Genomic DNA, 56,316 nt, shown 5'->3' on the forward strand with positions numbered 1-56,316 from the left:
TGGCGAATCAGGCCAAGGCGGTGGGTGCTGAGCAGGCCAAGGCCGCGCAGGACCGGGCGAACGAGGCCCTCGCCGCGGCGAAGTTGGCCGAGGAGGCGGCGGCGCGGGCAGCGGGTGAGGTGAAACCGGCGTTCGACGCGGCGGCTGCGGCGGCCAGGTCGTCGGCGGCGGCGGCGAAGTCGGCGGCGGAGGCGCAGCAGGCCGCGGCCGAGGCCGCTTCGGACGGTGCCGCCGCCCGTGCGGCAGCCGCGCGGGCGAACCAGGCTGATGCGCAGGCCCACGACGACGCGGTCAAGGCCCGTCGGGCAGCGAACCAGGCCAACAGCGACGCCGCCATCGCCGGCCGCGCCGCGTCGGCGGCCGAAGGCGAAGCCGCCGCCGCGCGGGGTGCGGCCAGCCGGGCGGAGTCCGACGCGGCTGCCGCGCGGGGTGCGGCGGATCGGGCGGAAGCCGATGCCACCGCGGCGAACGCGGCGGCCGAGAGCGCGCAGCGGCACGCCGACAACGCCGCCACCGCCGCCAAGAACGCCATGAACGCCGCCATCGAAGCAGGCAAAGCCGCCGACCGCGCCGAAGAAGCCCAACGCCAACGCGAAGCAGAAAAACGCAAGCAGGACGCTGAGGCCGCCGGTGCTGATGAGCAGCAGATTTCCGTGGACGACGAAGACGTGCTGTTCATGGAGGGTGGCCCCGACGCGGTAAAGCAGTACGAGGATGCCCTGAATCAGGCGAAGCACGGCATCATCGACTACATCCTCGAAAACGGCGGGCAGGTGCTGCTGGACGCCATCGGCGTGACCGACGCGAAGAAGTGCTTCGGCGAGGGTGATGTCGCGGCTTGCCTGTGGACGGTGATCAACGTCGGCTCGCTGCTTGTACTCGTCGCGAAGCTGCCGGCAGTCGGTTCGGCGATCGCGAAGATCGCCAGCGGGCTGACGAAGTTTCTCGAAGGCTCGAAGGCTGGGCGCAAGATCCTTGAGCTGGCGAAGAAGACCATCGGGGACGCCAAGCGCGTCTGCGTTCCGAAGAACAGCTTCACGCCGGACACCCCGGTCCTGATGGCCGACGGGTCACATCGGCGGATCGACCAGGTCGTGGTCGGTGAGGAGGTGACCGCGACCGATCCGGTATCTGGCCTGACTGGTCCGCGGCGGGTCAGCGCGATCATCGTGGGGGAAGGAGAGAAGCACCTGGTCAAGGTCGGCGTCGGAGTGGACGGTACTCACACCGGCACAGTTGACGCGACCGACCATCACCCGTTCTGGGTGGATGGCGAAGGACGTTGGGTGGACGCCAAGGACCTGAAACCGGGTTCGCGGCTGCGCGCCGCCGACGGCGGCGAACTTCCCGTCACCTCGGTCGGTTTCCGCACCGAGGTGCGGAAGGTCTACAACCTGACTGTCGAAGGCATTCACACCTACTACGTGGATGCCCACGGCGCGGATGTTCTGGTCCACAACTCCGATGCCTGCGAGGTCGGAGAAGAGCCGAAACCGAAGCCGAGCAAGGAAGTCCCGGTAAGCACGGCGAGCTGGGAAAACGCCAGGAACAAGGCGCTCGAACTGATGGGTGACATCGACCCGGCCACCCGCGTGCCCTATGTCGGCCGAATGGAGAAGGCTACCTCGACCTACGGCAAGGTGTGTGGATTCGAAACCAGGGTCAACGGGGAACTCAAGCGGTTCCGTCTCGACTGGGACCCGGTTAAGGGGCCGCATATCAATGTGACAGTCGGTAAGGGTGGAACGGGGAAGAAGTGGGCGATCGCATGGCCGGGAACCCAGGCGGAGTTCGAGGCGATTTTGCGGGGTAACATCTGATCATGAATGATTTCTACGGCACTCATCCCGCCGCGTTGCAGGACCTGCTCGACGAAATTGGCCCTGTGGAGAGCGCTTTGGTGCATCAGCTCTCCCGCGAGGAGGACGACGCGCTGGCGGCGGTGAGCAGGCGACGGTTTCCCGTTGATCGTGCGACTACCGGGGCGGTCGACTGGTCGGGTGCCGTGGTGCTGGAACAGTCTCTTGAGGAGGACTACGAGGATGCGGCGCGAGTGTTGGGTGAGGTCGTGCTCCGGCACTCGCCCGCAGCCTCCGAAGTAGTCGTGTTCTGGGGAAATCTGGTTATCCCGACGGTTCGGCTGCCCGCCCGGCTTGCCGCGGCGAACGCAGGTGAGCTGATCGATACCGGTGACGACGTATGGATTTACCTGCCGGACGGGAATGTTCTTGTCGAATATTGGCACTCGGGCCGGATCACCGCTGGCATTATCCCGACGAGCGTAGAAATGAATAAGGAGTAGCAAGGAATGCCAAGAACGAGCCCGGCGCAGGGGGTGTTGTCGCGTGCGGTGATCGCGGCGACCGGAGTCGCGTTGCTGGCGGGGCTGGCGGGTGTTCCGGCGCAGGCCGTGCCTACGAACGCGAAGCCGACCGCGGCTGAGGCGGCAGCGGTGCCGGAGGCGACGTTGGAGGACAAGGTCCGCGCTGCGGCGGTGTTGGGGATCGTGGCCGGTGATGATTTGCTGGTGCTCAGCGATCGTAACTTCGTGATCGCGTTGTGGCGTAAGGCGACGGGTTCGGAGGTGCGGGCTTCGGCGGAGCTGGCTTTCTCCGGTAGCGACCTGGAGTGCAGTCAGTGGATCAAGACGGGGATCCATGAGGCGAAGAAGCGGGATGACGTCAAGGAGGTTCGGGACACGGAGATCGCGCGTCAGGCGCGTGAGTTGAAGCGGCACGCGGCGGCGACGATCGGGATCGTCGTGGACCCGGAGTTGTTGATTCAGTCCTATAAGGACTTCGTGTATGCGTTGTGGCAGCGCGCGACCGGCCCGAAGGTGAAGGCCGCCGCGTTGGCGGCGTTCGGTGCGGACGAGGCGGCGCGGAAGGAGTTTCTGCTCAACGGGATCGTCACCGCGCACGCGCGGGACCAGCAGGACAAGATCGATCAGGACAAGGAGCACACCGAGGCGGAGAAGGCCCGCCTCGCCGCGCGCGACGCCAAGGCCCGCGCGGCCGCCGTGCTGGGGATCGTGGCCACGGAGAATCTGCTGATCCTGTCGGATGACAATTTCGTCCGGGAGATCTGGAATCGTGCGGCCCCGGGGACCGAGGTCGCGAGTGCGGCCGAGCGGGCGTTGCGCAGTTCGAACGCGTCGGACTGGAAGGTGTTCATCGACAGCGGTATCTACGACGCGAACCGTCGTGACGTCGCGATCGCGTTGCAGAAGAAGGCCGAGGCCGATCGCCGGCGCCTGGAAGAATTGAAGGTCCGGGCGGAGAACAGCAAGGTCCACCCGAGCCTGGTCGCGGGGGCGACGAAGGCTTTGGCCGGGAGCGTCGACGACATCGACCGCTTCCTCCGCGTCGGCCAGTACGAGGACGGCGTCCTTCGCCAGTCGATCTCGGCGGAGTCACCCGGTGTGCGGGGTACCTACGTTCGTGGCGAGCAGGGTGAGCAGGCGAAGATCGCCTTCGGCAGCGAAGTGCCGCCGTCGGCTCCGGTGGCGGACGCGACATGGAAGGTCGTGCCCGGTCTCGCCGACCTCGACTGCCATTCCTTCGAATCGGTCACCAAGCCAGGCACCTACCTGCGTCAGCTGGACTTCAAGGTGCTCATCGTGCCCAGCGACGGCAGTGACCGTTTCCGCGCGGACGCCACCTGGTGCACCCGCCCCGGCCTCGACCCCTATGGTGTGTCGCTGGAGTCCAAGGGGGCGCCCGGCCGGTTCCTGCGGCACTACGGTGGGCTGGTCTACGCGGCCGACGGCAGCGGCGCGCACCCGTTCGATTCGCCGAACCTGTACGGGCCCGACACGTTCTGGCGAATTTACGGGGAGAACCCGACCACGACGGCGATCGAACGCCGCTGGCTCAACGACGACTACATCCGTGGCCGTGTCGGGGACGCCGTCGCCGAGGAGAAGGTCGTCGGCGACATCCGCTACCGGGACTACAAGAACGGCAGGCTGACCTGGACCAAGGAGGCCGGTGCCAAGGCGGTCGAGGGCGACATCTTCGTCAAGTACCGGGACGCCGGCGTCCTGTCGAGCCCGATCTACGGCGCGGCGGTCACCGACGAGACGGGGACGCCGGACGGTCGCGGCCGCTACAACCACTTCCAGGGTGGTGGCTCGATCTACTGGACGTCCGCGACCGGCGCGCACCTGATCTACGGCGCGATCAAGGACCGCTGGCGCGCGCTCGACTGGGAGCGGTCCTATCTCGGTTATCCGACCACCGACCTCTTCCCGATCGCGGGCGGCACGTGCTCGAACTTCGAGCACGGATCGATCGCCTGGAACTCCGGGACCGGGGTGATCACCGAGTCCCGCGCGGCCTGCCCGCCGCGCGAAGGGTAGCGAACCGAACGTCCGGGTGCCCGTCTCCGTCGTGAGCCGGGCCCACTCGGCAGCCACAAACAGGAACCGAGGAACAGAGGGGTTATGAAGAAAAGACCTGGGGTGTTGTCGCGCGCGGTGATCGCGGCGACCGGAGTCACGTTGCTGGTGGGGCTGGCCGGTGTTCCGGCGCAGGCCGCGCCGGAGAACACCAAGACCGCGGCCGCCGAGGCCGCGGCGGTGCCGGAGGCGACGCTGGAGGACAAGGTCCGGGCCGCCGCGGTGCTGGGGATCGTGGCCGGCGACGATCTTTTGGTGCTGAACGACCGCAACTTCGTCATCGCGTTGTGGCGTAAGGCGACGGGTTCGGAGGTGCGGGCTTCGGCGGAGCTGGCGTTCTCGGGCTCCGACGCGGAGTGCACCCAGTGGATCAAGACCGGGATCCACGAGGCGAAGAAGCGCGACGACGTGAACGAGATCCGGGACGCGGAGCTCGCGAAGCAGGCGCGCGAGCTGAAGCAGCGCGCGGCCGCGGTGATCGGGATCTCGGCGGGGGACGACCTGCTGATCCTGTCCTACAAGGACTTCGTGTACGCGTTGTGGGAGCGGGCGACCGGGCCGAAGGTCAAGGCCGCCGCGCTGGCCGCGTTCGGCAAGGACGAGGCGGCGCAGAAGGAGTTCCTGCGCAACGGGATCCTCGTCGCGCGCGAGCAGGACGAGAAGGACAAGGCCGAGCAGGACCACGAGCACACCGAGGCGGAGAAGGCGCGGCTCGCGGCGCGGGAGGCCAAATCCCGTGCGGCGTCCGTGCTGGGGATCGTCGCGACGGAGAACCTGCTGATCCTTCCGGACGACAACTTCGTCCGCGAGATCTGGAACCGGGCGAAGCCGGGTACCGAGGTGGCCGCGGCCGCGGAGCGGGCGTTGCGCAGCCCGAACCCGGCCGACTGGAAGGCGTTCATCGACACCGGTATCTACGATGCCAGCAAGCGGGACAACGCGATCGAGTTGCAGAAGAAGGCCGCGGCCGACCGTAAACGCCTGGAAGAGCTGAAGGTCCGCGCGGAGAACAGCAAGGTCCACCCGACGCTCGTCGCCGCGGCGACCCGGATGCTGGCCTCGGGCACCGTCGACGAGATCGACCACTTCCTGCGTATCGGCCAGACCGAGGACGCCGTGCTCCGGCAGTCGCTCCAGGCGGACACGCTGGGCTCGCGCGGGTCCTACATCCGCGGCCAGCAGGGCAGCCAGGCGATCATCGCCTTCGGCAACGCCGCGCCGGTGCCGGGCGAAGGCGCCGACGCCACCTGGAAGGTCGTGCCCGGGCTCGCCGACATCGACTGCCACTCCTTCGAGTCGGTCACCAAGCCGGGCACCTACCTGCGTCAGCTCGACTACAAGGTGCTCATCGCGCCGAGCGACGGCACGCCCCGCTTCTACAACGACGCGACTTGGTGCTCGAAGCCCGGTCTGGAGCCCAACGGCGTGTCGCTGGAGTCCAAGAGCGCGCCCGGTCGCTTCCTGCGGCACTACGGTGGCCTGCTCTACGCCGCCGACCGCAGCGGCGCGCACCCGTACGACGCGGCCCACCTGTTCGAGATCGACTCGTTCTGGCGGGTCCACGGGGAGAACCCGACCACCTCGGCCATCGCGCGCCGCTGGCTCAACGACGACTACATCCGTGGCCGTGTCGGTGACGCCGTCGCCGAGGAGAAGGCCGATGGCGACGTCCGCTACCGGGACTACAAGAACGGCAGGCTGACCTGGACCAAGGAGATCGGCGTCAAGGAGATCGAGGGCGCCATCTTCGCCAGGTACCAGGAGCAGAACCTGCTGAAGAACGACAACTACGGGCCCCCGGTGACCGACGAGACCGGTACGCCGGACGGCCGTGGCCGCTACAACCACTTCAAGGGTGGCGGCTCGATCTACTGGACGTCCGCGACCGACGCGCACCTGGTCTACGGCGCGATCAAGGACCGCTGGCGCACGCTCGACTGGGAGCGTTCGTACCTCGGCTACCCGACGTCCGACGAGTTCGCGGTGCCGGAAGGCCGCCGCAACTGCTTCGAGCACGGCAGCATCACCTTCAACGCCACCACGTTGGCGGTGACCGACGTGCGCGGAGCGTGCACGCCGCCGGCGAAGTGACCGGCTGAGTAATCCGTGAAGGCCCTCTTCGCAGCGCTGAGCGCTGTGAAGGGGGCCTTCACGGCGTCGCCGTCGTGAGCAGGGCGGCGGCCACGGCGACTTCGACGCAGCCGCCGAGGACGTCGCCGGTGATCCCGCCGAGGCGCCGGATGCACTGGGCCAGCAGGAGCGCGGCGACGACGTAGCCGAGGGCGACGGCGAGCGGGCCGCGCCACCACGGCAGGCCAGGCGCCGTCGCGGCGAGACCCGCCGCGAGGACGAACACCAGCACCGCCGCGACCACCGGGACGGACCCGGCGACGGTCGCGCCCAGCCCCTCCGGCCGCGCGGAGGGGACGCCCTTGGCGCAGCACAGCGAGAGCACACATCGTCCACAGAGGACAGCCAGGACCACTGCCGGGACACCGTGTCCGTGCGTGATCGCGCCGCTCAGCGCACCGGCCTGGACGAGCAGGACGAGCACCAGCGTCGCCACGCCGGTCGGGCCGGAGTCGCCGCGGCGCATGACGTCGAGCGCCTTCTCCCGGTCGTAGGAGGCGCCGAGCCCGTCGGCGGTGTCGGCGAGCCCGTCGAGGTGGAGCCCGCGGGTGCCCAGCGCGACCGCGCCCAACGCCAGCGCCGCGACGGCGAAGGCGGGCAGGCCCAGCGCGTCACCCGCGGCGACGATCAGCCCCGCGGCCAGCGCCGGTGGTACCGCCGCGACCGGCGCGAGCACCATCGCGCCCCCGGCCACCCGGCGGTCGATCACCCTCGGCGGCGGGACCGGCACGGTGGTCAGCGTCCCGACCGCCAGCCGCGCCGCGTCACCCCACCGGCTCACCTCCCGCTCCGAAGACGGTCCGTGAATGCCACATTGAGGGACTCAGAGTCCCTCAATGTGGCATTCACGGACCGTCGTGAGCGAGTCACGTGAGGTCCGCGAGCAGGCCCATGTCGGCGAGGATCGCCCGCGCGGCCCGCAGCGTCGGGACGGCCTGCACCGCCCCGCTGCCCTCGCCGAGCCGCAGCCCGAGGTCGAGGATCGGCTCCAGGCCCAGCGCCTTCAGCGCGAACGCCTGCGACGGCTCGGTCGAACGGTGCCCGGCCAGCCACCACCGCTCCGCCCCCGGCGCGATGTCCCGCGCGACCAGCGCCGCGGCGCCGGAGAACACGCCGTCCAGCAGCACCGGCACCGCCCGCGCCGCCGCCTGCACGAGGAACCCCGCCGTCGCCGCCGCGCAGGCGCTGCCCAGCGCGGTCAGCCGCTCGAAGGGGTCTTCGACCCGCCCCGCCGCGCGCGCGAGCGCCGCCGACACGGCCTCGACCTTCCGCGCGAGCCCGGCGGAGTCCACTCCGGTCCCGGCGCCGACGACCTCGGCGGCGGGCAGGCCGAGCGACGCGGCCACGAGCGCCGCGCACACCGCCGTGTTCCCGATCCCCATGTCGCCGGGGATCAGCAGATCGGCCCCGGTCGAGATCTCCTCGTCCGCGAGCGAAAGCCCGGCCTCGAACGCGCGCAGCGCTTCGCCGGGCAGCAGCGCGTCCTCGACGTCGATCGACCCCGAACCACGCCGGATCTTGTGCGCCAGCACGGAAGCCGGTACGTCGGAAACATCCCAGTCGACCGCGATGTCCGCTACCCGCACCCGCGCCCCGACCTGCTCGGCGAGCACGTTCACCCCGCTGTGCCCGGCCAGGAACACCCGCACCATCGCACCGGTGACCTCGCGCGGGTACGCGGAAAGCGCGGACACGCCGTGGTCACCGGCGAACACCACGACCCGGACGTCGGTGAGCGGGCGCGGCGGCACGCAGCCGTGCGCGGCGCTCAGCCACGCCGCGAGTTCCTCCAGCCGTCCCAGCGAGCCGACCGGTTTGACCAGCCCGTCGAGCCGTTCCCGCGCGGCGGCGTGGGCGGCGGCGTCCGGGACGGGGATGGTGAAACGCATGGCGGAACTCCCTACGGCAGGTCGAGCACGCGGCCGGCGAGGACGACCAGCACCCGGTCGGACTCGGCGGACACCCGGTTGTTGAGCGCGCCCAGCACATCACGGAACAGGCGTCCGGACACCGTCGCGGGCACCACACCGCTGCCGACCTCGTTGCTGACCGCGACCACCGGCACCCGCGCCTGTGCCCACGCCGCCAGGAAGTCTTCCAGTCTTTCGTCCAGCCGCAACTCCCAGCCGGGCCGCTGCGTCCACGCGCCGACCTCGTCGAGCACCCGGCTGAGCCAGGTGCCGAGGCAGTCGATGAGCACCGGGCCGGTCGCGCTCCGCAGCACGCCGGGCAGGTCGGTCGTTTCGACGGTCTTCCAGTGCGACGGCCTTCTCGCCTTGTGCGCGGCCACACGCGCGGCCCACTCGGGGTCCTCCGCGCTCGGCGGCAGGCCGGGCGCGACGTAGACGAGGGCCGGGTGGTGCGCGACGAGCCGTTCGGCGTGCCGTGACTTCCCCGAGCGCACCCCGCCGAGGACCAGCACCTTGCCGTCGTCACGTCCGTACCGGCGAAGTGCCCGCGCAAGGGTCTCCAGGTACCCCGCGAGCCGGTGCGTCAGCTTGGTCATACTCCGCATTGTCGTGCACACGCTACCGTTCGCCACGTGCCACTCCGACAAGCAGCCACGACGGCCGGGTTGATCACCGGATTCGCCGCCGACGCGCTACTGGGCGACCCCCGGCGGGGGCACCCGGTCGCCCTGTTCGGGACGGCCGCGGCGGCGCTGGAACGACGGCTATGGGCCGACTCGAAACCACGAGGCGCCGGGTACGCCGCGCTCTGCGTCGGCGCCGCGACGGGGCTCGGCGTCGCCGCTCAGGCCGCGACACGGCGACGTCCCTTCGCGCGCTTCGCGCTGACCGCGGCCGCGACCTGGATCGTCCTCGGTGGACGCGGCCTCGCGGCCGAGGGCACCGAGATGGCCAGGCTGCTCGAAAGCGGCGACGTCCCGGGCGCGCGGAAAAGGCTTTCCCACCTCTGCGCGCGCGACGCCACCGGGCTGGACTCCGCCGAGCTCGCCCGCGCCGCGACCGAGTCGATCGCCGAGAACACCTCCGACGCCGTGGTCGCGCCGCTGTTCTGGGGCGCGGTCGGCGGGATTCCCGGCCTGCTCGGGTACCGCGCGCTCAACACGCTCGACGCGATGGTCGGCTACCGCTCGCCGCGGTACGCGCGGTTCGGCTGGGCGTCGGCCCGCGCCGACGACGTCGCGAACCTCGTGCCCTCGCGGATCGGCGCGGTGCTGACGACGGTGTCGGCTCCGCTGGTCGGCGGGCGGGTCCGCCGGGCGTGGCGGGTCTGGCGGCGCTACGGCGCGCTCCATCCCAGCCCCAACGCCGGGCAGGTCGAGGCCGCGTTCGCCGGGGCGCTGGACGTCCGGCTCGGCGGGACCAACAGCTACGGCGGCCGGGCCGAGCGCCGTGGCACCCTCGGCGAGGGACGCGCGCCGGAGACCGCCGACCTGCGCCGGGCCGTCCGGCTGTCCACAGTGGTCGGTGTGGCGGCGGCCGCCGCCGTGGCGGTGACGAGGTGAGCGGGCTGCTGGTCGCCGGGACCACATCGGACGCGGGGAAGAGCCTGGTCACCGCCGGGATCTGCCGCTGGCTGGCGCGTCGGGGGATCCGGGTCGCGCCGTTCAAGGCGCAGAACATGTCCAACAACTCGATGGTCTGCGCGGACGGCGCCGAGATCGGCCGCGCGCAGTGGCTCCAGGCCCGCGCGGCGCGTGCCGAGCCCGAGGCCGCGATGAACCCGGTGCTGCTCAAGCCGGGCAGCGACCGGCGCAGTCACGTCGTCGCGCTGGGCAAGCCGTTCGGGACGCTCGAAGCGGGGGAGTACGCCACCGGGCGCGCCGGGCTCGCGTCGATCGCGTTCGACGCCTACGCCGAGCTGAGCGGCCGCTTCGACGTCGTGGTCTGCGAGGGCGCGGGCAGCCCGGCCGAGATCAACCTCCGCGCCGGGGACTACGTCAACCTGGGGCTGGCGCGGCGGTTCTCCCTGCCGGTGCTGGTGGTCGGCGACATCGACCGGGGCGGGGTGCTCGCCGCGATGTTCGGCACGCTCGCGCTGCTCTCGGCCGAGGACCAGGCGCTGGTCGCGGGCTGGGTGGTCAACAAGTTCCGCGGCGACGTCGGTCTGCTCCGGCCCGGTCTGGCCAGCCTGGAGCGGGTCACCGGGCGGCCGGTGCTGGGCGTGCTGCCGTGGCTCGACCGGGTGTGGATCGACTCCGAGGACGCGCTCGCGGTGGCGGGCTGGCGCCGCGAGCAGACGGGCGGCGGCCTGACCGTCGCGGTGGTGCGCTTCCCGCGTGCCTCCAACGCCACCGACGTCGACGCGCTGGCCGCCGAACCCGGCGTCACCGTGACGCTGACCGCCGACCCCGACGTCGTCGCGGCCGCGGACCTGGTGGTGCTGCCGGGGTCACGGGCCACAGTGGACGATCTGCGCTGGCTGCGCTCGCGCGGCCTCGACGCGGCGGTGACCGCGCGGGCCGCCGCCGGACGCCCGGTGCTCGGCGTCTGCGGCGGCTACCAGATGCTCGCCGAGTCCATTGTGGACGACGTGGAATCCGGTGCGGGCGAGGTGGACGGCCTCGGACTGCTGCCGACGCGGGTGGCCTTCGCCGCGGAGAAGGTGCTCGGGCGGCCACACGGTTCCTGGCGGGGCCACCAGGTGTCGGCGTACGAGATCCACCACGGCAGCGCCACGGCCGTCGCGCCCGCGGAGTCCTTTTTGGATGGTCACCGTGCCGGTGCGGTGTGGGGCACGACCTGGCACGGCGCGTTCGAGAACGACGGCTTCCGCCGCGCCTGGCTCACCGAGGTCGCCCGCGCCGCGGGCCGCTCGTGGACGCCCGCCCCGGACGCGCCCGGTTTCGCCGCGCTGCGCGAGGACATGCTGGACCGCCTCGCCGACGCCGTCGACACCGCGCTCGACACGTCCGTGCTGCTGCGCCTGCTCGACTCCGGCGCCCCGGCCGGACTTCCCTTCGTCCCGCCCGGCGCGCCGTGAAAGGTCTCTGAAGGCCACCATGAGAGACCAGAACGCCCTCAAGGTGGCCTTCAGAGAAAGGAGACCCCGTGACTTCCCAGGTCTGGTTCGTCACCGGTGCCGGACGCGGCTTCGGCAGGCTCGTCACCGAGCGGGCGCTCGCGGCGGGCCACCGTGTCGTCGGAACCGCGCGTAATCCCGCGGCGCTGGAGGATCTGCTCGCCCGGCACGGAGACGCCCTCGTCGCCCTTCCGCTGGACGTCACCGACCGCGCGGCCGTGTTCGCCGCCGTCGAGACGGCCGCGAAGGCGTTCGGGCGCATCGACGTGGTGCTCAACAACGCGGGGCAGGGGCTCATGGGCGCGGTCGAGGAGCTCACGGAAGCCGCGGTGCGCGAGCTGATGGACGTCAACTTCTTCGGCGCGCTGTGGGTGACGCAGGCGGTGACGCCGGTCCTGCGGACGCAGAAGTCGGGACGGCTGCTGCAGATGTCGAGCGTCGGCGGCGTGCTCGGCGTCCCGACGATGGGCGCGTACGCCGCGAGCAAATGGGCGCTGGAGGGACTGAGCGAAGCGCTCGCGGGCGAGCTGGCGCCCTTCGGGGTGCACGTGACGCTCGTGGAGCCGCGCACCTACGCCACCGGATTCCTCCGCCAGAGCATGAAGATCGCCGAACCGCGTCCGGAGTACCGGCCGGTGCGCGCCGCGCTGGCGCGCGCGTACGCGGGTGACCGGCCCGGCGACCCGGCGCGCGTCGCCGAGGCGTTGCTCGCCCTGGCGGCGGTGGCGGAACCGCCGTTGCGTGTCCTGCTCGGCGACGGGGACTACGACGTCGTGCTCGACGCCTACCGGAAGCGCGTCGAAGAGTGGGAACGGTGGGAAAGGATCAGCCGCGACGCGGGCTGAGCGCGTCGCGGCCGACCTGACGCCCTACGCCGAAACGGTGGCGACACTCTTACGTGCCAACGCCTTTTCGGCCAGGAAGCCGAAAACCAGGCCAAGGGAGATCCACAGGGTCAGCTGCGTGCCCACCGACGCGGTGCGGAAACTCCACAGCGTCGAGCCGGGGAAGGTCGCCGGGACCTCGTCGATCACCGGCATCAGCCACGCGGCCACCGCGACCACGACGACGTACCCGGCGCAGGCCAGCAGCCCGCCCCGCCACGCGCCCAGCGCGTCGGCGAGTTTGCGGCCGAAGGCGGCGGCGAGAATCCCGGCCAGCAGCGAAATCGCGAGGAAACCGAAGTACAGCTCGGTACGTTGCCCGATCGTGCCTGCCTGGCCGACCGCGGGCGGGTTCGCCGGGTACTTCAGGAACGGCACCAGGAACACCACCGCGAAGGCACCGCCGGTGAGCAGCGCCGTGGTGACACGGGGACGCAGCGTGCCGATCCTGCCGTAGACGAACGCGAAGGCGAGCGAGAACAGCCCGCCGATCGCGACCCCGTACACCGCGACACCGGCGAAAAGCCCAAGGGTGCTCTGGATGTCGCGCGGGACGACCTCCTCCTCGGGTTCGGCGTGCGCGGGTGCGGGTTCGGCGCCCGCGCCGTGTTCGTGCGTGTGGGAGTGCGCGGCGCCGCCCGACTCCTCGATGCCGATGGCCGCGTTGACCGACGGCTCACCGAAGAGGTAGGCGAAAACGAACGCGAGCACACCGGCGATCAGGCCCGCGAGCATCCCGCGGACCAGCAAGGTCTTCATCATGAGTGGCGCGGCCCCGCTCAGTGGCAGGGGAAGGCCAGCAGGTGCCGGCCGTCGTGCACGAACTCGTGGACGTAGGTGTTCGCGAACACCGAAAGCGCGCCCTGCTCGGTGCTGACGAAGTACAGCGCGATCAGCGCGAGGAGGGTGACGAACACCGCCCACGGCAGGATTTCGCGGATCGGGATCCGCAGCGGGACAGGGGCGGCTGTGATCGCCGGGTTCGTCACGGTGACCTCCTTGGGCTTGCGCGGCCTCGTCGGGGACAACATTTCGACGGCTCCGGGTCTGGCTTCCCCCTCGGGGGTCACAGTGGCGCGACCGCGCGGATTCTCACCGCGTTCCGGATTCCGTCGGCTGGCCGTCTGAGAGTAGGTCGCGGTGCCGGGGGCGTCAATGCGCCGGCACGGGATGTGACAATGCGGGGCATGGACACGGTGGCCGCACTCGATGTCGGCGGTACGACGATCAAGGCCGCGCTGCTGGACACGCGGCTCGGCGTCCTGGCGGAACGGCAGGTCCCGACCGCGCGCGGCGCGGACGGGACGGCACTCGCGGAGCAGGTCACCGCGCTGGTGCGGGAGCTGGGCGGGACGACGTCGGTGCGCGCGGCGGGCGTCGTGGTGCCGGGGATCGTCGACGAACAGGCCCGGGTGGCGCGGTTTTCGGCGAATCTCGACTGGCGGGACGTCCCCTTCGGCGAACTGCTGGAGGCCCGGCTCGGGCTGCCGGTCGCCTTCGGGCACGACGTCAGCGCGGGTGGGCTCGCCGAGTTCCGGGTGGGGGCGGGGCAGGGGTGCGTGGACGCGGCGTTCGTCGCGGTCGGGACCGGGATCGCCGCGGCGCTGCTGCTGGACGGCCGGATCCGCCGGGCACACGGGCTGGCGGGCGAAATCGGGCATATCGACGTCGGTCACCGTGCGCGGTGCGGCTGCGGCGCGGTCGGGTGCCTGGAGGCGATCGCGTCGGCCTCGGCGATCGCGCGGAACTACGCCGAACGGGCGGGCCGGGACGTCGACGGCGCGCAGCCGGTGCTCGAACTCGCCCGCGACGGCGACGCGCTCGCGGCGGCCGTGGTGTCCGAGGCGGTGGACGGGCTCGTGCACGGCCTCCGGACGCTGGTGACGTTGCTCGGGCCGGAGGCGGTCGTGCTCGGCGGTGGCCTGTTCGCGGCGGGGGAGTTCGTCGTCGCGCCGGTGCGCGAGCGGCTGGCGGCATCGCTGACCTTCCAGCGGATGCCCGATCTGCGCGTCGCGAAACTCGGCCCCGAAGCGGGCCGCCTCGGCGCCGGTCTGCTCGCCCTCGACCTGCTCGGCCAAAGACTCTGAAGGCCACCATGAGGGCGTCTAGGTCCCTCATGGTGGCCTTCAGAGCACCGCGGGAGAATCAGGCCAGTGCGCGCAGGAAAGCCAGTGACGGCATGAAGAAGTAGTCGCCGCCCTTGAGGGTCACCGCCTGCGGGACGGGATCGGCGGTCTGCTTCGCCTTGCCGCCCCAGTCGACGACGTAGTCCGACGGCGTGCGGGTGCCCTGCCCGATCACCGGGTCGAGCCCCGGAACGACCGGCGGGGCCGGGGGAACCGTCCTGACACGCGGGAAGGCCGGGTTGTTGGCCCAGTTCGCCTGGGTGAACTCGAACTGGTTGCCCAGCGACGCGTTGAACGCCATGAACAGCAGCCCGACCTCTCCCGACGGCCGGGCCGAGGGCGGCAGATCCGCGTTCGGGTCGTCGGCCCGCTCGCCGTAGGGCACCCCGCGCCGCGCCATCAGGTGCTGACGTTCCTGCGGGAGTTCCTCGACCCCGCCGCTGCCGCGCGGGTTCGTCTTGCGGATGTGCGCCTGGTACGGGCACTTCGTGGCGTTTTCGTCGCTGTCATAGGTGAAGTTGTTGGACACCGGGCTTTCCGCGCCGTCCTCGCGCTGGGTGGTCAGCGGTGTGCCGTCCTCGAACCGGCCGATGATCATCGCGCCCGCGCGTTCACGGTCGGTGCCGCGCAGGCCGAGCGTGTCGGCGAGGTCGGACTCGGCCTGCTTGAACCGCCGGACGTTCTGTTCCAGCTTCCGGAAGACGAAGTAGCTGCCGAAGTGGGCGGCCGGGTTCGGCGCGGCGGCGTCCGGCACCAGGACCTGGCCGAGCGGCGCGCCCGGGTTCCACACGTTGATGCCGTCGGTGGTGTTCTTCTCGGCGTCGAGGTCCTCGCCGAGGAACAGCGGCTGGCTGCGGCCGTCGACGTACCCGAAGTGCTCGATGCTCTCGCCCCGCGCGTTGATCCGGCCGAGGCCGATCTCCTCGGTGAGCACCGTCGCGGAGTCCGGCAGCAGGGCCAGGATCTCGTTGCGACGCGCGGTCATCGCCGAATCGGTCGCGTCCCCCACCAGGACCACGGCGTGGAGTTCGTCGCGGTAACCCGGGTCGAAGGTCGAACGGGGTGGATCGGTGAGTGTCCGTCTGGTCTCCGGCGCGCGCATCCCGCGCTGGAACGACGGGTCCGCCGGCGCCTTCCGCACACCGAGGAACCGATAGCCCGACGCGGTGAGCCCGACGCCGACGTACGGTGTCCCGGTGGTAGCGTCCGCCTTGAACGCGTCGACCTCCCTGAGGTGTTGTTTCGCCGACTTCATCTGCTGTTTCGCCAGCGTGGCAAGGAAAACGCGGGCTTCGACGACATTGGTGAAACGCAGGAACAGCGCGGAAAGATGATCGCGGACGTGCGGCTTCAGAATGTTCGGCTGGAGTTCGTCGAGCATGGTCGACGCGTCACCGGTCGCGGATTTCCAGCTCAACGTGGTGGTGAGATCGACAGCCATCAGGGTCCCCTTCCCCCATGAAAAACACCGTCCGTTGGACGGCACGCCGTCGGCTCGAGCCCCCTCGTCACCGACGGCGTCCCCTACCTCCAGGTTGCGCTGAGTACCCGCCGCAATGCCACCCTTTCACTCGAAAGGAGCAATAGGGTCAGAGGGGAATCGCGGGACTCGTGTGATCAAAAGCGAAACTCGCGTGATGGGACACGTAACTCGCGTGATTGAACGAGGTCCGGGTTCAATCACGCGAGTTCGGTGCCGAATCACGCGAGTTTCGCGGTTCGGGACTACGCGATGGGGCGGTCGGTGGGGCGGATCGGGGCGGGGAGGACGTCGCGGCCGGTGAGGTAGGCGTCGACGGCGGACGCCGCGGAGCGGCCCTCGGCGATCGCCCATACGATGAGCGACTGGCCGCGGCCCATGTCGCCCGCCACGAACACGTTGTCCAGGTTCGTCCGGAAGTCCTTGTCCCGCGCCACGTTCCCGCGCGGGTCCAGGTCGACGCCCAGCGATTCGAGCAGGCCTTCGCGCTGCGGGCCCACGAAGCCCATCGCCAGCAGCACCAGCTGCGCGGGCAGCTCCCGTTCGGTGCCGGGGACCGGGACGAACCTGCCGCCCTCGTTGCGCACCTCGACCAGCGAAAGCGCGCGCACCCGGCCGTCGGCGTCACCCAGGAACTCCTGCGTGTTGACCGAGTACAGCCGCTCGCCACCCTCCTCGTGCGCCGAGGAAACCCGGTAGATCATCGGGTAGGTCGGCCACGGGTGGGCGTCCGAACGGGCCTGCGGCGGCCGCGGCATGATCTCCAGCTGCGTCACCGACTTCGCGCCCTGACGATGCGACGTGCCGACGCAGTCCGCGCCGGTGTCACCGCCGCCGATCACCACGACGTCCAGCCCGGCCGCGTCGAACGGCGACACCTCCAGCTCGCCCGCGGCCACCCGGTTCGCCGGGGGCAGGAACTCCATCGCCTGGTGGATGCCGTCCAGCTCGCGGCCGTCGATCGGCAGATCCCGCCACGCCGTCGCCCCGCCCGCGAGCACCACGGCGTCGTAGGAGGACCGCAGTTCCTCCGCGGTGACGTCGACGCCGACGTTCACCGAGGTCCGGAATTCCGTGCCCTCGGCCCGCATCTGGTCGAGCCGGCGGTCCAAACGGGACTTCTCCATCTTGAACTCGGGGATGCCGTAGCGCAGCAGCCCGCCGATCCTGTCGGCCCGCTCGAGGACCACGACGCTGTGGCCCGCGCGCGTCAGCTGCTGCGCCACGGCAAGTCCGGACGGCCCCGAACCGACGACGGCGACCGTCTTGCCGGTCTTCGTCGCCGGGACCTGCGGAGTGACCCAGCCTTCCTCGAAGGCCCGGTCGACGATCGAGATCTCGACCCGCTTGATCGTCACCGGATCGTCGTTGATCCCGAGCACACAAGCGGTTTCACACGGCGCCGGGCACAACGTGCCGGTGAACTCCGGGAAGTTGTTGGTCGCGTGCAGCCGCTCGGCCGCCTCGCGCCAGTCCTCCTGCCAGGTCAGCGTGTTCCACTCCGGGATGAGGTTCCCGAGCGGACAGCCCTGGTGGCAGAACGGGATCCCGCAGTCCATGCAGCGCCCGGCCTGCTTCTGGAGCTTCGTCGTCGCGAAGTCCTCGTAGACCTCGCGCCAGTCCATCAGCCGCAGATCCACCGGCCGGCTCTTCGGCGTTTCACGTCGGGTGGTCAGAAAACCCTTGGGGTCAGCCATGAGCCGCCTCCATGATCGCCTCGTTCACGTCCCGCCCGTCCCGCTCCGCCTTCGCCTGTGCGGCGAGCACCCGCTTGTAGTCCTTGGGCATGACCTTGCCGAACCGGTCGGTGGCCGCGTCCCAGTCCGCCAGCAGCGCCCGCGCGACGGCGGATTCCGTTTCGTTGTAGTACTTCTCCAAAGTGGACCGCAGGAACGCCACGTCCTCGGAGTCGAGCGGGTCGACGTCCACCATCTCCGGGTTCACCCGGTACTGGGGCAGATCGAGCACGTAGGCGATACCGCCGGACATCCCGGCCGCGAAGTTGCGCCCGACCTGGCCGAGCACCACCATCCGGCCCCCGGTCATGTACTCGCCGCCGTGATCGCCGACGCCCTCGACGACGGCCAGCGCGCCCGAGTTGCGCACGCAGAACCGCTCGCCGACCTTGCCGCGGATGAAGATCTCGCCGCTCGTCGCGCCGTAACCGATGACGTTCCCGGCGATGATGTGCTCTTCCGCCGCGTACGTCGCCTCGTACGGCGGCCGCACGATGATCCGGCCGCCCGACAGGCCCTTGCCGACGTAGTCGTTGCCGTCGCCGATCAGCCGCAGGGTGATGCCGCGCGGCACGAACGCGCCGAACGACTGGCCGGCGGTCCCGGTGAAGGTGACGTCGATGGTGTCGTCCGGCAGGCCCTCGCCGCCCCACCGCCGGGTCAGTTCCGAGCCGAGCATGGTGCCCACGGTCCGGTTCACGTTGCGTACCGGCAGTTCCAGCCGCACCTTGTCACCGGAGTTCAACGCACCCTCGGCGAGCTGGATCAGCGTGTTGTCGAGCGCCTTGTCCAGCCCGTGGTCCTGGATCGTCTGCTGGAGCCGCAGCCCGGCCGGCGCCATCTCGGGCACGTGGAAGATCGGTGCCAGGTCCAGCCCGGAGGCCTTCCAGTGCTCGACCGCCTTGCGCTTGTCGAGGAACTCCGCGTGCCCGACGGCCTCGGCGATGGACCGGAAACCCAGCTCCGCCAGGTACTCCCGGACCTCCTGCGCGATGAACTCGAAGAAGTTCACCACGTACTCGGCCTTGCCGCTGAACTTCTCGCGCAGCTTCGGGTTCTGCGTGGCCACGCCCACCGGACAGGTGTCGAGGTGACACACCCGCATCATGATACAGCCGGACACCACCAGCGGCGCGGTCGCGAAGCCGAACTCCTCGGCGCCGAGCAGCGCCGCGACGACGACGTCACGGCCGGTCTTCAGCTGGCCGTCGGTCTGCACCACGATCCGGTCGCGCAACCGGTTGGCCAGCAACGTCTGCTGCGTCTCGGCGAGCCCGAGTTCCCACGGGCCACCGGCGTGCTTGATCGACGACAGCGGCGACGCGCCGGTCCCGCCGTCGTGCCCGGAGATGAGCACGACGTCGGCGTGTGCCTTCGACACCCCGGCCGCGACCGTGCCGACGCCGACCTCGGACACGAGCTTCACGTGGATGCGTGCCTTCGGATTGGCGTTCTTGAGGTCGTGGATCAGCTGCGCCAGGTCCTCGATGGAATAGATGTCGTGGTGCGGCGGCGGCGAAATCAGCCCGACGCCGGGCGTCGAGTGCCGCGTCTTCGCGATCCACGGGTACACCTTGGGGCCGGGCAGCTGCCCGCCCTCGCCGGGCTTCGCGCCCTGCGCCATCTTGATCTGGATGTCGTCGGCGTTGACCAGGTACTCGCTGGTCACCCCGAACCGTCCACTCGCGACCTGCTTCACCGCGCTGCGCCGCTCGGGATCGTAGAGCCGCTCCGAGTCCTCGCCGCCCTCGCCGGTGTTCGACTTGCCGCCGAGCCGGTTCATCGCGATGGCCAGGGTTTCATGCATCTCCGCCGAGATCGAGCCGTAGGAGATCGCGCCGGTGGCGAACCGCTTGACGATCTCCGAGACCGGTTCGACCTCGTCGATCGGCACCGGAGGCCGTGCGCCGTAACGGAAGTCGAACAGCCCGCGCAGCGTCAGCAGCTTCTCGGACTGGTCGTCGACCGCCTTCGTGTACTCCTTGAAGATCTCGTACTTCCCGCTGCGGGTGGAGTGCTGGAGCTTGAACACCGTCTGCGGGTTGAACAGGTGCGGCTCGCCCTCGCGGCGCCACTGGTAGTCCGCGCCGGTCGCCAGCTCCCGGTGGTTCGCGTGGAAACCGTCGGCGGGGAAGGCGTGGCGGTGCCGCTGGGCGACCTCGTCGGCGAGCGTGTCGAAACCGACGCCGCCGAGGCGTGAGGTGGTCCCGGTGAAGCAGGTCTCGATGACCTCGTCGCCGAGCCCGACCGCCTCGAAGATCTGCGCGCCGGTGTAGGAGGCCACAGTGGACACTCCCATCTTCGACATGGTCTTGCGCACGCCCTTGCCCAGCGCCTTGATCAGGTTCTGGGTGGCCTGGTGCGCGGTGACACCGGGAATCCGGCCCTGCAGGGCCATTTCCTCGACGGTCGCCATCGCCATGTACGGGTTGACCGCGGCGACGCCGTAGCCGACGAGCAGCGCGATGTGGTGCACCTCGCGCGCGTCGCCCGCCTCGACGACGAGACCGACCTGGGTGCGGGTCTTCTCCCGGACCAGGTGGTGGTGCACCGCGCCGGTGAGCAGCAGCGAGGGGATCGGCGCGTGGTCGGCGTCGACGCCGCGGTCGGACAGCACGATCAGCCGCGCGCCGTCCTCGATGGCCTCCGACACCTCGGCGCGGATCTCGTCGAGCCGTTCGGTCAGCGCCTGCCCGCCGCCGTGCACGTTGTACCGGCCGAGCACGGTGACCGCCTGGAACTCCGGCAGGTCACCGTCGTCGTTGACGTGCACGAGCTTCGCGAGCTGGTCGTTGTCCAGCACCGGGAACGGCAGCACGATCCGGCGGCACGACCTGGCGTCGGCGTCGAGCAGGTTCGGCTCCGCGCCGAGCTGGGTGCCCAGCGCGGTGACGAGTTCCTCGCGGATGGCGTCCAGCGGCGGATTCGTCACCTGGGCGAACAGCTGGATGAAGTAGTCGTACAGCAGCCGCGAGCGGCTCGAAAGCGTGGCGATCGGTGAGTCGTTGCCCATCGAGCCGATCGGCTCCGCGCCGGTGCGGGCCATCGGTTCGAGGATGGTTTCGAGTTCCTCGGAGGTGTAGCCGAACGCCTGCTGACGGCGCACGAGCGCCGCGTGCAGCGGGACCTCGCGGTCGCGCTCGGGGAGATCCTCCAGCCGCAGTAGCCCGGCGTCCACCCATTCGTCGTAGGGATGCGCGGTGGCCAGCTCGGTCTTGATCTCCTCGTCCTCGACGATCCGTCCCGCGACGGTGTCCACGAGGAACATGCGGCCCGGTTCCAACCGTCCTTTCCGGACGATCCTCGACTGGTCCAGCTCCAGCACGCCGACCTCGCTGGCGAGCACCACCAGGCCGTCGTCGGTGACCCAGTACCGGCCGGGGCGCAGGCCGTTGCGGTCCAGCACCGCGCCGATCTGGTCGCCGTCGGTGAAGGCGACCAGTGCCGGCCCGTCCCACGGCTCCATCAGCGTCGAGTGGAACTCGTAGAACGCGCGGCGCGCGGGGTCCATCTCCTGGTGGTTCTCCCAGGCCTCCGGGATCATCATCAGCACCGCGTGCGGCAGCGACCGGCCACCGAGGTGCAGCAGCTCCAGCACCTCGTCGAAGGAGGCCGAGTCGCTCGCGCCGCGGGTGATGACCGGGTAGATCCGTTTGAGGTCACCGGGAATCAGATCGGTTTCGAGCAGCGCCTCGCGGGCGTCCATCCAGTTCCGGTTGCCGCGCAACGTGTTGATCTCGCCGTTGTGCGCGACGTAGCGGTACGGGTGGGCCAGCGGCCACGAGGGGAAGGTGTTGGTGGAGAACCGGGAGTGCACCAGCCCGATGGCGCTGGTGACGCGCTCGTCGGTGAGGTCGGGGAAGAACTTCTCGACCTGCGGCTCGGTGAGCATTCCCTTGTAGACGATCGTGCGCGAGGACAGCGAGGGGAAGTACACCGCGCCCTCCCCGATCTCCTCGGCCAGCTCGTGTTCCGCGCGCTTGCGGACGCAGAACGCCGCGCGCTCCAGCGCGAGCCCGTCGCGGTTGTTCCGGCGCCCGGCCAGGAACAGCTGGGTGAAGTGCGGCATCGTCTCGGCCGCCGTCGGGCCGACGTGCTCGGGGTCGACCGGCAGCTCGCGCCAGCCGAGCACCCGCATGTCCTCTTCGCCCGCGATGCGCTCGATGGCGCTCATCGCGCGGCCACGCAGCTTCTCGTCGGTCGGGAGGAACGCGGTACCCACCGCGTACGCGCCCGCCTCGGGCAGGGTGAACCCGGCCACCGCGCGGTAGAACTCGTCCGGGATCTGGATCAGCAGGCCGGCGCCGTCGCCGGTGTCGGGTTCAGCGCCCCGAGCTCCGCGATGTTCCAGATTCCGCAGTGCGACAAGTGCTTTGGCCACGATCGCGTGATCTCGCCGTCCCTGGAGGTCGGCGACGAAGGCGACACCGCAGGCGTCGTGTTCGTATTCGGTGCGGTACAGGCCCTTGGCCTGCTCTTCCCCCGAATGAGGGATGGAACTAGCACGGTGGGTCACGGCTGGCCGCCTCCCAAGGCGTCGGCGCGACCGGCACGCACCTCATCAAGTGATTCAGGCAGAACCAGTTAACAAAGTGGTCCGGGACCGCGATGGTCAGTCGAGAGCAGATGTCGTCCAAGGCCGTCGTCCACGAAGGGAGCACGACCGTCCGGAGACAGACATCGGGAGGACCGCACAGCACTGGGCGGCCGAACTGTGGTGGTGCTGCTGTGCACGTGCCCGGCCGTGACGGGCCGTTGTGGTGGGGGCCAGTCAGGGCGCGAGTGTTACTCCCGGGTTCGCCGGGTCTTATGACGATAGTGTGAATTCGCCGTTATCGACATACGTCGTTGCCCGCGCGTGGGAAATGCCACGCTTACGTTGACGCCTTCCGGGGTACTCCCCACCTGACGGAACATCTTGCTCGCGGGTGGCGCGGAATCGTGCCCACCTGCGAAAACGTGCTGCGCTACCGGGTGCCCGCACGGGCGGGAGAGATGAGAAGCTGGCGGGATGACCGGTTCCGATCGTTACCTGTCCGTAGCTCGTGCCGGGGTGCACGAGATCGAGGTACGCAGATCCCGGTTCCTCTGCGCGCTGGCCCCGGTGGACTCCGCCGACGCCGCGCGCGAGGAGATCGCGCGGCGCCGCAGGGCCGAGCCCGGCGCGCGGCACCACTGTCACGCCTTCGTACTGGAGCCGGACGGACGTACCCAGCGTTCCAGCGACGACGGCGAGCCCGCGGGCACGGCGGGCACCCCGATGCTGGAGGTACTGCGGCGCCGCGAGCTGACCGACACCGTGGCCGTCGTCACGCGGTACTTCGGCGGGGTGCTGCTGGGCGCGGGCGGGCTGATCCGTGCCTACGGTCAGGCCGTTGCCGAGGCGATCGACGTGGTCGGCGTCACCGAGTACCGGCGGCTGCGCCTGGTCGAGGTCGCCGTCGACTACGGCCGGGCCGGGCGGCTGGAGAACGACCTGCGGTCCTCGCCGTACCTGGTGCACGACACCTGGTTCGACGACAACGCGCACTTCGAGATCGGTCTCGGCACCGGCCAGGGCGAACCGTTCCACGGCTGGCTGGCCGACCTCACCGGCGGCGAGGCGGTGGCCCGAGACCGGGGGGAGCGCTGGGTCAGGGCCGATTCGGCCACTCGTCCCGGGTGATCGCGTACTCGACCTCGCCGTGTTCGGCGCCCTCGATCGCTTCGGCCCAGTCCTCGTGGAAATTCCGGACGAAGCGCATGCCGATCTTCTCCATCACCCGGCGTGAGCCCTTGTTGACCGCCATCGTGTAGGCGACGACGCGGCGCGTCCCGAACTCGGTGAACCCCTTGTCCAGCAATGCCAGTGAACCCTCGGTGGCGTAGCCCCTGCCCCACGCGGCGTACTTGAGCCGGTAACCGAGCTCGGGTTCGTCCGCGGGCGCGTCCTCCTCGGGGCGGTAGTGGAACCAGCCGAGGAAGGTGCCGGTTTCGCGCTCCTCGGCCGCCCAGAACCCGAAGTGCGCGAACCGCTCGTAGTACGTCAGGTAGTGCGGGAGCAAGTCGTCCGCGAGGTACGCCCGCTCGACGGGTTTCCCGCCGTTGATGAACCGTGTCACGCGGGGATCGTTGCCGAGCGCGTACAAGGCGTCGACGTCGTCCATCGTGAATCGCCGGAGCGTGAGGCGAGCGGTTTCCAGAAAGGGGCGCACGCCTGCGATGCTGCGCCGCCGCGCCTCCCACCGGCAACCGGTTTAGCGGCGCTCAGGCGGCGATCGTGTCTGGCCCGGCGAGCGCCGACGTCCCCTTGTCGGTCAGCAGCGCGGGTACCCGCTCACCCCATTTCCCCGCCCTGGCGGGTTCGACGAACCCCAGCCGCGCCAGCCGGTGCGCGGTCGGCTGGTCACAGCACGCGAGCCCGTCGATGAACAGGTCCGGCTCGCTGCTGCAGCTGATTTCCGCGTGGCCCCCGGCCACGGCTTTCAGGGTGGCCCGCTCACGATGATTCAACTCGGCGATCATGGCGGCGCCTCCTTTCTTCACCACTGTCCAGTGAAACTCCCACCACCGACATTTTCCGTCTCCTCCAGTGCGGAGCCGGGATTTCGGGGTGTGTCCGGTCAACGAGTCGGCGCGTTCGGGCCACCACGGGCGGGGTCGTCCACACCCTCCTCCGGGAGGTCCACGGTCTCGGCCACGAAGCGGTGCGGACGAGCGTGCGGAAGCCCGCCGGGTTGTCTTGAACGGCCCGGGTGTTTTGAATGGCGGAGTGGAGATCCTCACCGACGCCGCCGTCCTCGCGCTTTACACCACCGACGCGTCCAACTACCGGCACGTCCCGCTGGGCGTGGTGCTGCCGAGGTCGGTGGACGACGTGGTCGCCGCCGTGGCGGCCTGCCGCGAGCGCGGGCTCCCGGTGATCATGCGGGGCGGGGGTACCAGCGTGGCGGGCAACGCGTGCGGGCCCGGCGTGGTGCTCGACACCTCGCGGTACGTGCGGGGCGTCGCGGAACTGGACCCGGCCGCCCGGCTGGCGCGGGTGGCGCCGGGGACCGTGCTCGACGACCTGCAGGCCCTCGCCGCGCCGCACGGGCTGCGGTTCGGCCCCGACCCGTCCACGCACAGCCGCTGCACGCTCGGCGGCATGATCGGCAACAACGCCTGCGGATCGCATTCGATCGCCTGGGGCCGCACCGCCGACGTCGTGCGGGAGCTGGACGTCCTGCTCTACGACGGCACCCGGATGACCGTCGGGGCGACCACACCGTCCGAAGTGGACGAACGGGTCGCGCGGCCGGGCACCGAGGGCCGCGTCTACCGCGAACTGCGGGCGCTGGTGCGGGAGAACCTGGGCCTGCTGCGCACCGAGCTGTCGACGTGGCCGCGCCGCGTGTCCGGGTACGGGCTCGAACATCTCCTGCCGGAGAACGGCTTCGACCTCGCGAAGGCGCTCGTCGGCAGCGAGGGCACGTGTGTCACCGTCCTCGGCGCCACGGTCGGGCTCGCCGAACTGCCGAAGCACCGCGTGCTGGCGGTGCTCGGGTTCCCCTCCGACTTCGCCGCGGCGGACGCGGTCCCGGCGATCCTGCCCTGGTCCCCGCTGACCGTCGAGGGGGTGGACGCCGGGCTCGTCGCGCTGCTGGAGCCGGGGCGCGCCGACGGCCTGCCCCCGGGGGACGCCTGGCTGTTCGTCGAGATGTCCGGGGACGAACCGGGCGAGGCGGCGGAACGCGCCCGCGCGCTCGCCGCCGACCTCGGCGGCGCGCTGACCGGCGCCGCCGTGCTCGACGACCCGGCGGCGCAACGGCGGCTGTGGCGGATCCGCGAGGAGGGCGCGGGGCTGGCGACGCGGCTGGCCGACGGCTCGGAGGCGTGGCCTGGCTGGGAGGACGCGGCGGTGCCGCCGGAACGGCTCGGGGAGTACCTGCGCGGGTTCAAGGAACTCATGCGCGCGCACGGGCGGCAGAGCGTGGTCTACGGCCACTACGGCGAGGGCTGCCTGCACATGCGCCTCGACTTCGACCTGCTGTCGAAGCCCGGTGTCGCGGGGTTCCGGCGGTTCCTGGAGGAGGCCGCCGATCTCGTCGCCGCGCACGGCGGATCGCTGGCGGGCGAGCACGGGGACGGGCAGGCGCGTTCGGAACTGCTGTCCCGGATGTACAGCCGGGAAATGCTGGACCTGTTCGCGCGCTTCAAGGCCGTCTTCGATCCGGACGGCCGGATGAACCCCGGGATCCTCGTCGATCCGCGCCCGGTCGACACCGATCTGCGTGTCCGGCGCGCGCCGTTGGCGATCGAGGACGTCACGGTGCTGGGCTATCCCGACGACCGCGGCAGCTTCGGCCAGGCGATGCGGCGCTGCGTCGGCGTCGGGAAGTGCCGCACCACCACCGGCCCCGGCGTGATGTGCCCCAGCTACCGCGTGACCCGCGAGGAGAAGCATTCGACGCGGGGCCGCGCGCACCTGCTCGCCGAGATGATCAACGGCGAGCTCGTCACCGGCGGCTGGCGGTCGGAAGAGGTCCGTGACGCGCTCGATCTGTGCCTGTCCTGCAAGGGATGTCTCTCCGACTGCCCGGTGGATGTCGACATGGCGACGTACAAGGCGGAGTTCCTGCACCAGCACTACCGGGGGCGGGTGCGCCCGGCGTCGCACTATTCGATGGGCTGGCTGCCGGTGTGGCTGCGGGCCGCCGCGCTCGCGCCGCGCGCGGCGAACGCGGTGGCCGGGCGGCCCCGGATCGCGGCGCTGCTCAAACGGCTCGGCGGGATCGCCCCCGAACGGGAGCTGCCGGAGTTCGCGCCGGTGCCGTTCACCCGCGCCCGCCGGGACCTCCGGCGGCGGGCCACCGGGTCGAAACCCCTTGTGCTGTGGCCGGATTCGTTCAACAACCACCTGACGCCCGTGGTGCTCGACGCGGCCGTCGAGGTGCTCACCGCGGCCGGCTACGACGTCGTGCTGCCGGACCGCGGAGTCTGTTGTGGACTGACCTGGGTCTCGACCGGGCAGCTCGGCGTCGCGCGGAAGGTGCTGCGCCGGACGCTTTCCGTGCTGGCGCCCTACCTCGACGCCGGATACGAGGTGGCCGGGCTGGAACCGAGCTGCACCGCGCTCTTCCGGGGAGACCTGGCGGCGCTGCTGCCCGGCGACCCGCGCGCGGCGTTGCTCGCGTCGCGCACCAGGACGCTCGCCGAACTCCTGGAGAACTCGCCGGTGGACTTCGCCGCGCTGGAGGTCGAGGCGATCACGCAGGTGCACTGCCACCAGCACGCGGTGCTCGGGTTCGCCGCGGACGAGGCCGCGCTCGCCGCCGCCGGGGTCCGCAACACCACGCTCGACTCCGGGTGCTGCGGGCTGGCGGGCAACTTCGGCTTCGAACGGGGGCATTACGAGGTCTCGGTCGCCTGCGCCGAGGACCGGCTGCTGCCCGCGGTACGCGCGGCGGCGGAGGACACCGTGGTGCTTTCGGACGGGTTCAGCTGCCGGACGCAGATCGCGCAGCAGTCGGGCCGGGAGGCGCTGCACCTGGCCGAACTCCTGCGCCGCGCGCTGCGATCCCGGTGAACGAGGCGTCCACAGTGGAGCCCCGAGCGGGAAAGCGGTTTCGGCGCGGGACGTGATCGGGCAGGATCGGGACGATGCGGGAGAGCGATCGCCTCGTCGAGATCGCCTGTGACGAGTCAGGGGCCGAGGGGGAGAAGCTCGTCGGCGGGGAGACCGACGTCTTCGCCCACGCCGGCGTGCGTCTGGACGCCGGGACCGCGGCCGAGTGCGTCCGGGAGATCCGGCGCCGGATCCGGTCCCCGGCGCGGGAGTACAAGGCCAACCACCTGCTGCGCGCGAAACACCGGCCGGTGCTCGTGTGGCTGCTGGGGCCGTCGAGCCCGCTGTACGGGCACGCTTCGCTGTATCTGGCCGACAAGGCGCTCTTCGTCGCGGGCGCGATCGCCGACCTGCTCGTCGAGGACGAGCTCGCGGCGGCGAGCGCGGGGCTGTACCGAGGGGAGGAGGCCACCGCGCTGGCACGCACCCTGCGGCGCGAGGGTCCGCACGTGCTCGGGCCCGGACGGTGGTGGGCCTTCCTGGCGGCGTTCAACACCCTCATGCGGGTCAAGAACAGGCAGGGCGGAATCTCCGCCGACGCCTTCTTCGAACTGGTCGACTCCCTGCGTCACGACGTGACCGGCCCGGTCGCCGAGGTCCTCGGCCTGCTGGTGAAGGCCCGGCCGAGGGTGGAGGCCTCGCGGGCGCGGCTGCTTCGCGACCCGGCGGCGTTCTCGATGCTCAACCCGCTGGTCCCGGCCGTCGTCCGGGCGGTGACGCACTGGGGCGCGGGTGGCCGGTCCGTTTCCGTCGTCCACGACGAACAGCTCGTGCTGACTCCGGACCGCGTCGCCCGGATCGAAGGGATCCTCGGCGATCCCGCGCTGGCCCGCTTCACCTCGGGCGCCCGGCTGGCCGCGCTGCGCCTCGTCGACTCGCGTGCCGATCCGCGGGTGCAGGTCGCGGACTTCCTCGCCGGGGTCGCGCGGAAGATCGCCTCCGAGGAACTGGGCGGCCGGGGCGATCCCGAACTCACCGCGTTGCTGCGGCCCTACCCGGACCGGTTTTCCCGCTGGGACCGCTGACCGGCGTCCGGCTCCCGCGCGGGCAGCCCGCGGAGGAGGACGTCGAGGAACAGGTCGAAACGCGGGGCCTGCCCGCCGAGGTCGAGCGGGTTCTCCTGGGCGGCGAGCCAGCCGACCACCGAGGTGATGAAGACGTACCAGCTCTGTTCGGCCATCCGGGGATCGGCACCGGCCCCGGTGAAGGCGGCGACGACCTCCCCGCGGACCCGGCCGAGCGCGTCGGCGTTGTGGCGGTGTGGCCGGGACAGGCGGGTGGCGTAGCCGGGTACGGCGAGGAAATGGTCGTGCATGGCCCAGGCGACGCGGGCGAGCCAGGGGCGCCAGGCGCGGCCGCGTGGTCCCTCCGCCGGGAGGACGCGCTCGATCATGACCTCGCTGACGAGGTCGAACAGCTGATCGCGGTTCCTGACCCAGCGGTACAGGGCGCCATGGGTCACGCCCAGCCGGGCGGCGAGTTCGCGCATGGTCAGTGTGTCGAGGTTTCCCGCCGCGATGGCCGCGTCGACGATCCGCTCCCGGCTGATCTGCGCGGGGCGGCCGGGGCGGGGTCGGGTGGGCGCGGTGTCGGCCATGGCGGGAACTCTACGAGACCGGTGTCGGAGCCCACACGACAGAGTTAGTGACCATTGGTCACTAACGTTGCTACCGTGGTGGCGTCGGTGCTGGGACAAACAGTGGGAGGAACCATGACGGATGACGGTGTGGTGCGCGGAACCGTGGCCGGGGGCTTCGAGCCGGTCCGTGACGAGTTCGCCGCGGTCGCGGCCGCGGAGGGCGGCGGCTTCGCCGCACAGCTGGTCGCGTACCGGCACGGCGAGCGGGTCGTCGACCTGTGGGCCGGTACGGGGCTGACCGGTGACTCCCTGCTCGGCGCGTACTCCGCGAGCAAGGGGGCCGCGCATCTCGTCGTCGCCCTGCTCGTGCAGGAGGGTGTGCTGGAGCTGGAGCAGCGCGTCAGTCACTACTGGCCGGAGTTCGCGGTGGAGGGCAAGGGGGACATCACCCTGTGCGAACTGCTGGCGCACCGGGCCGGTCTGGTCGGCGCGGACAAGGGATTCACGCTCGACGAGCTCGCCGACGACCGGATCGTCGCCGAACGCCTCGGCGGGCAGCGCCCGTTCTGGCGTCCGGGAAGCGCTTTCGGCTATCACGCGCTGGTGATCGCGGCGCTGAGCGGCGAGGTCGTCCGGCGCGCCACCGGCCGGACCGTCCAGGAGCACTTCGCCGACCGGGTACGTGATCCGTACACTGTGGACTTTCATCTCGGGCTCCCGGAAGAGCAGGAACACCGTTACCTGGACGCGCTGCCCGCGGTGCCGACCCCCGAACGGCTGGCCATCCTGGCGGCGAAGGCCACCGGTCCGAACAGCCTGCCGGGCATCGCGTTCAACCGGAACCACCCGGGGAGCCCGCAGGTGTGGGAGCTGCCGAACTTCCGGGCGGTCCGGGCGCTCGGGCCCGCCTCGTTCGGCGGTCTCGCCTCGGCCAGGGGCCTGGCCAGGATGTACGCGGCCGCGATCGGCCCGCTGGACGGCCGCGCGCCGCTGCTGACCCCGGCCACCGCCGCCGCGTTCGCGCAGATTCAGTCCATCGGCTACGACCTGGTCACCCGCGAGCACAAGGCTTTCGGGGCCGGTTTCCACATCACGTCCGAGTACTACCCGGCGCTGGGGCAGGGGAGCTTCGGGCACAGCGGCGCGGGCGGGCAGCAGGCGTTCGCCGATCCGCGCAACGGCGTGGCCTACGGCTACACCCGACGGCTGACGCCCTTCCCCGCCGCGGCCGCGCCGGAAAACGACCGCCTGATCCGCGCGCTGTACACGGCGGCGAGCGCGCGTTAGGACGTCGTGCCGGTCAAAGCCAGGTCCGTACCCCGCCGTGGCCAGAGCAGGTGCCTGAACGGTGCTGGCTGTAGCTGTAGGTGCCGTCCTTGCACAGCGCGGTCGCCCCCGCCGGATTCGAGCCGGGCCGGTGCACGCAGACACCGTCGGAATTGCGGTAGTAGTCGGCGCCGCATTCCGCGGCGGCGGGCGCGGGCGTCTTCGGTGCCGCTGCCGTCGGAGCGGTTTTCGGTGGCACGGGGGCGGCTTTGGGCGGCGCCGGAGTGGTGGGTCGCGGTGCCGGGATCGCCGCCGGGGAATGGGCGGGAACGGATGCCGTGAAAGGTGTCGTCCCGGGTGCCGGCGAAGCGGACGTGCTGGTCGACGGTGGGGTATACGAAGGTGGCGAATAATCCGATGTGCTGCTCGAAGCGGGCACGGAAACCTGGTCCGGCGCTTTGCCGGGCGAGGAACCCACTCCGCAGCCCGCGGCGAGCAGTGCGGCCGCCAGTAACGCGCCGACCTTTTTCATGATGTCTCCCCAACCTCTCGAAACCGATGTCGAGTTGTCGGAGAAAAGGAGTTTCACGTTACGCGGGAGGGTGAAGAAAATCCCGGAACATTGGTGGGCAAATGACGAATCGGGTGCCCGTTCAGGCGGTGGCCCACCAGGTGCGGGCGAGCGCGTCGAGGGTGGGTTCCGGCGGTGCGGGCAGGATGTCGAGATACCACGGCAGATTGCTGTACACGTGCAGCAGGGTGTAGGCCAGGCAGCGGCGGGCGAAGTCCTCGCCGAGTTCCCCCGGCCGGTAGCCGTAGGCGAGCAGCAGGCGGCGCAGGAAGTCCGCGTCGCCACGGGAAACGAACAGGCCGGTGGCCACGAAGTCGTACTCGGCGGCGCCGCGCATCGCGGGTTCGAAGTCGAACAGGCCGGTCAGCCGCCAGCCGTCCTCGCCGGGCACCACCATCAGGTGCTCTCGCATGAACTCGGTGTGCAGGGGCACCGGCGCGGGGGTGCCGAGATCGACGGCGTCCAGGAAGCCGGGGATCTGGGCCACCCAGGCGTCGGCGAGCCGGGTGGCGCGGTGGTGCTCGACGGCCCCGGCGCGCCGCCCGGCGACGAACCCCGCCCAGTCCTCGGGCCCGAGTGCCGCGAGCGCGGGATCGTCGACGCCGTGCAGCGCGGCCAGTACCTCGCCCAGTTCGGGCGCCAGCCGCGTTTTGTCCTCTGTGGACAGTTTGGGCCACGCCTCGGCGAGCGTCCGCCCGGGAAGGCGCTCCATCAGGAGGTATCCCCAGCCCTCGTGCGTACCGGCGGCCTCGACGCCGGGGGTCGGGACCGGCAGCCTGCCGCGCAGCGTTTCGAGCATGACGCGTTCGGTGCCGATTTCGTCGGCGTAGACCGGTGGGTAGAGCTTGAGGACGAGCTTCTCGCCGACCGCGTACACCGGCAGCGAGCCCTCGGTGAACGGGACCACCGGTGTGTTGCCGAGCCCGATCGACCTCGTCAGTGTCGTGACGGCGGGGAGCAGGCGCTCGCGGGTGAGCGAGTCGAACTCGTCCTCGGTCGCGGCGGGCGGGAACGGCGTCATGAGCGCGACAGTAGGACACCCGCCGGTCCGGCGCGAAAGGTTATTCGGTGCGTTCCAGCAGGGTTTTCGTCGCCTCGATGACCAGGTCACAGACGTGTTCGGGGTCGGCGCTGGCGAGGGGTTCCCGCGTGGCGATCCCGCGGACCAGTCCGATGCCCAGCACCCAGGCCATGACGAGGTCGGCGCGCAGATCGGCGTCGGGGGCGTCGGTGAGGGTGGCCAGTGTCCTGGCGTACTCGTCGCCGATCTGGCGCCGGATCGCGGTGCTCGCGCTGTCGGAGGCCGCCGAACGCAGATACGTCGCCATCGCGCGGTGCGCGCCGCCCGTGCCGCTGGGGTCGAGGATGCTCCGCAGCGCGGCGCCGAGCAGCTTTTCCGGTGCGGTCTCCGCGAGCTGCTGCCTGCCGTTGCGGGCCACCACCGCCTCGAACAGCTGGTCCTTGGTGCCGAAGTAGCGGAAGAGCAGCGCCTGGTTCGCCCCGGCCCGATCGGCGATGTCCCGCACGGTCGTCCGATCGAAGCCGCGTTCGGCGAACAGCTCGCTCGCCGCGTCCAGCAGGGCGGCCTTCGTGGCTGCCGCGTCCCGCTTGCGGGTTTCTCGTGTCATCGGGCCTCCGTTCGCGAAGAGGCTAACCCGCTGTCGTCTGCGTAATCGCGTTGACGCGTGCGGTGACCTGCCGGTAGCGTTGTAAGCAGTTGCTTACAAACTGGACAAAGCGACATTCCGGGAGTTTTCGCGATGACCACCACGCACAGCGAACCGCTCGCCTATCCGTTCAACGAGGAGGAGGGGCTGGCACTGAACGAGGCCTACGCGAGGGCGCGCGAGGCCGAGGGCATGATCCGGGTCAAGCTGCCCTACGGCGAGCCGGCCTGGCTCGCCACCCGGTACGCCGACGCGCGGTTCGTGCTGGGGGACCGGCGGTTCTCCCGCGCGGCGGCGGTCGAGAAGGACTACCCGCGGTCGTCGCCGGGCACCCGGGACAACGGGATCCTGTCGATGGACCCGCCGGATCACACCCGGCTGCGCACGTTGGTCGCCAAGGCGTTCACGATGCGCCGGGTCGAGACGCTGCGGCCGAGGGTGCGGGAGCTGGCCGCCGAGCTGATCGCCGGGATGAAGGCCGCCGGGGAGCCCGCCGACCTCGTCGAGGACTACGCGCTGCCGATCCCGGTCGCGGTCATCTGCGAGCTGCTCGGCGTCCCGACCGTGGACCGGCCGAAGTTCCGGGTCTGGAGCGACGCGGCGCTGTCGACCAGCAGCCTGACCGCCGAGGAGTCCGAAGCCAACCGCGAGGAACTGCGCGAGTACATGGCGGGCCTGATCGAGCAGCACCGCGCCGAGCCCGCCGACGACCTGATGACGGCGTTGATCGAGGCCCGCGACGTCCGGGACCGGCTGACCGAGCTCGAACTGATCGACCTGTGCGTCGCCATCCTGGTCGCCGGGCATGAGACCACCGCGTCGCAGATCCCGAACTTCGTCTACGCGCTCAAGGAGGAGCCCGCCCGCTGGGAGAAGCTGGTCGCCGAGCCGGAGCTGGTCCCGGCCGCGGTCGAGGAGCTGATGCGCTTCGTCCCGCTGGGCGCCGGCGCGTCCTTCCCGCGCTACGCCACCGAGGACGTCGAGGTCGGCGGGGTGCTGGTGCGTGCGGGGGAGCCGGTGCTCGTCGCGGGTGGCGCGGCGAACCGGGACGCGCTGGTGTTCGACGACGCGGACAAGCTCGTCTTCGACCGGGCCGACAACCACCACCTCGGGTTCGGCCACGGGGTTCACCACTGTCTCGGCGCGCCGCTCGCTCGGCTGGAGTTGCAGGAGGCGCTGTCCGCGCTGGTGCGGGAAATGCCGGGCCTGCGGCTCACCGGCGATATCGTGTGGAAGACGGAGATGCTGGTCCGGGGTCCCCGCTCCATGCCGATCGGATGGTGAAGAAGGAAATGAGCTGGAACGTCGAGGTGGATCCGGGCGCGTGCATCGGCTCCGGCATGTGCGCGGCGCTGATGCCCGAGCTGTTCTCGCTGGACGGCGCCGTCGCCCGTCCGCTGACCGAGCGCGTGGACGCGGACGAAACGGTGCTGGACGCCGCCGACTCCTGCCCGGCGATGGCCATCACGGTCACCGCGGACGGCGCGGTGGTGGGCCCCCGGCCGTAGGCGGTCCGACCCGGACGGTCACCATGGGGAGCACGAGAAGCCCGCTTGGTGACCTCCGGGTGCGCCACGACCGGAACGGAGCAGCCGTGGCCCGTCTCGAAACCGCGGCCGAGGTGTACGACGCGCTCGGCAAGAAGTACGAAGACGCCTTCCGGGACTGGCCGGAACGGCGGAAGACGGTCGAATGGCTGCTCGGGAACCTCCCGGCCGGAGCCAGGGTGCTGGACGTCGGATCGGGCACCGGGCGGCCTACGGCCGAGCTGCTCGCCGCCGCGGGCCACGACGTGACCGGCTGCGACGTCTCCCCGAAGATGGTCGAGCTCGCGCGGGCCCAGGTACCCGCCGCCCGCTTCGAGCTGGCCGACATGCGTTCGCTGGACTACCCGGACGGGAGCTGGGACGCGGTCGTCGCGTTCTTCTCCATGTTGCAGCTGACCCGGTCCGAACAGGACGCCCAGCTCGCCCGGTTCGCCCGCTGGCTGGCACCGGGCGGCCACCTCGTCTTCGGCACCGTCCCCGGCGACGCGGACGACGTGGTGGGCGGGTTCATGGGACACACCTTCCGGTCGAGCACCTACCCGGCCGAGGTGTTCGCGGCCCGGCTGCGCGAGGCCGGGCTCGACCTGGCCTACGAGCGGCGCACGCGGTACGTGCCGGACCTGCCCGGCGCGGGGGCGGAGGACCAGCTGTTCCTGATCGCCCGCAGGCCGGGCTGAGCGGCCGGGCTCAGCCGAAGCGGCCGTGCTCGGTGACCACGGCGGTGATCAGCGCCGCCGGGGTGACGTCGAACGCCGGGTTGAACACCGCGGCGCCCGCCGGGGCCACCGCCGTCCCGCCGAACTCCGTCAGCTCGGTGGCGTCGCGTTCCTCGATGACGATCTCCGCGCCGCTCGCCAGCGAACTGTCCACAGTGGAGGACGGGGCGACCACGACGAACGGGACCCCGTGGTGCGCGGCGGCGATCGCCAGCCCGTAGGTGCCGATCTTGTTCGCGACGTCGCCGTTGGCCGCGATCCGGTCGGCGCCGACGAGCACGCAGTCGACCATGCCCCGCGCCATCGCGGCGGCGGCCGCGCCGTCGGGCTGCACGCGGTAGGGCACACCGGCCCGTTCGAGTTCCCACGCCGTCAGCCGCGCGCCCTGCAGCAGCGGGCGCGTCTCGTCGACCAGGACGGATTCGACCAGCTCCCGCTCGGCAAGGTGCCAGACCACGCCGAGCGCGCTGCCCCAGGCGACCGTGGCGAGGCTGCCCGCGTTGCAGTGGCTCAGCAGCCGCAGCGGACGGCGCGGGCACGCGGCCAGCACCACCTCGGCGGCGTGCGCGGAGGCCGTGCGATTGAGCTCCTCGTCCTCGTCGAGGACAGCCAGCGCCTCCATGAGCACCGCGTCGGCGCCGTCGCCCAGCTTCGCCAGCGCTCGCTCGACGCCCCAGCTCAGATTGACCGCCGTCGGCCGGGCGGCGGCGATGCGCGCGGCCTCGGCCACCACGTCACCGCCCGCGCGGGCCACCAGCGCCACCCCGAGCGCGCCCGCCGCGCCCAGTGCCGGCGCGCCGCGCACGGCGAGCCGCCGGATGGCGCCGATCAGCTCGTCGGCCGTGCGCAGGGTGAGCGTCCGGAACTCGGCGGGCAGCGCGCACTGGTCGATGATCACGATCGCGTCGTCGGCCCAGTCGATGGTCCTGCGCACGAGCACCCCCGGGTGTCCTGTGGTCGATCACGGTCCTGTCGCCACGACCATCTTGGCGTGCCGCCGCGGTCCCGTCGACGTGGCGGCGGGCCGGGCGGTCACCTCGGCGCCGGGACCGAGGGCCGGGCACGCCGGGGGAAGACGGCGATGGCCCCGGCGAGCACCGCGAGCCCCAGGCCCACCACCTGCGCCAGCGTCCCGGCGAAGGGGAGCACGTCCGATGGTGTGCTCAACCGGCGGCTCGACTCGGGGTTCATGAACGCGGTCAGCACGAACGTCAGCGACAGCAGCATGCTGAGTTCGATCATGGCGTCGCCAGGCAGGAGCGCGACCAGGATCGCCAGGATCAGGAACAGGATCGGCCCCGGACCGTCCCAGTGGAAGCCCTCGGGGGCGGCGTCGCCGACGGCGTCGAGCAGCAGGCCGGCGACCACGAGCGTGGCGGGTAGGCGGCGGGGGTTGCCCGGGCCGAGCGGCGCGATCCAGGGCTGCGGCCGGGTGCGGTGGTGGTGGACGAGGGCGATCAGGCCCGCCACCGAGGACACGGCGAGACCGGCGAGCATGACGACGTTCCCCGCGACGACGCCGCCGCGCGGGTCGGCGAGGTTCCGCGCCAGGTTGCCGCCGACGAGACCGCCGACGGTGATCCACAGGGACAGGGCGATCGCGGCGGCCGGGGCCCAGTTCGACCGCCGGTTCACCGTCACGATGGCGGCGGCGCCGAGTACGTAGAACAGCCCGGGCGGGAAGCCGAAACCCTTGAACATGGCGGGCGCGGAGATCCACTGGACGATCAGCCCGGCGGCGCCGAGCAGCTGACCGCCGACGGTGATCGAGGTGGGCAGGGACAACCGGCCTGGTGGAGCGGTGCGTGTGGTCATGACCACAGCGTCGCGTGGATCCCGCCCGGTGGCGTCGGCCCGGCTACGGCACCGGGCCTACGCCGTCGGACGTACCGGTGAGCACGCCTACGCTCGTCGCGGTATCCGCGGCCGCCCGGAAAACCGGTGGCCGGGCGGGGTTCCGCGTGGCGAGGACGCGGCCATGCCCATCGAACGCCACAGCACCCCTCGGCCCGGTGCTCACAGCCCGGCCATGATGTCGGTTTCGGTGATCCCCGGCCCCTGACCGGCGCGGATGAACCACTCGGTGCCGAAGGCGTGCGCGAAGCCCTCGTCGGGCATGGCGAGGAAGAACGAGTCCTCGGCGATCTGGCTCGCGTGCGCCCGCATCGCGGCCCGCTTCACCTCGAGGTACGCCGTGACGTCGACGGCGCCGGTGAGCTCCGCCTCCGGCTTCCCGAAAGTGTCCTCTGTGGACAGATCGGGCAGCGCCTCCTTGGGGATGAGGCCCTGTTCGATGGCGGCCTCGACGCCCCGGCGCATGTGGTCGGCGTTGCCCGTGGACTCGTACACCCGCGCGGTACCGGCGAGCTCGGCCGCGCGCATCCCGACCCGGTGCACCTGGATGTGGTCCGGGTGCCCGTAGCCGCCGTTGTCGTCGTACACGGTCAGGACGTCCGCCTGCTCCTCGCGGAGGATCGCCGCGAGGCGTTCGGCGGCCTCCTCGACCGGGGCGGTCCAGAACGAGCCCTCGTGCTCGTTGGTCGGTTCGCCCATCATCCCGGAGTCGCGGTAGCCGAGGAACTCGACGCGCTTGACGCCGAGGATCTCCGCCGCCGCGTGGGTCTCCCGCACGCGCCGCTCCCACAGTTGTTCGCCCTCGGCGAGAAACCCGTCCGGGACCTCGCCGACCTCGCCCCGGGTCGCGACGACGAGCACGACCCGGTGCCCCTCGTCGGACGCCTTGCGCATCACGCCTCCGGTGGCGATGCATTCGTCATCGGGATGGGCGTGGAAAGTCACCAGTGTGGCCATGCGAGCGAATCTACCGGCTCCCCCCGACAGAAAGCCGGGGCACGCGGTCGCGGACCGGGTCAGCCAGCGCGGTGCAGCGTCCGGTAGGGCGGGCAGCCGTGGGCGAGGCGGTAGTAACGCGCGAAACGGCCGGAGTGGAAGAAGCCCCAGCGGGCGGCGATCTCGGTGACCGTGACGCCGCTGGTGGGGTCCGCCGCGAGGAGTTCCCGGTGGGCCTGGTGCAGCCGGACCTGCCGGAGGTAGCCCATCGGTGTGATGCCGCGGCGGCGGAAGGCGTACTGCACCGCGCGGATGGTGACGTGCGCCGCCGCGGCGATGTCGGCGACGCCGATGTCGCCGTCCGGATGGTCGTCGATGAACGCCATGGCGCGCCGCAGGGTGGCCGAGTGCGCGTCGTGCCGGTCCTCGATGGTCGGGTCGGTGAGCGCGGAGCTGGGGAAGGTGCTCAGCACCGCGGCCGAGAGCAGCTGCGGCGCCGTCGAGGCGACCAGTGGCGAGTTCCGGAGCACCGCGTCGGCGGCGACGTGCTCGCGCAGGAAGGCCATGGTGCGCAGCAGGTACCGGCTCGCGGCCGGGGAGAACGGCCGGTAGCCGGTCAGCCGCACCGGCGTGTCGGCGCGGCCGGGCGCGGCCACCTGTGACAGCAACGAGGGTTCCAGCGCGACGGCACTGAACCGCGCGTGGTCCTGGCGGCCGGAGTAGGGCCGGTCGGGCTGGGCGACCAGGAACACCTCACCGGGGCCGTGGCTGTCCCGGGCGCCTTCGGTCGTCACCTGGGGGAAGGAACCGGACTCCACCCCGAACAGCAGGATCCGGCCCAGCGGTTCGACGGCGTAGTCCGCCTCGAAGCCGTACTCGGCCGAGTCCAGGCTGATCGGCCCCAGTGGGTTCTGCGTGGCCAGGAGGTGGTTCCGGGTGTGGGAGCGAATCCGGAACCGGATCGACGCGTAGTTCCCGCCGATGTACTCCTCGATCTCGTCCAGGTCGTGGCTCTCGAAGGTGTGTCCCATGATGTCCCGTCGCCGGAAGGGCTGTGTCGGAGGAGACGGTGGTTTCGCCCGCGCGGTACGCGGCCGTGGAACAGTCGTGGGTGAAGTTACTCCACCAGGATGACGCGAGACGGCCGGCGAGCGGCAGGGCCGGCTCGCGTCGTCGTGGTGCCGGTGATCGGTGTGCGGTGTCGCGAACGGCGCATTGCCGACGTGTGCGAGACGTCACCGGCCACGGGAGATCGACATCCGGGCCGCCGGTCCGGCGGGCGGGCTCCGCCGCCGGTAGCCTGTCTTCCGCTACGGTCGAACGTGTGTACTCGCACCGGAGTGCGAGGCCGGAACCCCGCGGTGAAGTGAAACGAGAGGACAGTACATGGGAATCTTCAGCTGGATCGTGCTCGGTCTCATCGCCGGCGTGATCGCGAAGGTCCTCATGCCGGGAAAGGATCCCGGCGGCTGCATCATCACGATCCTGCTCGGTATCGGCGGGGCGTTCGTGGGTGGCTGGATCGGCAAGACCCTCTTCCACGTCCAGCTCGGCACGTTCTTCGACCTGCGGACCTGGGGCCTCGCGATCCTCGGCGCGCTGGTGATCCTCGTCGGCTACCGGCTCGTCACCGGGGGCCGGCGGGACTGACCCGCCGGCCGCCGCGGCGGCTCAGTCCTTGCGCAGCAACAGGAACACACTCGGGCCGAAGAAGGTCCTTGCCAGCACCTGCTGGCAGGCGACCTCGGCGGCCAGGTGAACCCGGTGCGACAGCACCTTTTTCAGGGTAGTGCTGCGCAGGTTGGACACCGAGAGCACGCGTTCGGCCCGCAGGCCCGCCCTGGCCAGCTGCTCGATGACCGTGTGCGGGTTGTGGTTGACGAAGGCGATCTCCTCGTCGTGCCGGTTCTCCGGCGACCGGATGTCCACCGGCAGGTGCGGAATCCGTTGTCCCCTCAGCAGATACCGCACCCGGTTGCGGGCGTGCGCCAGGTTGGCCACCTCGATGACGGCGGTGCCGCCGGGCCGCAGCACCCTGCCGATCTCGGCGAACTCACCGCCGGGCTCGGGAAGGTGGTGCATGACCCGGATCATCGTGAGCAGGTCCAGCGAACCGTCCTCGAACGCCAGCGCGTCGGCCTGCATCCGGCGGTGCTCGATGCGGGGATGGTCGGCAAGGAAGGTCGCGGCGATGTCCAGCTGGCGGCTGCTCGGCTCGGCCAGGGTCACCTGGTCGGCGAACTCCTGCAACAGCACGCACAGCCTGCCGTAGCCCCCACCGATGTCCGCGGCGTGGCCGAAGCGCCTCCCGTGCAGCAGCCGCCGGATCGCGGCCTGCTCGGAGGCGTTCTCGTAGTCCCGGCCGTCCCAGTACCGCAGGTAGTCGTGCGCTGGAGCGTCGTAGAAGTCTGCTTGCTTGGTCAAGGTGTCCCCCTTGGTCCCTGCCGCCGCCCGGTGGGGCGGCCGTGGTGTGAAAGTCCTGGTGTGGAACGGAACGTGCTGCCTTGGTCGCCGGTGCCCCGGCCCGCGGCGTCAGCGCGCGGTACCGGCGCCGGCCTGGCCCCCGGTGCTGCCACCGGCCGGGGCCGCCGAGGTCCGCGCGTCCGCGGTGGCTCTGGTGTCGATACCCATTTCGGCCTCTCGAATGGTGATCGGGTGTTTTCGAACTCGTAGGCAAAGATGTCCGGGAAGGCCGTCAGGTGCTCCGATTGTGATCTGAATCACAGTGAGCAACGCGGGCCGGTAATCGGGCGTGGATTGTTTATCGCAGGTCGTCGGCCGCCCCCGCTTCGTGGATGCCCTTTCGAGTGGGAAGAACGAGTAAGAAGAGGCAGTCCGCGCGGTGCTCGGCGAGTTCTTCGAGGTGAGGGCTGTCCGGTGGTGTCGTCACCCAGCGAAATTCCGGCCTTTCCCGCTGTGGTCGTAATCCGCGGGGAAAAAGCATCCGGCGGGTCCAGTGCCGCACGCGGATGACCGGGAAACTCTCTTCCCGGTCGAATAACCTTTCCTGCCTGCGTATTCGGGACTCCGGAAATCCTTTGGCGCGCGGGAGGGTATGTCTGTTCGGTCAACTCCCCTTGGTCGAACAGGCAAGGGACGGGTGAAGGGGATTCGCCGTGGGCAGTGATCTTGCCGGGGGCGGGCCCGGAAGGGAGCCGTCCCCGGTTGTCGGCACGATTCGAGACAAGGAGAGTTCGCCATGAAAATGCGGAAACTCGCGGCCGCGGCGGCCATCTGTGTGACCAGCGCCGGGGCTTCTCTGCTCATCGGTGGCACCGCGTTCGCCAGTCACCTGGAATACAAGGGCCCCTACAACACTCCTGACGAATGTGTCCACGCCCTGCGGGCACTGCCGCCCGACCCCACGGTCGACGGCCTCGAGTGCATTCCCATGAAGGGCAAGCACTACATCGAAATCTCGCACACGAACTGACGAAGGCTTCCCGGGTCGTCACCGGGATACTTCGGGGGTGTCCCCGGCCGCCGGGCCGGGGACACCCGGAAGCTTGACGACCGGCGTCGTGTTCCGGTCCTCCCGGTGACCTCCGCTGCGCTGGTGCGGTGAAGCCGTCCGGCCGGACGGGTGTTCGACCGCTGTGCCCATGGCCGGTACGGGCCCGAAGGTGGACGCTGGCAGATGCTCCGAAAGGAGGCCGGATGGCTGCCGATCCCATGTTGCGGGTGAGCGAGTTCGCCCGCGACGACTACGGAATCTCCGCGGTGAGCGAGCCGGCGATGCGCAACTACGGATACGCGCTGCTGACGATCGCCGGTGCCGACGGCGAGGTGTCCCCGGCCGAACTCGACTGGCTGGTTCGTCACCAGCGCAAGTTCGGCACGCCCCAGCACATCCTCGACGACTACGCCACCTTCGACCATCGCGACGCCGATCTCCGCGGGCTGCTGACCGCCATCCGGGTGGACGTCCCCACCTGGAGTGCCGGACGGCACCTCGTCTACCACGCCATCCGCATCTGCCGCGCCGACGGCGCCTACCCCGAAGCCGAACGCGCGAAGGTCTTCACGGCGGCGGAACTCCTTGGCGTGGAACGGGACATCGTCCTGGCCCTCCACGCCCTCGTCGACGCGGAGGACGCGCTGACGAACCTGCGCAAGGCCGTGTTCCGCACCGACACCTGAAACCCCGGGAGTTTCATCGGCTCCGGGGAGGGTGCGCGGGTGGCGGGAACACCGTGCCCAGCACATGGGTGTGAATGGCGGCGGGGTCGGCCGCCGGGGCGATCGTCTGGCGCAGGGCGAGGCCGATGCCCAGCGCGCCGAGCATGACGACCGCCTGGTGCAGTGGCATCGCCGGGGCGAGGCGCAGGCGCCGGGAATGCTCGGCGAGCAGGGCGACGACCTGATCGTCGTGCCGGTGCTGGATGGCGGCGACACGGGCGGCGATCTCGGGCTGCTGCGCCGTCGCGGCGAGCACCTCCCCGGCCGTCGCACTCCACTTCGCCGCCTCTTCGTCCGCCGGGTCGGCGGGGGCCAGCGCCGCGATCACCTCCTCGCGGGTGGTGGCGCGGGCGAGGGCGTCCCGCAGGTCCCGGAGGTGGGTGTCCGCGCCGGCTTCGATGATCGCCAGCCACAGCCCTTCCTTGCCGCCGAAGTGTTTGTAGACCGCGCCGCGGGTGTAGCCGGCCTCGGCCGCGATCTCCTCGACGGTCGCCGCGAGGAAGCCGCGGCGCAGGAACACCTGGCGTCCGGCGCCCAGCAGGTGTTCGTGGGTGCGCTGCTGCTGCTCGGCGCGTGTCAGCCGGGTCATCGCCCCTCATTCAGTAACGGAGTGTTTCTGGAAACACGATGTTACTGTACCGTCGGGCCCATGGAGTTCCTGGCACCCGTGGCCGCGTTCCTCAGTCTGCCCCTCTTTCTGGCCGGGTTCGCGTGGTACGCCGTGCGGGCCCGCCGCTGCGGCAGCGGCCAGTCCCTCATGGCGCCGTTCGAGGAGATCTGGGACCCGATCGCGCACCACACGAACATCGAGATCCGGATCGAGGCCGAACGGCAGCCGGAGACGCCCTCGCCCGGTGACCCGCCCGTGCCGCGCGACGGAGTCCGGTGAGCCGGGCGGCGCGGTCAGGGGTGGAGGACGACCTTGATGGCTCCGGAGGCGCGGTCGCCTGCCACACGGAAGGCCTCCGCGGCGTCGTCGAGCGGGAAGCGGTGGGTGATCACCGTCTTGGCGATCTCGGGGTCGCCGGCGAGCATCGCCGCGGCCTGTCCGGTGTCGCGTTCGCCGTCGTGCCTGCTGTAGGCGATGGAGTGGAGGTAGCTGAGTTCCTTGACCAGGCTGGCGATGCCCGGGACGGGCGCGGTCTGCTGGTAGACGCCCAGTAGTACGACGCGACCGCCGGCGCGGGCCAGTTCGGCGCACCGGGCCAGACCGGCCTCGCTGCCCGCGGCGTCGATGACGACGTCGTAACCGCCCCTCGCCGAGCCGAGGCCGAGGCGCTCCGCCGCGATCCGCTGGTGGTCGTGGCGTACCTCGATATCGACCTCGAAACCGCGCTGCCGGGCCGAGGCCGCGGCCAGCAGCCCGATGCTGCCGCCGCCGACGATCGCCACCCGTTCCCCTGGCACGAGCGCCGCGGTGCGCACACCGTGCCAGGCCACCGCCGCCGGTTCGACGAGGCACGCGTCGCGCACGTCCAGACCGGCCGGGAGCGGGACGAGCATGTCTTCGGCGACGGTGACGGCGTCACACATCCCGCCGTCCCGGAAGATCCCCAGCGTTCCGTGCTCCGGCGCGGCGCACCGCTGGACGTGACCGGTGCGGCACTGGTCGCACTCTCCACAGTAGACAGTGGGTTCGACGGCGTAGACCGTGCCGTCGGCGGCGGTGCCGGCGAACTCGTGTCCATAGGTGTAGCCCTGGACGCCGCCGAGCGCGAAGTTCACGTCGGTCCCGCAGATGCCCGCCGAGGCGATGGTGAGGCGAACCCCGGGTGCTTCCGGTTCTTCGACCTCGGTCACGAGGATGCCCGAATCGGTGTTTCGGATGGCGCGCATGGTGGTTTCTCACTCCTGTCGTTATGCGAACGCCGTTAGCTTAGTCTAAGTGAGAGTTGTTCGCATAGCGGTTACCCTTGGCCGGTGCGTGAACCGATGACGACAGCCGGGGCAGGCGATCCGCCGCCGGAGAGCGGACCGGGAACGAGGCCGGGCTCGGCGGCTTGGTGGCTTGCCAGGGAGCAGGAACCCGCGCGGCCGCGGCGGCGCCGGTCGCTGACCCTCGAAGCGATCCTCGACGCGTCAATGACTCTGCTCGACACTCGCGGGGCGGCGGCGCTGACGATGCGCAACCTCGCCGAGGCGCTCGGCTGCACGCAGGCGTCGCTCTACCGCCACGTGCGCAACCGCGATGAGCTGGTGACGCTGCTCGTCGACCGGGCCCTCGGGGTGGCGAGCGCGGCTCCGCCCGAGGGCACGGACTGGGCCGGGAAGGCGGCGTGGTCCGCGCGCCTGTTCCGCGCCCACCTGCTCCGGCACCCCGGCGTGGCCTCGTTGCTTCGCGGCACCGAGCGGCTCGGCCCGAATTCGCTGGCCGGGATGGAGTACGCCCTCGGCCTGTTCGTCGGTGCCGGTCTCAGCCCCCGGCTCGCGGCCGCCGCGGCGTCGTCACTGGCCACCTTCGTGATCGGCTCGGTGCGGTTCAACCTCGGCCTGGACGCGTCGGATTCCGAGGAGAGCCGGCATCGGCGCCTGCTGTACCGCTCGCGCGACGCCACGGCCCTTCCCCTGCTCGTCCGGCACGCCGATGTCCTCGCGGAGGTCGGGAGCGATGACGAGTTCGAAGTCGGCCTCACCGCGTTGCTGACCGGATTCCGGGTCCTGATCGAGCAGGAGGGCGGCGCGCGCGACTGACCGGCGTCGCTACACCGGCAGGGTTCGGCGCAGGAAGGCCGTGGTCAGCTCCCAGGCCCTGGCGGCGGCTTCGGGGTGGTGGAACATCGGGGCGACGTGGTTGTGGAAGGCGTGCCCGGCGTCTTCCTGGACGTGGATTTCCGCGCCGGGGTGCGCGGCGACCGCCGCTTCGACCTTCCGGACCTCCTCTCTCGGGATGTAGGGGTCCTGACCGCCGAAGTGGAACTGGACGGGGCAGGTGATCCGGCCCAGCTCGCCGAGCCGAGCGGGCACCGTCGAGCCGTAGAAGGACACCGCGACGTCGGGATCGGCCCGCGCGGCGGCGGTGAACGCCAGCGCCCCGCCGAGGCAGAACCCGAACACCCCGGCCCGCCCGCCGGTCTCCGGCAGCGCGCGGAGGTGGGCCAGCGCGGCGAGCACGTCCGTGACGCCCCGTTCCGGATCGAACTGGCCCGCGACCTCCATCGAGGCGGCGACCCCGGCTTCGTCGTGTGCCGAGGACCAGCCGGGGGCGAAGCGCCAGAACAGTTCCGGCACGGCGACGACGTAGCCGAGCGCGGCGAGGTCGGCCGCGACCGAGGCCAGGTAGCCGTCGAGACCGAAGATCTCCTGGATCAGCACGATCCCCGGCCCCCGGCCGGATCCGGGCAGCCAGAGCGGCAGGCCGACGGTGCCGTCGGCGAGCGTGAGCCGGTCGGTGCGGGTGTTCACGAGCCGCTCCCTGACCGGAAATCGGCGAACGCGCGGGCGAGGACCTCGTGCACGAGGCGGGCCTGGGCACCGTCGGGGTCGAGGTCGGGATCGAACACGGTCAGCTCGAACCCGGCCGCGCCGGGCAGTGCGAACAGACCGCGCAGCAAGGAAACGAGCGCGTCCGGGTCGAGGCCGCCGGGATCGGGACTGTCCACTGCGGACACGTACTTCGGGTCGAGCACGTCGATGTCCACGTGTACCCAGAAGCCGTCGAGGCCCTCGAAGGTCTCCCGTGCCGCGCGGATCGCCTCGCCGACGCCCCCGGCCGTGATCGATTCGCTGGAGACGGCCCGGATGCCGGCCGTGCGGAGGTTGCCGGATTCGCGCTCCCGTACGCCGAGCACGACCACGTCCTCGTCCCGCACGTACGGGCGCAGCCCGTCGAGGTCGGCCAGCTCCGGCGCGCCCCGGCCGGTCATGATCGCGAGGTCCTCACCGGCCGCGGCGCCGACGTGCGGGGCGTTCTCCAGGCTCCGGAAATCGTCGTGCCCGTCGAGGTAGGCGATGCCGTACCGGCCCTCGCGGCGCAGCGCCAGCGCCGCGCCGAGCGCGATCGAGCAGTCCCCGCCCAGCACGACGGGGAAACCGCCGCCCGCGCGGATCTTCGCCAGCCGGGCGGCCAGCGCGCGGGTGTAGGAGGCGATCCCGGCGGAGTTGCGCACGCCGTCCCCCGGCGCCCAGGTGGACAGGTATCTCCCCGGCGTCACCACTCCGGCGTCGGTGGCGCCGAGCGTGGCCAGGATCCCGAGGTCCCGCAGGACCCCGGGTGTCTTGTAGCAGCCCGGTACCGCGCCGTCGGCCGGTGGGCGCAGGCCCAGGTTCGACGGCGCGTCGAGCACGACGAGATCGGTCATGCGGCCACCGTAGCGGCGACCACCGACAGTTCCGGTGCTACGGCGCGGAGCAGGTGATCTTCGGTGACGGGTCGTACTTCACGGTCCGGGTGGAACGGCTGACCTCGCGGCCGGACGCGGCGTCCTTGAGCACGCGGGTGTCGCTGGTGGTGAACCCGACCCCGCCCGCGGACGGGTGGCAGTTCTGCTTGGGCCCTGCCCGCTCGAACGGCGGAGTCTCGTTGCTGCGCCCGCCCGGGATCGATTCGACCGTGTATCGCTTGGTGCCCCACAGTTTCACCGTGATCGAGGACGGCGTCCAGATGGTCTGGATGGCCACGCCGTTCGGGCTGTCGTTGGTGAACTTCAGGTCGATCACGCTGGAACCGTCGTGGTTCTGGAACACCGTGGCCTCGCGCCCGGCCGGGTAACGGCTGATGTAGTAGCTGTGTTCCTTGTGCCCGGCGTCCTTCATGCCCGAGAAGTACGACGCGTTGTACAGCGTGGTCGCGAACTGGGAGATGCCGCCGCCGACCTCGCGCGCGGGAGCGCCGTTCTCGATCACGCCCGCCTCGACGTAGCCCTGCGGCGTGCCGCGCGGGCCGGTGTAGCCGTTGAGGCTGAAGGTCTCGCCCGGTTTCACGATGGCGCCGTTGACCTTCTCGGCGACCACGCGGATGTTGACGCCGGAGTCGGTGGCGAAACCGTTGGTGGTGAACTCGCCGATGACCTCCTTCACGCCGAGCTGGTTGGCCTGGTCGGTGGTCACCTTCGCCGGGGAGTTCTTGTACAGCGCGGCGAGTTCGCGGTTCTCGGCGCGCTTGAGGACGTCCGGCAGCGGCTTGAGGCTCGGGTCCCAGTCGATGGTGCGGCCGTCCGCGGAGGGCTCGACCGCGGGCTTGCCGCCGTCGAACACGATCTCCGCGTCCTTGCCCTCCTTCTCGGTGGGCTTCAGCTGCGGCGCGGCGGCCGCGACGATCTTCGCGTTGTCGACCTTCGGGTTCAGCATGCCGCCTTCGCCCGGTTCGAACGTGATCGCCGACGCGATGGCCTCCGGCTTGACCGTGGCGTCCTTGCCCTCGCCCTTGACCACCACCGGCGAGGCGACCGCCGGTGTCGCGAACGTGTCGAGCGCGGCCTGCACACCCTGTGCCGTGGTGCGCACCGGCTTGGTGGTCACCGGGAGGTTCATCGTCTGGCCGCTCGCCCAGTGCGTGAGGATCTGCTGCGAGGCGGCGGGCACGTCGAGCTGCTGGCCCGGCTTCGGCATGACCGCGACGGGTTTCGCGCCCTCGAACCGGACGGTGCCCTCGGCCGACTCGCGGTCCACGCGGCCGCGCAGGTCCTCCAGCGCGGCGCCCAGCCTGCCCTCGTCCGCGTGCGTGACGACGCCGACCTCCCGGCTGGTGAACAGCGAAGCGATCCGGGAGAACGGGTTCAGCGGCTGGTCGCCCGCCTGGTCGAGGGTGGCGGGCCAGTCCAGGCGCAGCCCGGCGACGGTCGGCGACAGCGTCGACTGGACGTCACCGGCGCTGATCGCGAACGGCCGGGTCAGCCGCGGTTCGATCGTGCCGCGCAGCTGCTGTTCGGCCTGCTTGCGGTCCAGGCCGCCGACGTCGACCCCGGCCACGGTGACACCGCGGGGGACACTGCCCTGGCTGGCGATCAGGTCGATGGCGTAGACGACCACGCACAGGCCGAGCAGCCCACCGGCGATCCAGCCGGCCCGGCGCAGGCCGGGACGCCGCCGCCGCGAACCGGCGGCCGGGGCGTCCGCGCCGGGCTCGGCCCGTTCGGGCATGACCACGGGGAGAACGTCCGTCTGCTCGCCGTGGGATTCCGGCCAGCGTGGTTCCTGCGGCAACTTTCCACCCTCCAGCCCGGCGCCGGGGTTGCGCCGCTGACGCGATCACGATAACGGGCGTTCGGACAACCCTGACGACTCGCCCGTACGGGGGACAAAACGGTCACCCTTGCGGGTGGCCCTATTACCGCGGGTCAGGTTCGGGGTTCCGGCCGGGACGGGCGAGGAAATCGAAGTCACATCCTTCGTCCGCCTGGGTCACGTGCTGCGCGTAGAGCGCCCCGTAGCCTCGCTCGTATCGCGTGGCGGGCGGCGTCCACGCAGCTCGGCGCCGGATCAGCTCGGCATCGTCCACGTCGAGCCGCAGTGCCCGCGCGGGGACGTCGAGGGTGATCCGGTCGCCGTCGCGGACCAGTGCGAGCGGTCCGCCCGCGGCCGATTCGGGCGCCACGTGCAACACACACGCTCCGTAGCTGGTGCCACTCATTCGTGCATCGGAAATCCGGACCATGTCGCGCACCCCCTCGGCCAGCAGCCGGTCGGGGATCGGGAGCATCCCGTACTCGGGCATTCCCGGCCCGCCGAGCGGCCCCGAACCCCGCAGCACCAGCACGGAATCCGCGGTGATGCCCAGTGCCGGATCGTTGATCCGCCGCCGGAGGTCGGCGTGGTTCTCGAAGACGACGGCGGGGCCGGTGTGGGTGAGCAGCCGGGCCTCGGCGGCGATGTGCTTGATCACCGCGCCGGAGGGCGCCAGGTTCCCGCGCAGCACCGCGATCCCGCCCTCGGGGGCGATCGGGTCGTCCAGCGGCCGGATGACGTCGTCGTTGTGCACCCGCGCGGTCTCCAGCGTCTCGCCGAGGGTGCGGCCGCTGACGGTGACGCGCTCGGGGTGCAGCAGGCCGGTCAGCCGCGAGAGCAGGCCGGGCAGCCCGCCCGCGTAGTAGAAGTCCTCCATCAGCCACGCGCCGCCGGGCCGGATGTTCGCCAGCACCGGCACCCGGCGCGCGATCGCGTCGAAGTCCGCCAGGCTCAGCGGAATCCCGCTGCGACCCGCCATCGCGATCAGGTGAATCACGGCGTTGGTCGACCCGCCCAGCGCGAGCACGGTGGTGACCGCGTCGGCGTACGCGCGTTCGTCGAGCACACGGCCGATCGTCAGGTCCTCCCACACCAGCTCGACGATCCGGGCACCGCTCGCCGCGGCCATCCGGTGGTGCGCGGAGTCGACGGCCGGGATGGACGCCGCGCCGGGCAGGGTCAGCCCGAGCACCTCGGCGGCCGAGGTCATCGTGGACGCGGTGCCCATCGTCATGCAGTGTCCCGGCGAGCGGGCGAGGCCGCGTTCGAGTTCGGACAGCTCCTGCTCGCCGATGAGCCCGGCGCGGCGGTCGTCCCAGTACCGCCACATGTCGGTGCCGCTGCCGAGGACCTCGTCGCGCCAGTGCCCGCGCAGCATCGGCCCGGCGGGGACGAAGATCGTCGGGAGCCCGGCGCTCGCCGCCCCCATGAGCAGCGCCGGGGTGGTCTTGTCGCAGCCCCCCATGAGCACCGCGCCGTCGATCGGGTAGGAGCGCAGGATCTCCTCGGTCTCCATCGCCAGGAGGTTGCGGTAGAGCATCGGGGTCGGTTTCTGGTAGGTCTCCGACAGTGTCGCGACCGGGAACTCCAGCGGGAAGCCGCCCGCCTGCCACACCCCGCGTTTGACCTGTTCGGCGCGCTCGCGCAGGTGCAGGTGACAGGGGTTGACGTCGCTCCAGGTGTTGAGGATCCCGATCACCGGTTTGCCGAGGTGTTCGCCGGGGCCGTAGCCGAGCTGCCGGGCGCGGGCGCGATGGCTGAAGCCGCGCAGGTCGTCTCCGCCGAACCAGCGGTGGCTGCGCAGTTCCTCCGGAGTCTTCATGTCCGGTACGATATCTGATATATGAGGCGTGTCGCACAACGTCGTCACAGCCCGGCTGGGTAGATTGACCGGAGCTGCGAATGCCTGCCGATGCGGAGTGGTCGATGCCCCCGACGTTCAGCCTGCCGGCCTCCCGGACCGAGGTGGTCCTGGAGGAGATCCGGCGTGGCATCCTCAACCAGGAGTTCGAGCCGGGGCAGCCGTTGGTCGAGGCCGAGCTCGCGCAGCGGCTGGGCGTCTCCAAGACCCCGGTGCGCGAGGCGCTGAAGGTCCTGTCGAACTCCGGGCTCGTCACGTTCAGCCCGTACAAGGGAGCTTCGGTGAGCGTCGTCGACGCCGAGCTCGCGCGGTCGGTCTACGACGTGCGCACGGTGCTCGAACCCGAGGCGGTGCGGCGGGCGGTCGAGCGGCGCGACCCGGCGCTGTTCGAGGACGCGGCGGAGGCGCTCAAGGAGGCGTCGGCGGCGATCGCGGACAAGGACCACGCCGCGCTGAGCCTGCTCAACCGCCGGTTCCACCGCGCGCTCTACCAGGGCTGCGGCAATCCCCTGATGGTGTCGATCCTCGACGACCTGAGGGACAGGGCGGCGCTGATCAGCGTCATCGGCTGGGAGGCGAATCCCAGCTGGCGCAAGGAATGGACCGAGCACAAGGCGGTGCTCGCCGCGGCGCGGAAGGGCGACGCCGACGGCGCGGCCGAGCTGCTGCGCAAGCACGTCGGCGGCTTCCTCGACCGCGTGCTGAAGACGCTGGACGGGTGAGATGCGGCTGCTCCTGATCGCCGACACGCACCTGCCCGCGCGGGCGCGGGCGCTGCCGGAGCAGGTGTGGCGGGAGGTCGACGCCGCCGACGTCGTCGTGCACGCCGGTGACTGGGTCGACGTCGCGACGCTGGACGCGCTCGAAGCGCGGAGCGAGCGGCTGATCGCGGTGTACGGCAACAACGACGGTCCCGAACTGCGCGAGCGGCTGCCGGAGGTGGCCCGCGCGGAACTGGGCGGCCTGCGGCTCGCGGTGATCCACGAGACCGGAGCGGCGAAGGGCCGCGAGGTGCGGTGCGACGCGCTGTTCCCCGACACCGACGTGCTGGTGTTCGGGCACAGTCACATCCCGTGGGACTCGGTGGCCCCGTCCGGGCTGCGGCTGCTCAATCCCGGTTCGCCGACCGACCGGCGTCGCCAGCCGTACTGCACGTACCAGACCGCGCGGATCGCGCGGGGCCGGTTGGCCGACGTCGTGCTGCACGAGCTGCCCCGGCGGGCCTGACGGGGTAGACAGGAAGGTATGAATCCGGCGCAGGCGTTGCGGGACATCGCGTTCCACCTGGAACGCGCGGGTGAGCCGACCTATCGGGTGCGGGCGTTCCGGCAGGCGGCCGCGGTGGTCGACAAGCAGGACCCGGAGGCATTGGCCGTGCGCGCGCGGGCGGGCACGCTGACGGCGTTGCGCGGGATCGGCAAGGCGACCGCGGGCGTCATCGAGGACGTGCTGGCCGGGCGGGAACCGGCCTACCACGCGAAACTCACCGAACCCGAGCTGCCGGACGGCGGTCCGCTGCGGTCCGCCCTTCGCGGGGACTGCCACACGCATTCCGACTGGTCCGACGGCGGAAGCTCGATCGGGGAGATGGCCGCGGCCGGTCGCGCGCTCGGGCACGAGTGGATGGTCCTGACCGACCATTCGCCGCGACTGACCGTCGCGAACGGGCTGTCCGCGGAGCGGCTGCTACGTCAGATGGACGTGGTCGCCGAGGCCAACGAGGTGCTCGCGCCGTTCCGGCTGCTGCACGGGATCGAGGTCGACATCCTCGACGACGGCGCGCTGGACCAGCGGGAGGATCTGCTGGCACGGCTGGACTTCGTCGTCGCGAGCGTGCATTCGAAGCTCCGTATGCCCGCGAAGGAGATGACGCCGCGGATGCTCGCCGCGGTGGCTCATCCACGGGTGCGGGTGCTCGGGCACTGCACGGGCCGGTTGCGCTCGCGGCGGCCCGAATCGGAGTTCGACGCCGAGGCCGTGTTCGCCGCGTGCCGGGAGCACGGGGTCGCGGTGGAGATCAACTCGCGCCCGGAACGGCTGGACCCGCCGATGCGGTTGCTGCGGCTGGCCACCGACCTCGGCTGCGACTTCGCGATCGACAGCGACGCGCACGCGCCGGGCCAGCTCGACTGGCAGGTCTACGGCTGCGAACGCGCCCAGCGCGCGGGGATCGGGCCGGACCGGGTGATCAACACGCGCACCGCCGACGCCCTGCTCGACGACGCTTGAGCCCTTCCCGCTCGCCTCCGCCCTCGCCGCCGGACGTCCACAATGGACTGCCGCGCCGATGCCCGCCCGGACACACCCCCGCCCTCCCTGGGGGAGCGGCCCCGCGACAATCCTACCGCCGGGCACCGACGGAATCCGGCCACGCGGTTCGTGCGCGGGGCCGTGAAGGACCCCTCACCGGCGCTCAATGCCGGTAAGGGGTCCTTCACGGCACGGCGGCGGGGCGAACGGGCCACTCGTCGCCGCTCCGGATGTCTCGAACGGAGCGTTCGGGACGCGGGGGAGGCGTCGTGTCGCGAATGTCGCATTGGGGACGTTCAGCGTCGCGAGTGTCGCATTCGCGACATCGTCTGAGCCGAAGCCCGGGTTCCGGGCGGGGCGTTGGGGTGGCGAGTGATGTTGGTGGGCTTTCGTGGGGCACGCGGGTGCTGAAGGACGCTTTCAGTGCGTTGGCCGTGCTGAAGGACGCTTTCAGTGCGCTGAGTGCACCGAAGGCGTCCTTCAGCACACCCCCGGGCGCCAGAACTCACCACTCCCAGCGAGAAAACCTCAACGGAGCGTTCGAGACGTACAGGACGCGCCGCCGGACGCACGGGACATGAACATGCCGGACGCCTCGGGACGCGCGGGGGCCTGGCGGGTGCGCTGCCTCCGCCAGGCCGCTGCCCACGGCAGAAACTCGCCAGCCGGCGAAAGGCGCGGCCGGGGTCAGGCGACCCGGATGTCGATCACCGGATGCCGCGCCGGGTCGAGCCAGCGCATCACGGCGTCCAGGTCGTCACTGGGGATGGCCACGCAGCCCGCGGTCGGCTTCCCGGCCGACACGTGCAGGAAGAAGGCCGATCCCCTGCCCGGCACGGCGGGGTGGCGGTTGTAGTCGATCACCGTCGCGTGGTTGTACACCGGGCCCGCTTCGCCGAGGTCCTCGCCGGCGGACTCGTCGAACGGGCAGGTGCCCGGCGCGCACCGGTAGTGGGTGTTGTAGTACGGCGACCGGACGTCCGAGACCCACCAGTCCGAGGTGGTGACCTGCCGGTAGGGGAGCCGGGTGCCGTTGTCCGGCTGGATGCCGAAGGCCTCGGTCAGCGTCCACACCCCGGCCGGCGTGTGCGACGTCGATTCGCTCGCCTGGCCGATCCCGTCGGTGCCGACGTACGCGGTCACCGGGCCCAGCACCCGCACCCAGTGCCCGCGCACGCGTTGCCACGCGGTCAGGTGCGCGGTGGTGGCGTTGGGAGACGAGGCGACGACGCTGACCAGCTGGCCCGGTGCGTGCTGATGTCCCTGCGTCGCGGGGTCCGCCGCGGCCCGGCCCGGGACGACAGCCGCGGCGAGGGAGGCCGCGCCGAGTGCCGCGAGGGCGAGGGGCAGCAGGGGACTCTTGACCATGCCGCGATCCTAAGCCAAGAAACCCCGGACGTCGCCGAAAGCCCGTGGGGCGGGCAGGTGCCCGCCCCACGACGGCGGGTCACTTGATCTCGTAAGGATCCCCGTAGACCTTCCAGCTCAGCGGGGTGTGCAGATCGAGGTTGTCCTCGTTGAGGAACTTCAGCTGCTCGGTGTCCACCCGGGAGGTGTCGGCGTGCGCCTCCTCCTTCTTCATGACCACCTTGCGGGCCTCGAAGAACGCCTTGAGGTACGTTTTCTCGTCACCACCCTGTGATGGCGGCTTCGCCTGCTTCAGCGCGGCTTCCCGGATTCCGCCGAAACTGTCGGAACTGGTTCCCGGTCCGTGCATGACGATGGCGTCGTAATAGGCGAACTGGCCCAGCGCGCCGAGCTTGTCGGACTTCCCCTGGTTCACCGCGGGGTCGAAATAGACACGGTCGCGTTCACCGTTCTGCGCGTTCTGGAACTCCTTGGTCCCGGCGGCCTGTTTCCACGCGTTTTCGAACGGCGCGCCCAGGCCGTCGTGCGACGGGGTGCCGTTGACCTTCCGCAGTGCCGGGAGGAACTTGGCGAGCGGGTTGTCCGGGACCGACTTCGTGTAGGCCTCGACGAGGTCGAGCATGTCGCCGGTGCCCGAACAGAAGCCGATGATCCCGGCGGTGTAACCCCGGCCGTCGCCGATGTCCTCGATGTACTTGTACTGCGCCTTCCAGTCCAGCGAGGAGTTTTCCGCGCTGGACACCAGCTGCATCGCGATTTCCTTCTTTTCCGGCGAGGCGAGGTCGCCGCCGGAACCGAACGGTGAAGCGCTTTGCGTGGCGGCCGGTGACGGGGCCGCGAAGGCGGCGCTCGACAACGCCGGGGTGGCGATCGCGACGGCGAGAATCGAGGTGAGTCCGAGCGCGCGGACGACAGACGGCCGCATCGTCTTGTGCATGACGTGGATACCCTTCCACACAATTGCCGTGAGCGGTCACGGCAATTTCCGACAAGGCGTCCGGCGCCCCGTTCCGCGGGACGACCTCGTGGCCACCGGAAACGACGCGCCGGTCTAGCTGCGGCGTGGCGCCACGATAACGAGGTGCTCACCCACGACACAAGAGGGTGGTGGGTTTTTTACATACGTGAACAACGCGCGTCGCGAAGTTACGCCGTTCCGGTGTCGCCGGTCCCCGCGAACAGCCGGATCACGTCGGGCAGGACCGACACCGGGATCGTCGGGTCGATCGCGCGCTGCACGCCGAGTCCGATGCCGAGCGACAGCAGCGCGGTCGCCGCGTCCGCCGCCGACATCGGCAGCGTGATGCCCAGCCGTTCGGAGAACCCGGTGAGCAGCCCGGCGATGGTGTCGCGCATGGCCTTGTCCCGCGCGGCGAGTTCGGCGCGGATCCGCGGGTCGCGCCGGGCGCCGACGGCGAACTCGACCTCCAGTGACGTCCACGCCTCGTCGCCGATGCTGTGCTCGGCCCAGGCCTGGAACCCGGCGAGCAGCCCCTCCAGGCCCTCGGCGTCGACCAGTGCCTTGGCGACCATCGCCACCTGCTCGTCGTGGATCCGGTCGAGCACGGCGAGGCACAGCTCGTCCTTGTTCCGGAAGTTGGAGTAGACCGCGCCCTTCGAGTATCCCGCCTCGTCGGCCACCTTCTCCAGCGAGGTCACCGCGTAGCCGTCGCGCAGGAACAGCTCCTTCGCGGTGGCGAGGAGCTGTTCGCGGGTACGCGCCTGGCTTTCGGCTCGGGTCAGTCGGGGCACGGGTGCCACTGTAGTGAACGGTCACCCGGCGTAATACATCTACCGGCAGTATTGAGATACTGTTAGTATCCGAAACATGGAACGCCACTTCGAAGCCCTCGTCATCGGTGCCGGGGCGTCCGGGCTCGGCGCCGCCGTCCGGCTCGGCCAGGCCGGGATCGACGACTACGCGGTGCTGGAGAAAGCCGGGGATCTCGGTGGAACCTGGCGCGACAACACCTATCCCGGGTGCGCCTGTGACGTCCCGTCCGCGCTGTACTCCTACTCCTTCGCGCCCAACCCCGAGTGGACCCGCGCGTTCGCGAAACAGCCGGAGATCCGCGCCTACCTGCGGGGGACCGCCGCGCGCTTCGGCGTCACCGAGCGTATCCACTACGACACCGAGGTGACGCGCGCGCAGTGGAACGAGCGCGACGCTCGCTGGGAACTGGAGACGACACAGGGCCCGTACACCGCCCGCGTCCTCGTCGCGGGTACCGGGCCGTGGCACGAACCGCTCGTCCCGGATCTGCCGGGACTCGACGGCTTCCCCGGCGAGACCTTCCACTCCGCGCGCTGGAACCACGACTACGACCTCACCGGTAAGCGGGTGGCGGTGATCGGCTCCGGCGCGTCGGCGGTGCAGTTCGTTCCCGAGATCGCCGGGAAGGTGGCGCGGCTGCACCTGTTCCAGCGCACCGCGCAGTGGGTGCTGCCGAAGCCGGATCACTACGTCCCGGGGGTGGAACGCCTGCTGCTGCGTCGTTTTCCCGCGCTCCAGCGTGCGCTGCGCTCGGCGGAGTACGCCGCGATGGAGGGGCTCGGCGTCGGGTTCCGGCATCCGTGGCTGCTGCGGCAGGTCCAGCGGATCGGCCTCGCGCACCTGCGGATGACCGTGCGGGATCCCGTGCTGCGCAAGGCGCTGACGCCGGACTACACGCTCGGCTGCAAACGCCTGCTGATGTCGAACACCTACTACCGCGCGCTCACGAAGTCCACTGTGGACGTCCACCCGACGGCGGTGCGGGAGATCGACGGGAACCGCGTGCTCGGCGCCGACGGATCCGTCGCCGAGGTCGACGCGATCATCTTCGGCACCGGGTTCCACATCCTCGACATGCCGGTGTCCGCGCGCGTGTTCGACGCCGGCGGCCGCAGCCTCGACGACCACTGGCGGGGCAGCCCGCAGGCCTACCGCGGCACCACCGTCGCCGGATTCCCCAACCTCTACCTGCTGCTCGGCCCGAGCCTCGGTACCGGGCACTCGTCGGCGTTCATGATCCTCGAAGCCCAGCTGCG

General features: G+C 70.9%; 52 protein-coding genes (1 of these 52 only partly in view). 24 read left to right on the plus strand and 28 right to left on the minus strand.

What is annotated here, in order from left to right:
• The 4 genes from ABD987_RS43020 to ABD987_RS43035 all read left to right on the plus strand — a co-directional run.
• The coding region (locus tag ABD987_RS43020) for a polymorphic toxin-type HINT domain-containing protein (RefSeq protein ID WP_345408521.1) at positions 1–1,820 on the plus strand (1,820 nt) is incomplete at its 5' end.
• A 2-nt stretch (positions 1,821–1,822) separates the two neighbouring features.
• Complete coding sequence (locus tag ABD987_RS43025; RefSeq protein WP_345408523.1) at positions 1,823–2,302, plus strand: hypothetical protein; 480 nt, start codon at positions 1,823–1,825, stop codon at positions 2,300–2,302.
• A 6-nt stretch (positions 2,303–2,308) separates the two neighbouring features.
• Entirely contained in the window at positions 2,309–4,360 is a 2,052-nt protein-coding gene (locus ABD987_RS43030; RefSeq protein ID WP_345408525.1) for an AbfB domain-containing protein, read from the plus strand.
• Positions 4,361–4,444: 84 nt separating this feature from the next.
• A complete protein-coding gene (locus ABD987_RS43035; RefSeq protein WP_345408527.1) occupies positions 4,445–6,490 on the plus strand; it encodes an AbfB domain-containing protein in 2,046 nt (681 codons plus the stop codon).
• A 58-nt stretch (positions 6,491–6,548) separates the two neighbouring features.
• Here ABD987_RS43035 and ABD987_RS43040 read toward each other — a convergent pair whose 3' ends face one another.
• The 3 genes from ABD987_RS43040 to ABD987_RS43050 form a co-directional block, all read right to left on the minus strand.
• Entirely contained in the window at positions 6,549–7,310 is a 762-nt protein-coding gene (locus tag ABD987_RS43040) for an adenosylcobinamide-GDP ribazoletransferase (protein WP_345408529.1), read from the minus strand.
• Between the two features lie 85 nt (positions 7,311–7,395).
• Positions 7,396–8,418, minus strand: coding sequence for a nicotinate-nucleotide--dimethylbenzimidazole phosphoribosyltransferase (gene cobT, locus ABD987_RS43045; protein ID WP_345408531.1), 1,023 nt, complete (start codon positions 8,416–8,418; stop codon positions 7,396–7,398).
• Between the two features lie 11 nt (positions 8,419–8,429).
• Entirely contained in the window at positions 8,430–9,035 is a 606-nt protein-coding gene (locus tag ABD987_RS43050) for a bifunctional adenosylcobinamide kinase/adenosylcobinamide-phosphate guanylyltransferase (protein ID WP_345408533.1), read from the minus strand.
• Between the two features lie 36 nt (positions 9,036–9,071).
• Between ABD987_RS43050 and ABD987_RS43055 the strand changes: the two genes are divergently transcribed.
• The 3 genes from ABD987_RS43055 (at position 9,072) to ABD987_RS43065 (ending at position 12,363) form a co-directional block, all read left to right on the plus strand.
• Positions 9,072–10,001 (plus strand): cobalamin biosynthesis protein, encoded by a 930-nt coding sequence (locus tag ABD987_RS43055; protein ID WP_345408535.1) that lies wholly within the window; start codon positions 9,072–9,074, stop codon positions 9,999–10,001.
• Positions 9,998–11,479: a cobyric acid synthase gene (locus tag ABD987_RS43060; RefSeq protein WP_345408537.1), complete on the plus strand. Its 1,482-nt coding sequence runs from the start codon at positions 9,998–10,000 to the stop codon at positions 11,477–11,479. The genes ABD987_RS43055 and ABD987_RS43060 overlap by 4 nt, the downstream gene beginning before the upstream one ends.
• Positions 11,480–11,547: 68 nt before the next feature.
• Positions 11,548–12,363, plus strand: a complete 816-nt coding sequence (locus tag ABD987_RS43065) for an SDR family NAD(P)-dependent oxidoreductase (protein ID WP_345408539.1) — start codon at positions 11,548–11,550, stop codon at positions 12,361–12,363.
• A gap of 24 nt (positions 12,364–12,387) precedes the next feature.
• Here ABD987_RS43065 and ABD987_RS43070 read toward each other — a convergent pair whose 3' ends face one another.
• Both ABD987_RS43070 and ABD987_RS43075 read right to left on the minus strand, forming a co-directional pair.
• A complete protein-coding gene (locus tag ABD987_RS43070) occupies positions 12,388–13,164 on the minus strand; it encodes a CbtA family protein (RefSeq protein WP_345408541.1) in 777 nt (258 codons plus the stop codon).
• Between the two features lie 17 nt (positions 13,165–13,181).
• The gene (locus ABD987_RS43075; RefSeq protein WP_345408543.1) at positions 13,182–13,391 is read right to left on the minus strand and encodes a CbtB domain-containing protein; all 210 of its coding nucleotides are present in this window, start codon (positions 13,389–13,391) and stop codon (positions 13,182–13,184) included.
• A gap of 198 nt (positions 13,392–13,589) precedes the next feature.
• Between ABD987_RS43075 and ABD987_RS43080 the strand changes: the two genes are divergently transcribed.
• Positions 13,590–14,489, plus strand: coding sequence for an ROK family protein (locus ABD987_RS43080; RefSeq protein WP_345408545.1), 900 nt, complete (start codon positions 13,590–13,592; stop codon positions 14,487–14,489).
• Between the two features lie 58 nt (positions 14,490–14,547).
• Here the strand turns inward: ABD987_RS43080 and ABD987_RS43085 are convergent, their stop codons facing one another.
• From ABD987_RS43085 to gltB, 3 genes are all read right to left on the minus strand, one after another.
• Positions 14,548–15,969 carry a Dyp-type peroxidase gene (locus ABD987_RS43085; RefSeq protein ID WP_345408547.1) on the minus strand — a complete coding sequence of 474 codons (1,422 nt, stop codon included), beginning with the start codon at positions 15,967–15,969 and terminating at the stop codon, positions 14,548–14,550.
• 284 nt (positions 15,970–16,253) lie between these two features.
• Positions 16,254–17,705 carry a glutamate synthase subunit beta gene (locus ABD987_RS43090; RefSeq protein ID WP_345408549.1) on the minus strand — a complete coding sequence of 484 codons (1,452 nt, stop codon included), beginning with the start codon at positions 17,703–17,705 and terminating at the stop codon, positions 16,254–16,256.
• A complete protein-coding gene (gene gltB / locus ABD987_RS43095) occupies positions 17,698–22,260 on the minus strand; it encodes a glutamate synthase large subunit (protein ID WP_345408551.1) in 4,563 nt (1,520 codons plus the stop codon). Before gltB ends, ABD987_RS43090 begins: the two co-directional genes overlap by 8 nt.
• 495 nt (positions 22,261–22,755) lie before the next feature.
• Between gltB and ABD987_RS43100 the strand changes: the two genes are divergently transcribed.
• Complete coding sequence (locus ABD987_RS43100; protein WP_345408553.1) at positions 22,756–23,409, plus strand: YigZ family protein; 654 nt, start codon at positions 22,756–22,758, stop codon at positions 23,407–23,409.
• Here the strand turns inward: ABD987_RS43100 and ABD987_RS43105 are convergent.
• On the minus strand, positions 23,378–23,938 hold the full coding sequence (locus ABD987_RS43105; protein ID WP_345408555.1) for a GNAT family N-acetyltransferase: 561 nt from the start codon (positions 23,936–23,938) through the stop codon (positions 23,378–23,380). The two genes, ABD987_RS43100 and ABD987_RS43105, sit on opposite strands and share 32 nt — an antisense overlap.
• A 52-nt stretch (positions 23,939–23,990) precedes the next feature.
• Entirely contained in the window at positions 23,991–24,248 is a 258-nt protein-coding gene (locus ABD987_RS43110; RefSeq protein ID WP_345408557.1) for a hypothetical protein, read from the minus strand.
• A gap of 247 nt (positions 24,249–24,495) precedes the next feature.
• Between ABD987_RS43110 and ABD987_RS43115 the strand changes: the two genes are divergently transcribed.
• Positions 24,496–27,291, plus strand: a complete 2,796-nt coding sequence (locus ABD987_RS43115; protein WP_345408559.1) for an FAD-binding and (Fe-S)-binding domain-containing protein — start codon at positions 24,496–24,498, stop codon at positions 27,289–27,291.
• A gap of 74 nt (positions 27,292–27,365) precedes the next feature.
• Positions 27,366–28,355, plus strand: coding sequence for a hypothetical protein (locus ABD987_RS43120; protein WP_345408561.1), 990 nt, complete (start codon positions 27,366–27,368; stop codon positions 28,353–28,355).
• Here the strand turns inward: ABD987_RS43120 and ABD987_RS43125 are convergent.
• A complete protein-coding gene (locus ABD987_RS43125) occupies positions 28,322–28,927 on the minus strand; it encodes a TetR/AcrR family transcriptional regulator (RefSeq protein ID WP_345408563.1) in 606 nt (201 codons plus the stop codon). The two genes, ABD987_RS43120 and ABD987_RS43125, sit on opposite strands and share 34 nt — an antisense overlap.
• Before the next feature lie 114 nt (positions 28,928–29,041).
• Here ABD987_RS43125 and ABD987_RS43130 point away from each other — a divergent pair, with 114 nt between their 5' ends.
• A complete protein-coding gene (locus ABD987_RS43130) occupies positions 29,042–30,196 on the plus strand; it encodes a serine hydrolase domain-containing protein (RefSeq protein WP_345408565.1) in 1,155 nt (384 codons plus the stop codon).
• 13 nt (positions 30,197–30,209) lie between these two features.
• Here the strand turns inward: ABD987_RS43130 and ABD987_RS43135 are convergent, their stop codons facing one another.
• The 3 genes from ABD987_RS43135 to ABD987_RS43145 form a co-directional block, all read right to left on the minus strand.
• Positions 30,210–30,434 carry a DUF3761 domain-containing protein gene (locus tag ABD987_RS43135; protein WP_345408567.1) on the minus strand — a complete coding sequence of 75 codons (225 nt, stop codon included), beginning with the start codon at positions 30,432–30,434 and terminating at the stop codon, positions 30,210–30,212.
• Positions 30,435–30,828: 394 nt separating this feature from the next.
• Positions 30,829–31,767 (minus strand): phosphotransferase, encoded by a 939-nt coding sequence (locus ABD987_RS43140; RefSeq protein WP_345408569.1) that lies wholly within the window; start codon positions 31,765–31,767, stop codon positions 30,829–30,831.
• 40 nt (positions 31,768–31,807) lie between these two features.
• The gene (locus ABD987_RS43145; protein WP_345408571.1) at positions 31,808–32,374 is read right to left on the minus strand and encodes a TetR/AcrR family transcriptional regulator; all 567 of its coding nucleotides are present in this window, start codon (positions 32,372–32,374) and stop codon (positions 31,808–31,810) included.
• A gap of 132 nt (positions 32,375–32,506) precedes the next feature.
• Between ABD987_RS43145 and ABD987_RS43150 the strand changes: the two genes are divergently transcribed.
• The 3 genes from ABD987_RS43150 to ABD987_RS43160 all read left to right on the plus strand — a co-directional run bounded on the left by ABD987_RS43150 (position 32,507) and on the right by ABD987_RS43160 (position 34,637).
• A complete protein-coding gene (locus tag ABD987_RS43150) occupies positions 32,507–33,697 on the plus strand; it encodes a cytochrome P450 (protein WP_345408573.1) in 1,191 nt (396 codons plus the stop codon).
• 8 nt (positions 33,698–33,705) lie between these two features.
• Positions 33,706–33,921 carry a ferredoxin gene (locus ABD987_RS43155; RefSeq protein WP_345408630.1) on the plus strand — a complete coding sequence of 72 codons (216 nt, stop codon included), beginning with the start codon at positions 33,706–33,708 and terminating at the stop codon, positions 33,919–33,921.
• Between the two features lie 86 nt (positions 33,922–34,007).
• Entirely contained in the window at positions 34,008–34,637 is a 630-nt protein-coding gene (locus ABD987_RS43160; protein ID WP_345408575.1) for a class I SAM-dependent methyltransferase, read from the plus strand.
• A gap of 10 nt (positions 34,638–34,647) precedes the next feature.
• Here ABD987_RS43160 and mtnA read toward each other — a convergent pair whose 3' ends face one another.
• The 4 genes from mtnA to ABD987_RS43180 form a co-directional block, all read right to left on the minus strand.
• Positions 34,648–35,610 (minus strand): S-methyl-5-thioribose-1-phosphate isomerase, encoded by a 963-nt coding sequence (mtnA, locus tag ABD987_RS43165; RefSeq protein WP_345408632.1) that lies wholly within the window; start codon positions 35,608–35,610, stop codon positions 34,648–34,650.
• A 98-nt stretch (positions 35,611–35,708) separates the two neighbouring features.
• Positions 35,709–36,491 (minus strand): hypothetical protein, encoded by a 783-nt coding sequence (locus ABD987_RS43170; protein ID WP_345408577.1) that lies wholly within the window; start codon positions 36,489–36,491, stop codon positions 35,709–35,711.
• Positions 36,492–36,692: 201 nt separating this feature from the next.
• The gene (locus tag ABD987_RS43175; RefSeq protein ID WP_345408579.1) at positions 36,693–37,487 is read right to left on the minus strand and encodes a PIG-L family deacetylase; all 795 of its coding nucleotides are present in this window, start codon (positions 37,485–37,487) and stop codon (positions 36,693–36,695) included.
• A 59-nt stretch (positions 37,488–37,546) separates the two neighbouring features.
• A complete protein-coding gene (locus tag ABD987_RS43180) occupies positions 37,547–38,497 on the minus strand; it encodes an AraC family transcriptional regulator (protein ID WP_345408581.1) in 951 nt (316 codons plus the stop codon).
• 355 nt (positions 38,498–38,852) lie between these two features.
• On the opposite strand from ABD987_RS43180, the gene ABD987_RS43185 reads away from it, so the two are divergent.
• Positions 38,853–39,116 carry a GlsB/YeaQ/YmgE family stress response membrane protein gene (locus tag ABD987_RS43185; protein ID WP_345408583.1) on the plus strand — a complete coding sequence of 88 codons (264 nt, stop codon included), beginning with the start codon at positions 38,853–38,855 and terminating at the stop codon, positions 39,114–39,116.
• Positions 39,117–39,137: 21 nt separating this feature from the next.
• On the opposite strand, the gene ABD987_RS43190 is transcribed toward ABD987_RS43185, so the two are convergent.
• Positions 39,138–39,890: a class I SAM-dependent methyltransferase gene (locus ABD987_RS43190; protein WP_345408585.1), complete on the minus strand. Its 753-nt coding sequence runs from the start codon at positions 39,888–39,890 to the stop codon at positions 39,138–39,140.
• A 775-nt stretch (positions 39,891–40,665) separates the two neighbouring features.
• Between ABD987_RS43190 and ABD987_RS43195 the strand changes: the two genes are divergently transcribed.
• Both ABD987_RS43195 and ABD987_RS43200 read left to right on the plus strand, forming a co-directional pair.
• A complete protein-coding gene (locus tag ABD987_RS43195) occupies positions 40,666–40,899 on the plus strand; it encodes a hypothetical protein (RefSeq protein ID WP_345408587.1) in 234 nt (77 codons plus the stop codon).
• A gap of 224 nt (positions 40,900–41,123) precedes the next feature.
• Complete coding sequence (locus tag ABD987_RS43200; protein ID WP_345408589.1) at positions 41,124–41,606, plus strand: tellurite resistance TerB family protein; 483 nt, start codon at positions 41,124–41,126, stop codon at positions 41,604–41,606.
• A gap of 13 nt (positions 41,607–41,619) precedes the next feature.
• On the opposite strand, the gene ABD987_RS43205 is transcribed toward ABD987_RS43200, so the two are convergent.
• Positions 41,620–42,234, minus strand: a complete 615-nt coding sequence (locus ABD987_RS43205) for a TetR/AcrR family transcriptional regulator (RefSeq protein ID WP_345408591.1) — start codon at positions 42,232–42,234, stop codon at positions 41,620–41,622.
• 60 nt (positions 42,235–42,294) lie between these two features.
• Here ABD987_RS43205 and ABD987_RS43210 point away from each other — a divergent pair, with 60 nt between their 5' ends.
• Positions 42,295–42,534, plus strand: a complete 240-nt coding sequence (locus tag ABD987_RS43210) for a hypothetical protein (RefSeq protein ID WP_345408593.1) — start codon at positions 42,295–42,297, stop codon at positions 42,532–42,534.
• Between the two features lie 14 nt (positions 42,535–42,548).
• On the opposite strand, the gene ABD987_RS43215 is transcribed toward ABD987_RS43210, so the two are convergent.
• Entirely contained in the window at positions 42,549–43,481 is a 933-nt protein-coding gene (locus ABD987_RS43215) for a zinc-dependent alcohol dehydrogenase (protein WP_345408595.1), read from the minus strand.
• 84 nt (positions 43,482–43,565) lie between these two features.
• Here ABD987_RS43215 and ABD987_RS43220 point away from each other — a divergent pair, with 84 nt between their 5' ends.
• On the plus strand, positions 43,566–44,336 hold the full coding sequence (locus tag ABD987_RS43220) for a TetR/AcrR family transcriptional regulator (protein WP_345408597.1): 771 nt from the start codon (positions 43,566–43,568) through the stop codon (positions 44,334–44,336).
• A 9-nt stretch (positions 44,337–44,345) separates the two neighbouring features.
• Here the strand turns inward: ABD987_RS43220 and ABD987_RS43225 are convergent, their stop codons facing one another.
• The 4 genes from ABD987_RS43225 to araD form a co-directional block, all read right to left on the minus strand.
• On the minus strand, positions 44,346–45,047 hold the full coding sequence (locus ABD987_RS43225) for a dienelactone hydrolase family protein (RefSeq protein WP_345408599.1): 702 nt from the start codon (positions 45,045–45,047) through the stop codon (positions 44,346–44,348).
• On the minus strand, positions 45,044–45,943 hold the full coding sequence (locus ABD987_RS43230) for an arginase family protein (protein ID WP_345408600.1): 900 nt from the start codon (positions 45,941–45,943) through the stop codon (positions 45,044–45,046). Before ABD987_RS43230 ends, ABD987_RS43225 begins: the two co-directional genes overlap by 4 nt.
• Before the next feature lie 37 nt (positions 45,944–45,980).
• Positions 45,981–47,786, minus strand: a complete 1,806-nt coding sequence (locus ABD987_RS43235) for a VanW family protein (protein WP_345408602.1) — start codon at positions 47,784–47,786, stop codon at positions 45,981–45,983.
• Between the two features lie 124 nt (positions 47,787–47,910).
• Positions 47,911–49,629 (minus strand): L-arabinonate dehydratase, encoded by a 1,719-nt coding sequence (gene araD / locus ABD987_RS43240; protein WP_345408604.1) that lies wholly within the window; start codon positions 49,627–49,629, stop codon positions 47,911–47,913.
• A 104-nt stretch (positions 49,630–49,733) separates the two neighbouring features.
• Here araD and ABD987_RS43245 point away from each other — a divergent pair, with 104 nt between their 5' ends.
• The 3 genes from ABD987_RS43245 to ABD987_RS43255 are packed head-to-tail and all read left to right on the plus strand — an operon-like array spanning position 49,734 to position 51,897.
• Entirely contained in the window at positions 49,734–50,390 is a 657-nt protein-coding gene (locus tag ABD987_RS43245; protein ID WP_345408634.1) for a GntR family transcriptional regulator, read from the plus strand.
• A gap of 1 nt (position 50,391) precedes the next feature.
• On the plus strand, positions 50,392–50,895 hold the full coding sequence (locus ABD987_RS43250) for a metallophosphoesterase family protein (RefSeq protein WP_345408606.1): 504 nt from the start codon (positions 50,392–50,394) through the stop codon (positions 50,893–50,895).
• 18 nt (positions 50,896–50,913) lie between these two features.
• Positions 50,914–51,897 (plus strand): PHP domain-containing protein, encoded by a 984-nt coding sequence (locus tag ABD987_RS43255; RefSeq protein ID WP_345408608.1) that lies wholly within the window; start codon positions 50,914–50,916, stop codon positions 51,895–51,897.
• A 708-nt stretch (positions 51,898–52,605) separates the two neighbouring features.
• On the opposite strand, the gene ABD987_RS43260 is transcribed toward ABD987_RS43255, so the two are convergent.
• From ABD987_RS43260 to ABD987_RS43270, 3 genes are all read right to left on the minus strand, one after another.
• The gene (locus ABD987_RS43260) at positions 52,606–53,286 is read right to left on the minus strand and encodes a L,D-transpeptidase family protein (protein ID WP_345408610.1); all 681 of its coding nucleotides are present in this window, start codon (positions 53,284–53,286) and stop codon (positions 52,606–52,608) included.
• Positions 53,287–53,365: 79 nt separating this feature from the next.
• A complete protein-coding gene (locus ABD987_RS43265; protein ID WP_345408612.1) occupies positions 53,366–54,223 on the minus strand; it encodes a chitosanase in 858 nt (285 codons plus the stop codon).
• A 209-nt stretch (positions 54,224–54,432) separates the two neighbouring features.
• Positions 54,433–55,038, minus strand: a complete 606-nt coding sequence (locus ABD987_RS43270) for a TetR/AcrR family transcriptional regulator (RefSeq protein ID WP_345408614.1) — start codon at positions 55,036–55,038, stop codon at positions 54,433–54,435.
• 76 nt (positions 55,039–55,114) lie between these two features.
• On the opposite strand from ABD987_RS43270, the gene ABD987_RS43275 reads away from it, so the two are divergent.
• Positions 55,115–56,316, plus strand: partial view of a flavin-containing monooxygenase gene (locus ABD987_RS43275; RefSeq protein ID WP_345408616.1) — the 5' portion only. The gene runs 292 nt beyond the window's last position; 1,202 of the gene's 1,494 nt are visible here — the first part of the coding sequence; the start codon lies at positions 55,115–55,117; its stop codon lies off the right edge, out of view.

The sequence above is a fragment of the Amycolatopsis samaneae genome (assembly GCF_039541975.1).
Classification (GTDB): domain Bacteria; phylum Actinomycetota; class Actinomycetes; order Mycobacteriales; family Pseudonocardiaceae; genus Amycolatopsis; species Amycolatopsis samaneae.

What these genes read in the sequence shown, in the direction of transcription:
- ABD987_RS43150 (WP_345408573.1), top strand. Translation starts at nt 32,507, where the DNA reads ATGACCACCACGCACAGCGAACCGCTCGCCTATCCGTTCAACGAGGAG.
- ABD987_RS43030 (WP_345408525.1), top strand. Translation starts at nt 2,309, where the DNA reads ATGCCAAGAACGAGCCCGGCGCAGGGGGTGTTGTCGCGTGCGGTGATC.
- ABD987_RS43155 (WP_345408630.1), top strand. Translation starts at nt 33,706, where the DNA reads ATGAGCTGGAACGTCGAGGTGGATCCGGGCGCGTGCATCGGCTCCGGC.
- ABD987_RS43180 (WP_345408581.1), bottom strand. Translation starts at nt 38,497, where the DNA reads ATGGGACACACCTTCGAGAGCCACGACCTGGACGAGATCGAGGAGTAC.
- ABD987_RS43100 (WP_345408553.1), top strand. Translation starts at nt 22,756, where the DNA reads ATGACCGGTTCCGATCGTTACCTGTCCGTAGCTCGTGCCGGGGTGCAC.
- ABD987_RS43125 (WP_345408563.1), bottom strand. Translation starts at nt 28,927, where the DNA reads ATGGCCGACACCGCGCCCACCCGACCCCGCCCCGGCCGCCCCGCGCAG.
- ABD987_RS43245 (WP_345408634.1), top strand. Translation starts at nt 49,734, where the DNA reads ATGCCCCCGACGTTCAGCCTGCCGGCCTCCCGGACCGAGGTGGTCCTG.
- ABD987_RS43090 (WP_345408549.1), bottom strand. Translation starts at nt 17,705, where the DNA reads ATGGCTGACCCCAAGGGTTTTCTGACCACCCGACGTGAAACGCCGAAG.
- ABD987_RS43175 (WP_345408579.1), bottom strand. Translation starts at nt 37,487, where the DNA reads ATGGCCACACTGGTGACTTTCCACGCCCATCCCGATGACGAATGCATC.
- ABD987_RS43140 (WP_345408569.1), bottom strand. Translation starts at nt 31,767, where the DNA reads ATGACGCCGTTCCCGCCCGCCGCGACCGAGGACGAGTTCGACTCGCTC.
- ABD987_RS43070 (WP_345408541.1), bottom strand. Translation starts at nt 13,164, where the DNA reads ATGATGAAGACCTTGCTGGTCCGCGGGATGCTCGCGGGCCTGATCGCC.
- ABD987_RS43120 (WP_345408561.1), top strand. Translation starts at nt 27,366, where the DNA reads ATGCGGGAGAGCGATCGCCTCGTCGAGATCGCCTGTGACGAGTCAGGG.
- ABD987_RS43250 (WP_345408606.1), top strand. Translation starts at nt 50,392, where the DNA reads ATGCGGCTGCTCCTGATCGCCGACACGCACCTGCCCGCGCGGGCGCGG.
- ABD987_RS43185 (WP_345408583.1), top strand. Translation starts at nt 38,853, where the DNA reads ATGGGAATCTTCAGCTGGATCGTGCTCGGTCTCATCGCCGGCGTGATC.
- ABD987_RS43035 (WP_345408527.1), top strand. Translation starts at nt 4,445, where the DNA reads ATGAAGAAAAGACCTGGGGTGTTGTCGCGCGCGGTGATCGCGGCGACC.
- ABD987_RS43025 (WP_345408523.1), top strand. Translation starts at nt 1,823, where the DNA reads ATGAATGATTTCTACGGCACTCATCCCGCCGCGTTGCAGGACCTGCTC.
- ABD987_RS43215 (WP_345408595.1), bottom strand. Translation starts at nt 43,481, where the DNA reads ATGCGCGCCATCCGAAACACCGATTCGGGCATCCTCGTGACCGAGGTC.
- ABD987_RS43110 (WP_345408557.1), bottom strand. Translation starts at nt 24,248, where the DNA reads ATGATCGCCGAGTTGAATCATCGTGAGCGGGCCACCCTGAAAGCCGTG.
- ABD987_RS43255 (WP_345408608.1), top strand. Translation starts at nt 50,914, where the DNA reads ATGAATCCGGCGCAGGCGTTGCGGGACATCGCGTTCCACCTGGAACGC.
- ABD987_RS43170 (WP_345408577.1), bottom strand. Translation starts at nt 36,491, where the DNA reads ATGACCACACGCACCGCTCCACCAGGCCGGTTGTCCCTGCCCACCTCG.
- ABD987_RS43230 (WP_345408600.1), bottom strand. Translation starts at nt 45,943, where the DNA reads ATGACCGATCTCGTCGTGCTCGACGCGCCGTCGAACCTGGGCCTGCGC.
- ABD987_RS43080 (WP_345408545.1), top strand. Translation starts at nt 13,590, where the DNA reads ATGGACACGGTGGCCGCACTCGATGTCGGCGGTACGACGATCAAGGCC.
- ABD987_RS43210 (WP_345408593.1), top strand. Translation starts at nt 42,295, where the DNA reads ATGGAGTTCCTGGCACCCGTGGCCGCGTTCCTCAGTCTGCCCCTCTTT.
- ABD987_RS43085 (WP_345408547.1), bottom strand. Translation starts at nt 15,969, where the DNA reads ATGGCTGTCGATCTCACCACCACGTTGAGCTGGAAATCCGCGACCGGT.
- ABD987_RS43145 (WP_345408571.1), bottom strand. Translation starts at nt 32,374, where the DNA reads ATGACACGAGAAACCCGCAAGCGGGACGCGGCAGCCACGAAGGCCGCC.
- ABD987_RS43130 (WP_345408565.1), top strand. Translation starts at nt 29,042, where the DNA reads ATGACGGATGACGGTGTGGTGCGCGGAACCGTGGCCGGGGGCTTCGAG.
- ABD987_RS43205 (WP_345408591.1), bottom strand. Translation starts at nt 42,234, where the DNA reads ATGACCCGGCTGACACGCGCCGAGCAGCAGCAGCGCACCCACGAACAC.
- ABD987_RS43050 (WP_345408533.1), bottom strand. Translation starts at nt 9,035, where the DNA reads ATGACCAAGCTGACGCACCGGCTCGCGGGGTACCTGGAGACCCTTGCG.
- ABD987_RS43195 (WP_345408587.1), top strand. Translation starts at nt 40,666, where the DNA reads ATGAAAATGCGGAAACTCGCGGCCGCGGCGGCCATCTGTGTGACCAGC.
- ABD987_RS43260 (WP_345408610.1), bottom strand. Translation starts at nt 53,286, where the DNA reads ATGGTCAAGAGTCCCCTGCTGCCCCTCGCCCTCGCGGCACTCGGCGCG.
- cobT (WP_345408531.1), bottom strand. Translation starts at nt 8,418, where the DNA reads ATGCGTTTCACCATCCCCGTCCCGGACGCCGCCGCCCACGCCGCCGCG.
- araD (WP_345408604.1), bottom strand. Translation starts at nt 49,629, where the DNA reads ATGAAGACTCCGGAGGAACTGCGCAGCCACCGCTGGTTCGGCGGAGAC.
- ABD987_RS43200 (WP_345408589.1), top strand. Translation starts at nt 41,124, where the DNA reads ATGGCTGCCGATCCCATGTTGCGGGTGAGCGAGTTCGCCCGCGACGAC.
- ABD987_RS43265 (WP_345408612.1), bottom strand. Translation starts at nt 54,223, where the DNA reads ATGCACAAGACGATGCGGCCGTCTGTCGTCCGCGCGCTCGGACTCACC.